Source organism: Liquorilactobacillus sucicola DSM 21376 = JCM 15457, assembly GCF_000612445.1.
Taxonomy (GTDB): Bacteria; Bacillota; Bacilli; order Lactobacillales; family Lactobacillaceae; genus Liquorilactobacillus; species Liquorilactobacillus sucicola.
In genome coordinates this window covers 1-57,671 of the sequence record NZ_BALC01000005.1, presented here as the reverse complement: position 1 = coordinate 57,671, position 57,671 = coordinate 1, and the positions used below count along the sequence as shown (strand labels likewise).

Annotated in this window: 58 protein-coding genes and 1 pseudogene (1 of these 59 running past the window's edge); 49 read left to right on the top strand and 10 right to left on the bottom strand. The window is 37.4% G+C overall.

Annotated features, from left to right (window positions below):
• The 19 genes from yycF to JCM15457_RS08660 form a co-directional block, all read left to right on the top strand.
• Nucleotides 1–412, top strand: the 3' portion of a protein-coding gene (yycF, locus tag JCM15457_RS08750) for a response regulator YycF (RefSeq protein ID WP_034989378.1). 302 nt of this gene lie to the left of the window's left edge; only the last 412 of its 714 coding nucleotides appear in the window; its start codon lies beyond the left edge, outside the window; its stop codon occupies nucleotides 410–412.
• 22 nt (nucleotides 413–434) lie between these two features.
• Entirely contained in the window at nucleotides 435–2,300 is a 1,866-nt protein-coding gene (gene walK / locus JCM15457_RS08745; protein WP_034989376.1) for a cell wall metabolism sensor histidine kinase WalK, read from the top strand.
• Nucleotides 2,290–3,633, top strand: coding sequence for a YycH family regulatory protein (locus JCM15457_RS08740; protein ID WP_034989374.1), 1,344 nt, complete (start codon nucleotides 2,290–2,292; stop codon nucleotides 3,631–3,633). The genes walK and JCM15457_RS08740 overlap by 11 nt, the downstream gene beginning before the upstream one ends.
• Nucleotides 3,634–3,653: 20 nt before the next feature.
• Nucleotides 3,654–4,457 carry a two-component system regulatory protein YycI gene (locus JCM15457_RS08735; RefSeq protein WP_034989372.1) on the top strand — a complete coding sequence of 268 codons (804 nt, stop codon included), beginning with the start codon at nucleotides 3,654–3,656 and terminating at the stop codon, nucleotides 4,455–4,457.
• A 63-nt stretch (nucleotides 4,458–4,520) separates the two neighbouring features.
• Nucleotides 4,521–5,333, top strand: a complete 813-nt coding sequence (locus tag JCM15457_RS08730) for an MBL fold metallo-hydrolase (protein ID WP_161633672.1) — start codon at nucleotides 4,521–4,523, stop codon at nucleotides 5,331–5,333.
• A gap of 234 nt (nucleotides 5,334–5,567) precedes the next feature.
• A complete protein-coding gene (locus tag JCM15457_RS08725; protein WP_420836006.1) occupies nucleotides 5,568–6,797 on the top strand; it encodes a S1C family serine protease in 1,230 nt (409 codons plus the stop codon).
• A 456-nt stretch (nucleotides 6,798–7,253) separates the two neighbouring features.
• Nucleotides 7,254–7,733, top strand: coding sequence for a 23S rRNA (pseudouridine(1915)-N(3))-methyltransferase RlmH (gene rlmH / locus JCM15457_RS08720; protein ID WP_034989362.1), 480 nt, complete (start codon nucleotides 7,254–7,256; stop codon nucleotides 7,731–7,733).
• Nucleotides 7,734–7,859: 126 nt separating this feature from the next.
• Nucleotides 7,860–8,540 (top strand): hypothetical protein, encoded by a 681-nt coding sequence (locus JCM15457_RS08715; RefSeq protein WP_034989359.1) that lies wholly within the window; start codon nucleotides 7,860–7,862, stop codon nucleotides 8,538–8,540.
• Complete coding sequence (locus JCM15457_RS08710; protein ID WP_034989356.1) at nucleotides 8,509–9,012, top strand: CPBP family intramembrane glutamic endopeptidase; 504 nt, start codon at nucleotides 8,509–8,511, stop codon at nucleotides 9,010–9,012. The genes JCM15457_RS08715 and JCM15457_RS08710 overlap by 32 nt, the downstream gene beginning before the upstream one ends.
• 10 nt (nucleotides 9,013–9,022) lie before the next feature.
• The gene (locus tag JCM15457_RS11725) at nucleotides 9,023–9,592 is read left to right on the top strand and encodes a helix-turn-helix domain-containing protein (RefSeq protein WP_051993411.1); all 570 of its coding nucleotides are present in this window, start codon (nucleotides 9,023–9,025) and stop codon (nucleotides 9,590–9,592) included.
• A gap of 305 nt (nucleotides 9,593–9,897) precedes the next feature.
• Nucleotides 9,898–10,380, top strand: coding sequence for a PTS sugar transporter subunit IIA (locus tag JCM15457_RS08700; RefSeq protein WP_034989353.1), 483 nt, complete (start codon nucleotides 9,898–9,900; stop codon nucleotides 10,378–10,380).
• 34 nt (nucleotides 10,381–10,414) lie between these two features.
• The gene (locus JCM15457_RS08695; RefSeq protein ID WP_034989349.1) at nucleotides 10,415–11,257 is read left to right on the top strand and encodes a PRD domain-containing protein; all 843 of its coding nucleotides are present in this window, start codon (nucleotides 10,415–10,417) and stop codon (nucleotides 11,255–11,257) included.
• A 3-nt stretch (nucleotides 11,258–11,260) separates the two neighbouring features.
• A complete protein-coding gene (locus JCM15457_RS08690) occupies nucleotides 11,261–12,739 on the top strand; it encodes a PTS transporter subunit EIIC (protein WP_034989347.1) in 1,479 nt (492 codons plus the stop codon).
• Nucleotides 12,720–13,472 (top strand): ChbG/HpnK family deacetylase, encoded by a 753-nt coding sequence (locus JCM15457_RS08685; RefSeq protein ID WP_034989345.1) that lies wholly within the window; start codon nucleotides 12,720–12,722, stop codon nucleotides 13,470–13,472. The genes JCM15457_RS08690 and JCM15457_RS08685 overlap by 20 nt, the downstream gene beginning before the upstream one ends.
• Before the next feature lie 535 nt (nucleotides 13,473–14,007).
• Nucleotides 14,008–14,685, top strand: coding sequence for an amino acid ABC transporter permease (locus JCM15457_RS08680; RefSeq protein WP_034989533.1), 678 nt, complete (start codon nucleotides 14,008–14,010; stop codon nucleotides 14,683–14,685).
• On the top strand, nucleotides 14,682–15,365 hold the full coding sequence (locus JCM15457_RS08675; protein ID WP_034989344.1) for an amino acid ABC transporter permease: 684 nt from the start codon (nucleotides 14,682–14,684) through the stop codon (nucleotides 15,363–15,365). Before JCM15457_RS08680 ends, JCM15457_RS08675 begins: the two co-directional genes overlap by 4 nt.
• On the top strand, nucleotides 15,365–16,240 hold the full coding sequence (locus tag JCM15457_RS08670; RefSeq protein ID WP_034989532.1) for a transporter substrate-binding domain-containing protein: 876 nt from the start codon (nucleotides 15,365–15,367) through the stop codon (nucleotides 16,238–16,240). The genes JCM15457_RS08675 and JCM15457_RS08670 overlap by 1 nt, the downstream gene beginning before the upstream one ends.
• A 9-nt stretch (nucleotides 16,241–16,249) precedes the next feature.
• Nucleotides 16,250–16,984: an amino acid ABC transporter ATP-binding protein gene (locus tag JCM15457_RS08665; RefSeq protein WP_034989342.1), complete on the top strand. Its 735-nt coding sequence runs from the start codon at nucleotides 16,250–16,252 to the stop codon at nucleotides 16,982–16,984.
• 16 nt (nucleotides 16,985–17,000) lie between these two features.
• A complete protein-coding gene (locus JCM15457_RS08660; protein WP_034989340.1) occupies nucleotides 17,001–18,050 on the top strand; it encodes an NAD/NADP-dependent octopine/nopaline dehydrogenase family protein in 1,050 nt (349 codons plus the stop codon).
• A gap of 11 nt (nucleotides 18,051–18,061) precedes the next feature.
• Here JCM15457_RS08660 and JCM15457_RS08655 read toward each other — a convergent pair whose 3' ends face one another.
• Both JCM15457_RS08655 and JCM15457_RS08650 read right to left on the bottom strand, forming a co-directional pair.
• On the bottom strand, nucleotides 18,062–18,274 hold the full coding sequence (locus tag JCM15457_RS08655; RefSeq protein WP_034989338.1) for a hypothetical protein: 213 nt from the start codon (nucleotides 18,272–18,274) through the stop codon (nucleotides 18,062–18,064).
• Nucleotides 18,275–18,633: 359 nt separating this feature from the next.
• Complete coding sequence (locus JCM15457_RS08650; RefSeq protein ID WP_034989337.1) at nucleotides 18,634–19,215, bottom strand: TetR/AcrR family transcriptional regulator; 582 nt, start codon at nucleotides 19,213–19,215, stop codon at nucleotides 18,634–18,636.
• Between the two features lie 159 nt (nucleotides 19,216–19,374).
• Here JCM15457_RS08650 and JCM15457_RS08645 point away from each other — a divergent pair, with 159 nt between their 5' ends.
• A complete protein-coding gene (locus tag JCM15457_RS08645; RefSeq protein ID WP_051993407.1) occupies nucleotides 19,375–20,496 on the top strand; it encodes a M24 family metallopeptidase in 1,122 nt (373 codons plus the stop codon).
• Nucleotides 20,497–20,567: 71 nt separating this feature from the next.
• Nucleotides 20,568–21,416 (top strand): YitT family protein, encoded by an 849-nt coding sequence (locus JCM15457_RS08640; protein ID WP_051993405.1) that lies wholly within the window; start codon nucleotides 20,568–20,570, stop codon nucleotides 21,414–21,416.
• A gap of 229 nt (nucleotides 21,417–21,645) precedes the next feature.
• Here the strand turns inward: JCM15457_RS08640 and JCM15457_RS08635 are convergent, their stop codons facing one another.
• The 3 genes and pseudogenes from JCM15457_RS08635 to JCM15457_RS08625 all read right to left on the bottom strand — a co-directional run bounded on the left by JCM15457_RS08635 (nucleotide 21,646) and on the right by JCM15457_RS08625 (nucleotide 24,633).
• Nucleotides 21,646–22,107 (bottom strand): heme-binding protein, encoded by a 462-nt coding sequence (locus tag JCM15457_RS08635; RefSeq protein WP_034989335.1) that lies wholly within the window; start codon nucleotides 22,105–22,107, stop codon nucleotides 21,646–21,648.
• Between the two features lie 25 nt (nucleotides 22,108–22,132).
• Nucleotides 22,133–23,158, bottom strand: coding sequence for an inositol 2-dehydrogenase (gene iolG, locus JCM15457_RS08630; RefSeq protein WP_034989332.1), 1,026 nt, complete (start codon nucleotides 23,156–23,158; stop codon nucleotides 22,133–22,135).
• A gap of 36 nt (nucleotides 23,159–23,194) precedes the next feature.
• Nucleotides 23,195–24,633 (bottom strand): annotated as a pseudogene (locus JCM15457_RS08625) (sugar porter family MFS transporter).
• 498 nt (nucleotides 24,634–25,131) lie between these two features.
• On the opposite strand from JCM15457_RS08625, the gene iolG (JCM15457_RS08620) reads away from it, so the two are divergent.
• From iolG (JCM15457_RS08620) to JCM15457_RS08590, 7 genes are all read left to right on the top strand, one after another.
• The gene (gene iolG / locus JCM15457_RS08620; RefSeq protein WP_081778236.1) at nucleotides 25,132–26,148 is read left to right on the top strand and encodes an inositol 2-dehydrogenase; all 1,017 of its coding nucleotides are present in this window, start codon (nucleotides 25,132–25,134) and stop codon (nucleotides 26,146–26,148) included.
• A gap of 18 nt (nucleotides 26,149–26,166) precedes the next feature.
• Nucleotides 26,167–27,072 carry a myo-inosose-2 dehydratase gene (iolE, locus tag JCM15457_RS08615; RefSeq protein ID WP_034989330.1) on the top strand — a complete coding sequence of 302 codons (906 nt, stop codon included), beginning with the start codon at nucleotides 26,167–26,169 and terminating at the stop codon, nucleotides 27,070–27,072.
• Between the two features lie 34 nt (nucleotides 27,073–27,106).
• Nucleotides 27,107–28,135 (top strand): Gfo/Idh/MocA family protein, encoded by a 1,029-nt coding sequence (locus JCM15457_RS08610; protein WP_034989328.1) that lies wholly within the window; start codon nucleotides 27,107–27,109, stop codon nucleotides 28,133–28,135.
• Nucleotides 28,136–28,190: 55 nt separating this feature from the next.
• Complete coding sequence (locus JCM15457_RS08605; protein WP_051993403.1) at nucleotides 28,191–29,630, top strand: sugar porter family MFS transporter; 1,440 nt, start codon at nucleotides 28,191–28,193, stop codon at nucleotides 29,628–29,630.
• Nucleotides 29,631–29,832: 202 nt separating this feature from the next.
• The gene (gene rihA, locus JCM15457_RS08600) at nucleotides 29,833–30,774 is read left to right on the top strand and encodes a pyrimidine-specific ribonucleoside hydrolase RihA (RefSeq protein ID WP_034989327.1); all 942 of its coding nucleotides are present in this window, start codon (nucleotides 29,833–29,835) and stop codon (nucleotides 30,772–30,774) included.
• Nucleotides 30,775–30,781: 7 nt separating this feature from the next.
• Nucleotides 30,782–31,729 carry an NADP-dependent oxidoreductase gene (locus JCM15457_RS08595; RefSeq protein WP_034989325.1) on the top strand — a complete coding sequence of 316 codons (948 nt, stop codon included), beginning with the start codon at nucleotides 30,782–30,784 and terminating at the stop codon, nucleotides 31,727–31,729.
• Nucleotides 31,730–31,836: 107 nt separating this feature from the next.
• Nucleotides 31,837–32,349: a GNAT family N-acetyltransferase gene (locus tag JCM15457_RS08590; RefSeq protein ID WP_034989322.1), complete on the top strand. Its 513-nt coding sequence runs from the start codon at nucleotides 31,837–31,839 to the stop codon at nucleotides 32,347–32,349.
• 131 nt (nucleotides 32,350–32,480) lie between these two features.
• Here the strand turns inward: JCM15457_RS08590 and JCM15457_RS08585 are convergent, their stop codons facing one another.
• Nucleotides 32,481–32,930 (bottom strand): HXXEE domain-containing protein, encoded by a 450-nt coding sequence (locus tag JCM15457_RS08585; RefSeq protein ID WP_235725656.1) that lies wholly within the window; start codon nucleotides 32,928–32,930, stop codon nucleotides 32,481–32,483.
• Nucleotides 32,931–33,133: 203 nt separating this feature from the next.
• Between JCM15457_RS08585 and yidA the strand changes: the two genes are divergently transcribed.
• The 7 genes from yidA (at nucleotide 33,134) to JCM15457_RS08550 (ending at nucleotide 37,869) form a co-directional block, all read left to right on the top strand.
• Nucleotides 33,134–33,949 (top strand): sugar-phosphatase, encoded by an 816-nt coding sequence (gene yidA / locus JCM15457_RS08580; RefSeq protein WP_152537308.1) that lies wholly within the window; start codon nucleotides 33,134–33,136, stop codon nucleotides 33,947–33,949.
• A 266-nt stretch (nucleotides 33,950–34,215) separates the two neighbouring features.
• Nucleotides 34,216–35,148 carry an NADP-dependent oxidoreductase gene (locus JCM15457_RS08575; protein WP_034989316.1) on the top strand — a complete coding sequence of 311 codons (933 nt, stop codon included), beginning with the start codon at nucleotides 34,216–34,218 and terminating at the stop codon, nucleotides 35,146–35,148.
• 312 nt (nucleotides 35,149–35,460) lie between these two features.
• Entirely contained in the window at nucleotides 35,461–35,829 is a 369-nt protein-coding gene (locus tag JCM15457_RS08570) for a hypothetical protein (protein ID WP_034989315.1), read from the top strand.
• 68 nt (nucleotides 35,830–35,897) lie between these two features.
• Nucleotides 35,898–36,176, top strand: a complete 279-nt coding sequence (locus JCM15457_RS08565; protein WP_152537304.1) for a hypothetical protein — start codon at nucleotides 35,898–35,900, stop codon at nucleotides 36,174–36,176.
• Between the two features lie 171 nt (nucleotides 36,177–36,347).
• The gene (locus JCM15457_RS08560) at nucleotides 36,348–37,040 is read left to right on the top strand and encodes a hypothetical protein (RefSeq protein ID WP_051993401.1); all 693 of its coding nucleotides are present in this window, start codon (nucleotides 36,348–36,350) and stop codon (nucleotides 37,038–37,040) included.
• 173 nt (nucleotides 37,041–37,213) lie between these two features.
• A complete protein-coding gene (locus JCM15457_RS08555) occupies nucleotides 37,214–37,459 on the top strand; it encodes a hypothetical protein (RefSeq protein WP_034989313.1) in 246 nt (81 codons plus the stop codon).
• Between the two features lie 20 nt (nucleotides 37,460–37,479).
• The gene (locus JCM15457_RS08550; protein ID WP_034989312.1) at nucleotides 37,480–37,869 is read left to right on the top strand and encodes a hypothetical protein; all 390 of its coding nucleotides are present in this window, start codon (nucleotides 37,480–37,482) and stop codon (nucleotides 37,867–37,869) included.
• 368 nt (nucleotides 37,870–38,237) lie between these two features.
• On the opposite strand, the gene JCM15457_RS08545 is transcribed toward JCM15457_RS08550, so the two are convergent.
• Complete coding sequence (locus JCM15457_RS08545) at nucleotides 38,238–39,572, bottom strand: hypothetical protein (RefSeq protein WP_034989311.1); 1,335 nt, start codon at nucleotides 39,570–39,572, stop codon at nucleotides 38,238–38,240.
• Between the two features lie 303 nt (nucleotides 39,573–39,875).
• On the opposite strand from JCM15457_RS08545, the gene JCM15457_RS08540 reads away from it, so the two are divergent.
• The 11 genes from JCM15457_RS08540 to JCM15457_RS08495 all read left to right on the top strand — a co-directional run bounded on the left by JCM15457_RS08540 (nucleotide 39,876) and on the right by JCM15457_RS08495 (nucleotide 50,495).
• Complete coding sequence (locus JCM15457_RS08540) at nucleotides 39,876–40,547, top strand: response regulator transcription factor (RefSeq protein ID WP_034989310.1); 672 nt, start codon at nucleotides 39,876–39,878, stop codon at nucleotides 40,545–40,547.
• A complete protein-coding gene (locus tag JCM15457_RS08535; protein WP_034989309.1) occupies nucleotides 40,544–41,614 on the top strand; it encodes a HAMP domain-containing sensor histidine kinase in 1,071 nt (356 codons plus the stop codon). The genes JCM15457_RS08540 and JCM15457_RS08535 overlap by 4 nt, the downstream gene beginning before the upstream one ends.
• A 92-nt stretch (nucleotides 41,615–41,706) precedes the next feature.
• Entirely contained in the window at nucleotides 41,707–42,228 is a 522-nt protein-coding gene (locus JCM15457_RS08530; RefSeq protein WP_034989307.1) for a hypothetical protein, read from the top strand.
• 200 nt (nucleotides 42,229–42,428) lie between these two features.
• A complete protein-coding gene (locus JCM15457_RS08525) occupies nucleotides 42,429–42,947 on the top strand; it encodes a hypothetical protein (RefSeq protein ID WP_034989305.1) in 519 nt (172 codons plus the stop codon).
• A 54-nt stretch (nucleotides 42,948–43,001) separates the two neighbouring features.
• Nucleotides 43,002–45,116, top strand: a complete 2,115-nt coding sequence (locus JCM15457_RS08520) for an MMPL family transporter (protein ID WP_034989303.1) — start codon at nucleotides 43,002–43,004, stop codon at nucleotides 45,114–45,116.
• A gap of 444 nt (nucleotides 45,117–45,560) precedes the next feature.
• A complete protein-coding gene (locus JCM15457_RS08515) occupies nucleotides 45,561–46,844 on the top strand; it encodes an ABC transporter substrate-binding protein (RefSeq protein ID WP_034989302.1) in 1,284 nt (427 codons plus the stop codon).
• Complete coding sequence (locus tag JCM15457_RS12415) at nucleotides 46,831–47,004, top strand: hypothetical protein (protein WP_235725654.1); 174 nt, start codon at nucleotides 46,831–46,833, stop codon at nucleotides 47,002–47,004. Before JCM15457_RS08515 ends, JCM15457_RS12415 begins: the two co-directional genes overlap by 14 nt.
• Nucleotides 46,988–47,719 carry a carbohydrate ABC transporter permease gene (locus JCM15457_RS08510; RefSeq protein WP_235725651.1) on the top strand — a complete coding sequence of 244 codons (732 nt, stop codon included), beginning with the start codon at nucleotides 46,988–46,990 and terminating at the stop codon, nucleotides 47,717–47,719. The genes JCM15457_RS12415 and JCM15457_RS08510 overlap by 17 nt, the downstream gene beginning before the upstream one ends.
• Complete coding sequence (locus JCM15457_RS08505; RefSeq protein ID WP_034989301.1) at nucleotides 47,712–48,530, top strand: carbohydrate ABC transporter permease; 819 nt, start codon at nucleotides 47,712–47,714, stop codon at nucleotides 48,528–48,530. Before JCM15457_RS08510 ends, JCM15457_RS08505 begins: the two co-directional genes overlap by 8 nt.
• Nucleotides 48,531–48,543: 13 nt before the next feature.
• Entirely contained in the window at nucleotides 48,544–49,638 is a 1,095-nt protein-coding gene (locus JCM15457_RS08500) for an ABC transporter ATP-binding protein (RefSeq protein ID WP_034989300.1), read from the top strand.
• 14 nt (nucleotides 49,639–49,652) lie between these two features.
• Nucleotides 49,653–50,495: a metallophosphoesterase gene (locus JCM15457_RS08495; RefSeq protein WP_034989299.1), complete on the top strand. Its 843-nt coding sequence runs from the start codon at nucleotides 49,653–49,655 to the stop codon at nucleotides 50,493–50,495.
• Between the two features lie 388 nt (nucleotides 50,496–50,883).
• Here the strand turns inward: JCM15457_RS08495 and JCM15457_RS08490 are convergent, their stop codons facing one another.
• Both JCM15457_RS08490 and JCM15457_RS08485 read right to left on the bottom strand, forming a co-directional pair.
• A complete protein-coding gene (locus JCM15457_RS08490; protein WP_034989298.1) occupies nucleotides 50,884–51,564 on the bottom strand; it encodes an ABC transporter ATP-binding protein in 681 nt (226 codons plus the stop codon).
• A gap of 2 nt (nucleotides 51,565–51,566) precedes the next feature.
• Complete coding sequence (locus tag JCM15457_RS08485; protein WP_034989296.1) at nucleotides 51,567–52,601, bottom strand: ABC transporter permease; 1,035 nt, start codon at nucleotides 52,599–52,601, stop codon at nucleotides 51,567–51,569.
• 351 nt (nucleotides 52,602–52,952) lie between these two features.
• Between JCM15457_RS08485 and JCM15457_RS08480 the strand changes: the two genes are divergently transcribed.
• Nucleotides 52,953–53,375: a helix-turn-helix domain-containing protein gene (locus tag JCM15457_RS08480; protein ID WP_034989294.1), complete on the top strand. Its 423-nt coding sequence runs from the start codon at nucleotides 52,953–52,955 to the stop codon at nucleotides 53,373–53,375.
• 339 nt (nucleotides 53,376–53,714) lie between these two features.
• Here the strand turns inward: JCM15457_RS08480 and JCM15457_RS08475 are convergent, their stop codons facing one another.
• On the bottom strand, nucleotides 53,715–54,512 hold the full coding sequence (locus JCM15457_RS08475; RefSeq protein WP_161633671.1) for a S41 family peptidase: 798 nt from the start codon (nucleotides 54,510–54,512) through the stop codon (nucleotides 53,715–53,717).
• 630 nt (nucleotides 54,513–55,142) lie between these two features.
• On the opposite strand from JCM15457_RS08475, the gene JCM15457_RS08470 reads away from it, so the two are divergent.
• A complete protein-coding gene (locus JCM15457_RS08470; RefSeq protein WP_034989290.1) occupies nucleotides 55,143–55,502 on the top strand; it encodes a bacteriocin immunity protein in 360 nt (119 codons plus the stop codon).
• A 483-nt stretch (nucleotides 55,503–55,985) separates the two neighbouring features.
• The coding region (locus JCM15457_RS11720; RefSeq protein ID WP_051993396.1) for a collagen-binding domain-containing protein at nucleotides 55,986–57,671 on the top strand (1,686 nt) is incomplete at its 3' end.

The window sequence follows — 57,671 nt, the reverse complement described above, 5'->3', positions numbered from 1 at the left end:
ACCTTTTTCGAACCGTGAACTGGTTGCCCGTGTCAAGGCTAATTTGCGGCGTCAGTCGAGTGCAGCAGCGACGGCACAGAATGAGGAAGAAAATAAAAACAATGAAATTACGATTGGTGATTTGACGATTCATCCGGAAGCTTACATGGTTTCTAAGCGTGATGAAAAAATTGAATTGACGCACCGTGAGTTTGAATTGTTGTATTACTTAGCCAAGCATATTGGTCAGGTTATGACGCGTGAACATCTTTTACAGACTGTATGGGGCTACGATTACTTTGGAGATGTTAGAACGGTTGATGTGACAGTGCGCCGTTTACGTGAAAAAGTTGAAGATAATCCTAGCCGACCGACGTGGTTAGTAACTCGGCGCGGTGTTGGTTACTACTTGCGCAATCCAGAAGCAGAATAGAACTTAGGTCAGTGGAGTTGTAATGAATAAAAAACTACATTTCTTTCAATCTATACATTTTAAAATAGCTCTCGTTTTTGCACTGTTATTTTTAATAACGTTTCAAATAATCGGAGCTTATTTTGTGCAACAATTGAAAAAGGATAACCTGAAAACGTTCAAGCAACAGGTGGAATTGTCAAGTTATGTCGATAACTCTTTGATTGATAATCTGTCTAAGGGAGATACCAGAAACGCTAACGCGAATATTCGGGATATTCTAGAAGACATCAATAATTCTAATGTGACCCAAGTTCAGGTGGTGGACACTAAAGGAACGATCAGGGGAGACAGTGATGTTAACAGTCAGTCATGGGTTGGCCAGAAAACGACTGATGAAGATATCAAACAAGTTCTCTACAATGGTAGAACTTACACCAAGTTAACCTACGATAAGAGCGATGACAAACGTTATTATGTTTCGATCACGCCTTTATTCAGTTCGAGTGGGAATACCAACACTCTGGTAGGTGCAGTTTATCTCAGAGCAAGCTTGGAGCAGGTTTATTCGTCCCTCAGCAATGTAACAGTTATCTTTTTCTCGGCCTCACTGATAGCTACAGGTCTAGGTCTATTTCTAGCAATTTTAATTTCGCGTGAGATCACGCAACCGATTGATGAAATGAAAAAGCAGACCTCTAGAATTGCGCGTGGAGATTATTCTGGGCAGGTGCATGTATATGGCAATGATGAGCTGGGTCAGTTAGCTCAAGCCGTTAATAACTTGTCTGTCCGTGTTGAAGAGGCTCAGGAATCATCTGAAGCTGAACGACGACGGCTAGATAGTGTCCTGTCGCACATGTCTGACGGGGTTATTGCGACTGATCGGCGTGGTAATGTCATCATTATGAATGAAACGGCTTCTGAAGCACTTGATACTGATGCTGATGAGGTAGATGGGCAATCGATTTTAGATGTTCTGAATATTCGGGGACGTTACACCCTGCGTGATCTGTTGGAAAAGCATGATGAAATTATCCTTGATCTATCTGATGAAGAGCATGAGCAAGTATTAAATGCTTACTTCTCACTTATCCAACGGGAATCTGGGTTTATTAGCGGGCTCGTATGTGTGTTACATGATGTCACTGAACAGAAAAAAATTGATCGCGAACGCCGCCAATTTGTTTCCAATGTTTCCCATGAGTTGCGGACACCGCTAACAAGTATGCGCAGCTATATAGAGGCATTGAATGATGGTGCATGGAAGGATCCTAAGGTTGCACCTAATTTCTTGAAAGTAACCCAAGATGAAACGGATCGAATGATAAGAATGATCAATGATTTGTTGAGTCTATCTAGGATGGATTCGGGAACTTCAAAACTTGATTTGGAATTGGTTAATTTGAATGAACTATATAACTATATCCTTGATCGGTTTGACATGATGCTAAAAACAGACACGAACGACAACTCGCAAAAAGTTAAGAAAAACTATACCATCAAGCGTGATTTCACACGCAGAGAGTTATGGGTCGAGATAGATACGGACAAGTTCATGCAAGTTGTTGACAACATTATGAATAATGCTATTAAATATTCACCAGATGGAGGCATTGTTACTTGTCGCCTTTTAGAGACGCATAATCACGTTATTTTAAGTATCTCCGACCAAGGCTTAGGGATTCCTAAAAAGGATGTGGCGCATATATTCGACCGCTTCTTCAGGGTAGACAAAGCAAGATCGCGTGCACAAGGAGGAACTGGCTTAGGGTTAGCTATTTCAAAAGAAGTAATTGAAATGCATGGAGGAAAAATATGGGTCGATAGTATAGAAGGAAAGGGCTCAACATTCTATATCTCATTGCCTTACGAAGAATATGAGGGGGATCTGTGGGATGAAAATTAGAAACTTCTTATTACACTTCGGATTGACGATCACTGTGATCCTCAGTGTGGTCTTAACTACGATTATCTTAACGAATCCAGCAACTTTTCAGCGCGATTCAAAAACAACCACCTCACCAGGCGAGAATGATGCAACAACAAGCAATAAAACGTTAAGTGACATTTATGCGCCTGTTCAGATAATCCTGAATCAGGAGCGGAAGCAGCACCAATTGTATAGCCCCCAAACAAATATGATAAATAATTTTTGCAGTGAGATTCGCAAGTGGACGGCAAATGAGAATATAACTAAAACGACTTTCAAAAATGAAGAAGAGTATGTTGCATTTTTAGAACAAAAAAACGCAATTGTGTTGAATTACGCGGATCAGATGACAATAAAACTATTCAACCAGACATTTTCACAAAAAATCAAGGGTCATCAAGGGGATAAATACAACCGCATTTTAGTGCCTTTAAATCAGAAGAAAGTAGTCTATCTGCTGAATGATCAAGCAAAAAGTGTTTACAAAGTGTCATTTACTAATAAAAATAGCAAAAAAATAAAAAAATTAGTAAATAGTAAAGGGATAAAAAAATTGCAGGTAGAATACTATCTGTTGGATGGTCATCTAGCAATGTTTTATTTGAACAATGTGCAGATGCCGCATTATACCTATTTAATCAACAAAGCAAATGCGAGTTCCTTCGTCACACGACTATTAGATTCTAGTGGGGGAAACTCAATTTCAACTAAAATGCAGAAGGATAAGATTATTTACTCAGATGGAGCTGATAATCGAATGACGGTCGAAGACCACACCAATAGGATAAAGTACGCTAATTATTCTAATTCTGACTATAACAATAGTACGGTGGAGAGACAGTCTTTCAACGATCATTTAAAGAATAGTTTTACGAAACTTAATTCAATCGGGGCACCACTTGACGATGTGCATTACTCAGAGTTCTACCAAGCAAGCGGCACCGTTGTATATAGGAGTTATGTGGCTGGCTTCCCAATCATTAATAAAAATAATTATGGGGCCTTTAAGATTCAAACGATGAATTCTGGTGGTTTGAAATACGATTTTTCACTTTTGAGCTTGCAGGTTCCTGTACCTTCAGGGGATAAGAATGTTACATTGCCGCCAACGATAACTGTTTATCAAAATCTGATAAATGCTGGTTATTCGGCAAATAAAGTAAAAAACATTCAGGTTGGTTATAGTTGGAGGAAAAATGAAGCTTCGAATTTGGTCATTGATTTAGTACCAACGTATTTTGTAAACTATGATGGTGAATGGATCGAGTATAATGAGTTGTTGAATCCAACTTCGGATGTTGGAAACTAGATGAAAGGACGGCGCGAGAAATGAATTTTAAACGAATTGAATTGATCTTTTTTATTGCGTTTATTGCGCTGGACATCTTTTTATTTACTTCTTATACGCAAAGAGATAATGCAGTCGAATCAACAGCTAACACCTCGTCAAGAAATACGCCCACTTCGATCATGAAAAGTATTCGCAATGATCAAATATCTTATGGAACTTTATCTAATAAGAGAAGAGAAGGCTTCTACATCGCTAGTCCGACAAAAAGCAATCTTAAGGATCGCTCAAACCAGCTTCAAGGAGTGCTTTGGTCGTATAATAATCATAAGCTGACAGTTGATTTTGGAACTAGTATAAAAATCAGAGATGCTGCTAATCCGCAAAAAACGTTGGATGAGGTTGTTGAGGATAGTACAAAAGTAATTGACGGGAAAGATTATCAATATGATAGCTATCTATCGACTAAAAGAACGGTTGTCTATACGCAGAAAGCCTCAGGGTGGCCCGTGTATACAACAAATGGACAGATTCGTTTTGCTATTCGAAATGGGTACGTTACTGAGTATACACAGGGACATTTGGCAAAGATCGAAACATTACGTGAGAAAAAACCAATGATCAGTCAACAGCGGGCTTTGATCTGGCTATATCAATATAATAAACTAATCAATAACAGCACAGTTGAGTGGGTGCGCTTAGGGTATACACAATTGTTGACTGTCAATGACAGTACAGTCTATATACCAACATGGGTAATCAAAGTGAAAAGTGATTCCTCGGGAAGCGTCCAATATCGGAGAATAAATGCATTTACAGGTGCATTTATGGAGGAAGCAAATTAGTTATTATACTACTAGAAAATATGTAAAGATAGGAATCAAGAAGGAGAAGACAATAGAATGGCGATGGAGAATCAGCAGGAAGATACGATGAAGATTAGTGTGTTGGCCAGCGGAAGTACTGGCAATGTTACATATGTTGAAACACCTAAACGCAAAATCCTTGTTGATGCAGGGTTGAGCGGCAAAAAGATAGCTGGTTTGATGAAGTCGATTGGACGTGATCTGAGCGATGTTGACAGTTTGCTGGTAACACATGAGCACAGCGATCACTGCAAGGGTGTCGGAGTACTTGCTCGGAAATACCATCTCAATGTGTACGCCAATGAAGGTACTTGGGATGCAATGGCACATAAAATCGGAAAAGTTCCGCTTGAACAGAAACACATCTTCGAAATGGGAAAAACGATGTCATTTGGAGATCTCGATGTTGAAAGTTTCGGGGTTTCACATGATGCGGCAGAACCCCAATTCTATCAAGTACATCACAACGGACACTCCTTTGTTATTTTGACCGATACGGGGTATGTTTCTGAAGGGGTTGAAGGAGTGATTAAAAACGCTGATGGGTATTTGTTGGAATGCAATCACGATGTTGAAATGCTGCGAATGGGTGCCTATCCATGGCCGCTAAAACAGAGAATATTGAGCGATCGTGGACATCTTTCGAATGATGACGGAGCAACTGCTTTAATGGATATTTTGGGCAGAAATACAAAAAAAATTTATCTCGGACATCTGAGTCAGGATAATAACGTTAAAGAACTAGCGCATCTGACTGTTGCTTCAACGATGAAGCAACATGATTTTGGAGTAGGTCATGATTTTAATATTCTTGATACAGACCCTGATAAAGCAACGAAATTGACAATTATTTGATAAATTTAGTTTTTTTTAGACAAATTTAGGATTTTATTCATGCTTTTTTCAAACTTTATCGTTAAAATAAAAACATGCACATGTAGGGATAATTTAATCGGGAGGGAGGGTAGTGTTTTTTCCTGATTCGGAAAGAGCACAAAACTCATGAAGAATGGTAATGAGCAAAAGGAAAAAGATGCAAAATACAGTGAAGTTGGTTCTGGCAATAATAATAGCGGCAAACGTTCCAGTATGTTGAAGATTTTTATCGTAGCACTGGTAGGTGGTGTGATAGGCGGCGGCGCGATTGTTGGTGGATACACTATTTACCAGCAGAATGAATCGAGCTCTGTTATGACGGATAATTCCAAGGGGCAAACAGGGGTCAGCAATATTAAGGTTAATGTAAGTACACAGAGTACAAAAGCATTCAACAAGATTCAAAACGCGGTTGTTTCGGTGGAAGCCTATTCCACAAAAAGTTCAGGTGACTCATTAGACGATATCTTTGGTTCTGATTCTGGTAGTAGTGGTGCAACATCAGAGAGTGAAGGTTCAGGAGTAATCTACAAAAGGGATGGCAACACTGCTTTTGTTGCAACTAATAATCATGTTATCTCCGGTTCAGATAAAGTGGAAGTTCTGCTGAATAGCGGCAAAAAGGAAACTGCCACTGTTGTTGGACATGATTCTGTTACTGATTTGGCAGTTTTGAAAATTAATGCCAAGAATGTCAAACAAGTAGCTTCATTTGGCAATTCAGACAATATTCAGGTTGGACAAACAGCACTTGCCATCGGTTCGCCATTGGGTTCAACTTATGCAACTTCATTGACACAAGGTATTATTTCAGCTAAAAAGAGAACGATTGATACAACGGATAGTTCGGGTGTAAATACGGGACAGACAACGGTCATTCAGACTGATGCTGCGATTAACCCCGGTAATTCGGGGGGACCGCTGATCAACCTTGCTGGGCAGGTTATTGGAATCAACTCAATGAAACTTGCAAATACGGGTTCAAGTTCGGCATCAACTAGTTCGACTTCTGTAGAGGGAATGGGTTTTGCAATTCCAAGTAATGAAGTTGTTAAAGTTATCAACTTGCTGGTAAAAGATGGGAAGATCAAGCGACCAGCTTTGGGAATTTCACTAGTAGATTTGAGTTACGTTTCAACAAGCGACCAAAAGTCAGTGTTGAAACTGCCAACAAGTGTTACAAACGGAGTTGTGGTATTGAAGGTTGCTAACAATTCACCACTTAAGGCAGCAGGGATAACAAAGTATGATGTTATTACCTCTTTAGACGGCAAAGAGGTCAAAGGCCTATCATCATTGCGTGAAGTATTATATGATCATAAAATAGGTGACACAGTGGAGATTAAGTACTATCATGAGGGTTCGCAGAAAACTGCGAATGTCAAATTGACACTTGAGGCCAATGATTCGAATACAACTACCTCGTCGAATTCAGGTAACTAGTTTAAGATAAAGTTTATAGATAATTGTAGATTAAAAAGAGCGCTCGGTGTGAACGACAAAAACACTGTAGCGCCTCTTTTTTTGGAGACAAACGGTGGATAAGTCTTTATTTGTGGATAAAAAAGTGATTTACTTAAATAGTGCTTGTTGAAAAAATGCTTAGTTGTTGATATGTCAGCTTCTTAATTGATTTTTAGTTATCCACAGGTGTGTGTGAAAGCTGTGATTAACTTTTTGCCAGAATGATGATTACACCTCGTAATGCCTGTATAGCAAGGTCTTTGGCAAGAAAAGCAAGAAGGTTAACACTGTTGATAACTGTGGATAACTAATTTAAGCTTGACAAATTTGGAATTAATAAATGTTGTGACGAAAATTTGTTCGGTCCAATATGTAGAAAATAGCCTGTGGATAAGTGGATAACTTTGGGGATAAGTTGTGAAAAGGTGGAGAGTTATGAACATCAAAATAGTTGTTGTGGGTAAATTGAAGGAGAAATATTTGAAACAGGGAATTGCAGAGTACGCTAAAAGACTTAGCAAATTCTGTAAATTCAAGATTATGGAAGTTGCAGATGAAAAAGCTCCTGAAAAATTAAGTAATTCAGAAATGGAGCAGGTCAAAATAGTTGAAGGTAAACGTATTTTGGACAAGATCAAGGACAAGGAATATGTATATGCTTTGGCAATTTTAGGAAAGGAACGTTCATCTGAGGAATTGGCAGATGAGCTTCAAAAACTGGGTACCTACGGACATAGCGATGTAACATTTGTTATAGGCGGGTCACTGGGGTTGAGCGAAGCAGTTCTCGAACGAGCAAACACACAAGTTTCATTTGGACGCTTTACGCTACCTCACCAGTTGATGCGGCTTGTGCTAACAGAGCAGATCTATAGGGGATTTATGATTAACGCAGGAAGAACTTATAATAAATAATAGTATTGCAAAGAAGCCCGTGCAGAGCAGTGTTACCAAAACGGTGCTAGTCTTTTTGAGAAACTACCCTTTTAATTGTGATAAGAGTTATTCGATTTCTAAAAATATTATTGGGGTGGTTTTACTATGAAGAAAAAAACATTGTATTGGTCGTTAGCATACACATTAACCGAAATTACTGCTGTTATATTTTCAAGTATAGCTATAGTTTTGCGACCATACTCCGGCGTAAGCATATTGGGGATGTTCGGAATGACTTATATATTGGTGTTTGGAATGAAATTCAATATTTTCAAACATAAAAATTGGTATACGCGACGATATAAATCTGAAACAGCTAACTTTTTTAATTTTATTTTGGTTATTATTTCTTGGAATTTATTGTTAATCCCTCTACAGACTAACGGGATTAAATTGATACAAACACCTGTAGCGGTTGTTGTGGTAGTTCTTTTTTGTTGTCCATTGGTTCATTTTTGGTCATTTCATTTTGGCAATAATCATTTTTTTGTTTTCTTTCAAAGTGTTCTAGTTCTTTTAATAGTTAGTGGCTTTTTTAATGGAATTTCTATTGCTTTGATCAATAGCTTTGCCACAGGATCAAGTACGGTTCGTTTTGTCGGCAGCGTAATAGCTGCAATCGTACTAGGTATTAAATTAATTAATAAACAGATACGAGTTAACCGTCAAACCGCTATTAATTCACTAAGCCAAAATTTTTCACTAGGCTTGTGGCTTATTATTATATTTTTCCATATCATTCTGTTGTGTTTTGATGCGGGTAAATACTTGGCAACTGACAGTTAAAGGTAGTTTAATTGGAATATATGCTGGACTGATTGAAGAAATGGTGGCGCGTGTTCTCATTTTAGAGGCTTTTTTGAAATTGTGTCGTAACGATAAAAAAGGTGTGTGGAAAGCGCTTGTTCTTCAAGGGGGTGTTTTTGGATTAGCACATATTAGTGGTGTTTTTGTTGGAGAATCACTCGCAACATCAAGTGCGATTGCACTTGATGTTGCAGCCATGGGAATCTTGTGGGGTGTCATCTATTTAATTACTAAGCGTCTATGGATTGTTATTCTTTTACATTCATTGTGGGATATTGGCGAAAATTTTATTAGCCAAGAGTCAAATTTATCAATCCCTGGTATTTCGGGAATAGTTGTTGCTTTATTTGTGGGAACGGCGTTTACTATTATTGCTAAATATCTGTTTGACAAGTATTATTACTTACAGAAAAAGGAGAATATAGTTCCAGTGCCACTCAACCACATTTAGGAGGCAAATTGTGGAAATACACAAACAATTAAGGTGCGCGCGTGAAGCTATGGGTCTGACCCAGCAGGCGGTGGCGAACTCTTTATTTGTCACACGTCAAACAGTTTCTCGTTGGGAAACAGGTGCGCGTGAACCTTCTTTAACAGTTTTACATGATTTATCTGTCTTGTACAAGGTACCAATATCTGAATTAATTGGACAAGGCTCAATTACTGAAAAAAGAATTAATTTTTTTGCTATTTTAGGGAATATTGTGTTTGATTTTTTCTTGATAGCAACTATTGGACTGGGAACTTTGCTTGTTTTACTAATAGGTTGGATGATTTCTGGCTGTCTTATTTTAGGACCTCTTTATGCGGCCTATATGTGGCTATTTAATATCGGGGAGCTACATTTTGTTTTGTTCAGTTATCATCCAGAGGGCGCAGTTGAGGTGTTTTTCTACGTACTAACTTTTTTGGTTGGGTTATTTTTTATTTATGTAATGCTTTTTGTACATAAGTTATTGTACAGAATGGCTAAAAGTTATGTCAAATACACGCTCAAAACTATTAGATATACAACTATCAAAAAAAATTAAACCAATTGTTTATTAAATGTGTTGTTATTATATAACAACTAGTTTTGGATGCCGTAAAATAAGATAAATAATAATGTTCATCTAATACTAATCCCTTATGATACGACTAGCACAAGGGATTCTAAACGAATTGAAAAGCGCATACAAAAAAAGCTTGCCTATTTTGGCTGAGCACTTTATAATGTAAACGTAATCAAATAAAGAACGGATTGTAACTCTTTGAGGCATTACCGTGAAAATGTGCAGGTTGGCTGTAGCATTTTTGTGGTAGTGTCTTGGAGAGTTTTTTATTTAGGAGGGAAAAAATGTTTAATTTTTTAAAAAAGAATAAAGCCTTAGAAGTAGTTTGTCCAATAGCCGGAGTGTTAACAAGATTGGAAGATGTAAATGATCAGGTGTTTTCGACAAAAATGATGGGCGATGGTTTTGCTGTCAAACCTGCTAAAGGTGTCTCGACAATTTTCTCACCGGTTGATGGGACTGTAGTGTCGTTACCAGAATCCAAGCATGCAGTAGGAATTACAACAGAAGGAGGAGTTGATGTTCTGATACATGTCGGCATTGATACAGTTCAGCTAAATGGAAAAGGATTTAAAACATTTGTTAAACAACAGCAAAAGCTTAATGCAGGTGATGCTTTACTAGAGTTTGATGAAGCTTTCATGAGCAAACAAAAGCTCGATATGACAGTTATGACTATATTTACCGGTGGATATGACAAAGAAATTACGTTGACAGAAGACTTCGGTACAGCAGTTTCCAGCAAAAGTGTTTTATTAAGAGGGTAGGAAATTCAATTGAAAGTAAAGGAAGTGATAAAAAATGAAAGCGGTAAAAAAGATCAATAATAATGTTGCTGTTTGCGTAGATAACAATGGTGATGAACTGGTGGCATTCGGAAAAGGAATTGGTTTTTGCAGGATGCCATATGAAATAAAAGACATGAGGAAAATAACGATGACATTCTATCGTTTAGATACGCATAATTTTCAATTATTGAAAGAAATACCAGAAAACATCTTCGAGATTAGTGCGCAAATAGTAAATAGAGCTCAAAAAGTGCTTGCCCGTGAGTTGAATCCAAACGTGATCTTCAGTTTGGCAGATCATATAAACTTTGCAATTATTCGGCAAAAAAAATATAGAGAAATGAACCTGCCCTTTTCTTATGATGTAAAGCAGCTTTATCCTAAGGAATTTGAAATTGGAAAAATGGCACTGGGGCTAGTTAAAAAGCAGTTAGATGTGAACTTGCCTGAAAGTGAAAGTACAGCCATCGCGATGCACTTTATTAATTCACAAGCCGCCAACATAACATCCATAACGAGTGATACTTTTAATTTAATATCCGAGAAAACTATCGTCATTATTGAAAACTATTTTCAAATAACGATTGATCAAAATGAGTTTTCATACAACCGCTTTATAATGCATTTGCGTTATTATTTGATCCGCATTGCAGAAAACAAGCAAATAGTTGATGAAGCTAGTCAAGCAATTATACAAGCTTTTAAACAAGAATCTCCGAGGATATATGAATGTACGAAACAAATAGTGGCAATGATCGATGACGTATTAAATAACAAAAGTACAGACGATGAATTATTTTATCTAATGATTTATGTCAAAAGGATAGTCGTAAAATCATTGAATACAAAGGAGTAAGTCATGAAAAAAAGAAAAGACGAATTCAAAAAAATGGGTGTTGAAATTTTAAAAGAAGTAGGAGGGGCGGCGAATGTAGCTAGTGTAACACACTGTATGACCAGACTACGCTTCAATCTTAAAGATATGAGTTCTCCTAACGATGATGAAGTTAAAAAAATCAAGGGTGTCCTTGGAGTGATGCGGGCAGGGGGACAATATCAGGTTGTTATAGGACAGACAGTTAATGAAGTTTATGATGAAGTTGTCGCAGCTGGTGATTTAACGCAAGATAAACCAGTGGTTGAAGAAAATAGGCAAAATACTGCGAAGGAAAAGAAAACATGGAAAACTGTTGGTTCAGCGATCCTTAATAAAATAGCAGGCAGTTTGACACCGATTATTCCAATGCTTGTCGCAGCTTCAATGTTTAAAATGCTTGTCGCTGTTCTCGGACCAAACATGTTTAACATAATTTCTGCCAACAGTGATATTTATAAATTATTTTCTTTTGCGGGAAATGCAGGTTTTTACTTTTTCCCAATTATAATTGGGTACACCTCGGCCAAACAATTTAAGACTTCACCAATTTTAGGAATGTTTTTGGGCGCAATCATGCTTGATCCAAATTTAATAAATATAGTAAACGCCAAAAGAGCTTTCACGGTTTTTGGAATTCCCATGCAATTGGTAAATTATTCTAGTACGGTAGTCCCTATACTACTTTCGGTATGGATTATGTCGTACATTGAAAAATTTTTCAACAAGAAAATCCATGCGTCTATCAGAACTGTTTTTGCTCCCACTTTAACAATTTTGGTAATGTTGCCAATCAGTTTGTGCTTCATAGGCCCCTTAGGTGGTTTCCTGGGAAATTATATTTGCAACGGAATCTTAGCGTTTGGTCGTATGGGCGGGGTGCCTGCAATTATCGGCATTGCTCTTACTGGTGCTTTTTGGGAGCTGTTGGTTATTACTGGGATGCATTTAGTGATGATAAGCGCAATGATGCTTTTATTTGCTCAAAATGGATATGATAATTTTGTTAGTTTAGGTTCGGCAGCAGCAAGTTTATCCGTTTCGGGAATGTGCTTAGGAGCGGCCCTACGTTTAAAAAACAAGGAAGAACGTTCATTAGCTTTCAGTTACTTGGTTGCTGGAATTATCGGCGGAGTCACAGAGCCTGCTTTATATGGTGTTGCGATTCGTTACAAAAAACCGTTTATCGGGATGATGATTGGCGGTTTTTGCGGAGGCTTGTATGCAGGGGCGACACATCTTACTGCATATGTTCTTGTACCGATTGCCAATTTTCTTGCACTTTCGAGATATGTTGGAGGAACAACAATCAATGTTGTTAATGGAATACTAAGCGGGATAATTGCCTTCGCAGTGGCTGCACTTGCAACTTATATATTGGGGCTTGATACAGAGCACAAACTGCACTTTAATTTCAAACGGAAAATGAAAAGAGGGGGAAAACTTGAAAAAGTTAATTATTAGGGCAGATGATCTAGGTTATTCTAAAGCAGTTAATTATGGAATCTACGAATCTATTGTTAACGGAATAGTAAATAATGTCTGCGTTATGGTAAATACCCAGTTTTCCGAACACGGTATTGAATTGGTCAGAAACACAAAGGCGGATTTAGGACTGCACACCGTTATTTGTACAGGCAAACCAATAACAGCTCCTGATTTGGTTCCAAGTCTTACGACAAAAGACGGAATGTTTAAAACATCTAAAACCTATCGTAATGCGACTACAGATTTTGTTGTGTTTGATGAAGTTGTTCTTGAGATCGAAGCCCAATATCAAAAATTTGTTGAATTGACCGGAAGCAAACCAGTCTTCTTAGGGGGGCATGCAGTAGCAAGCAGCAATTTTATTAAGGGCTTGCAGTTGGTTGCTAGGCTCCATAATGTACCATTTCTGGGTTTTTCTGGTGGAACCGAGCGATTGGATTTTAAAAAAAGCCAATTGTATCCGCTGATGGAAAGCATGTCTTTGCACTATGATCCCTTTGAAACTATGAAAAAAGCATTTAAGTTAAGCTCATCAAGTAAGATTCCGATGATTATTTGCCACCCAGGATATTTAGACAGCTATCTTTTAGCGAACTCTTCACTGACTATAGCAAGAACCAAGGAAGTTGAAATGCTTTGCAGCCCGAAGGTCAAGGCTGATTTAGAAAAAGCAAAGATACAATTATTGAAACTGAGTAAAATAGTTTAGATAACATTGAATGTTTATTCAGTGCAAGTTTCATTAAAAATAAGCTTGATGAGAATTGTACCACAAGGTAAAAGGTGATTAAGACACACTTTTCAGCTTTTTAACAAATAAAAATCAATGTTATTTTAGTTTTTTAAATTTACCAAAAAATAATTATGGCTAAAAGATAAAAATTATGCTTGACAGTTTTAATACTGATACGGTATTCTATATATCATGATTTAATTAAAATCACATTTAATATTAATGCGTTGAAAAGAAGAGTAGATTGTCGAGTATATCCGAAGAGAATGTTGCATAATTTGGTGAAAGCAACATAGTTGGAAAGATGATTGAAGATGAACTTGGAGCTTAAGGTATGTGGAAGCATAACTTACGTCGGGACACGTTACCGTTCTGAGCATATATAAGTGTGCTTATGAGTTATCGAATGAAAATTTGATAAGAAATTTGGGTGGTACCGTGAGAAAATCCTCGCCCCTGTTTTATGACAGGGGCGAGGATTTTTTATATTGGGAGAAAGGCTGAAGGATTTATGACCGTAGTATTTAAAGTTTTTGAGAGTTTATTACCATCTTTAGGAACAACATTAACAATTATTGGTTATTCAATAATTGCAACGTTTGTTATGGGCTTTTTATTCTCGTTGATACATTTTTCGAGAAGTAAGGTTATATCTAAGATTTATTTTGGTTTTATTAGTGTTATGCGAGCAACGCCAGTTTTGCTGCTACTAATGTTGGTTTTCTATGGCTTTCCACTTCTTTTTTCATTTTTCGGCTTAAACATTGAAAGTTGGCCTAAAAATCTATTTGCAATTATTGCGATTGCCTTAGAAAACAGCGCGTATTTTTCAGAAAATTTGCGCTCGTCATACGTTTCGATTCCGCAATCACAATATGATGCTTGTGCAGCATTGCAGTTAAACAGATTTCAAGCCTTAAGGCGAATAATTGGACCGCAGGTTTTCTTTGCTGCACTGCCCAACATAGGGAATACATTGATAACAGTTGTAAAGAATTCGGCATATGTGTACGTCATTGGCATTACAGATTTGTATCAGCAAGCACAAATCACTGCCCAAGCTTCTTTCGGCAAAAATCAGCTGACCGTGTTTATAGTTCTTTCTATATTCTATTGGATAACGTGTGTTCTGATTCAAGAGTTGATTGAATGGTTCGGTAGCAAGAAGAAATGGGGTGGCGTAAGATGAGTTTGTTTTGGACAGACCTTGGTCAAATAGTTCCAAACGCTTTACAGACGTTGTATATAGCCGCATGGTCGATCATAGTTGGAATTTTAGGAGGGGGGGTGGTTAGTTATATAAGAATTAAAAAGATACCTGTTTTAAGTTTGGTAGTCCAGATTTATCTGTCATTTGCACGTTCAGTTCCGATGATCGTGGTGTTGTATGTTTGCTATTATGCTTTGCCGAATTTAACGGCAGGGTTAGTCGCAGAGCAGGGGATTCGTGTTCCTAAAAGTATAATTGCTGTTTTTGCATTAAGCCTGTTTTCCAGCGCGTATTTTGGTGAGAGTTTCCGTTCAGCGTACTTTTCTGTGGGGAAACTACAAATGGAAGCTGCACTTGCGTCCAATCTCAGCAAATGGTCGGCATTGAAGCGAATTATTCTGCCGCAAGCCGCATTCTTTGCCTTACCGAACGTTTTTAACACGGTGATGGATATCATCAAAGGAACAGCCATAATATATAACATAGGATTGTTAGAAATTACCGGAAAAAGTATATTAGTAGGCTCAATGACTTATCAATATATTCCCGCATATTTTGCAGCGTGGGTGATATATATCGCGATATATATAATCGTGAACATAGGTTTCAAATTTATAATTAATAAGCTGAATTTTAAGGGAGAGGAAGTCAGATTATGATAAAGAAAAGTAAAATATTTTTAGCAACGTTAGTGGGGGTAACTGCAGCAGTAGCGTTTTTCTCAAGACAGAACACTGAGACAGTGGCTGCCGCAGATGCGCCACGCACAGTGCAAGTTGTGGGCCCATCAGCTTCACAACCTTATCAGATTTTGAAAAGCAAAGACAAACTATCAGGTTATAACGGTGACGTGTTGAAGTACGTTCAAAAGGATCTCAAAGACAAGTATAAGTTTCAATATCAGTTAACTGATGCAAACTCTGTTTTTGTAGGATTACAGTCAGGCAAGTACGATTTAGCAGTGGGAAATTACTACTATTCAAAAGAAAGAGCTAAGACTTATTACTACTCCCATCAAGCATCGTTTTTAAGTGACTTGAGGTTGGTAGTTAGAGAAAAAGATAATAAGATAAATGATTTAAAATCGTTATCGAAATCAAATGGAAAGTTAGAACCTATTGACGTAGCTGACCCAAGATATGACATCATCAAAAATTGGAATAAAAAGAACCCTAAATATAAAGTTAATGTGAAAACATCAGGCTTTGTTGATACAGCTGACCAATTTAAGGATATAGCAAATAAGCAGTATGATGCTATTTTGTATCCAAGGACCAATTTTGATACTGCACAAAAGAAACTGCATGAACCTTTGAAGTTGTCGAAATCAATTGCAACATTCCCAACTGTATACTATTACCATAAGAGCTCAGATAATGCTGAATTGCGCAGGGACGTAGATAAAGAACTTAGTAAGTTGAGAAAAAATGGGACTTTAAGTAAACTTTCCAAAAAATGGTTTGGCAGCAATCCATACACCAAGGCAAGTCAAAGCTACACTGATGTGACTAAATCATACGCAAGCAGTAAGTAGGTTGATAAAATGGCGTTATTAAAAGTTACAGGTCTAGAAAAAAAGTTTAATGCTGAAAAAATTCTTGCAGATGTGAATTTTTCGATAAACAGCGGTGACACACTAGTCATACTTGGAAAAAGCGGCGCGGGAAAAACGACCTTGTTGAGGTCTCTTAACTTACTTGAAAAACCGGATAAGGGTTCGCTGCTTTTCGATGAAAGAAAAATAAATTATGACAGCCTAGATAAAGCGGACATAGGCTTTATAAGGAGTCGCCTTGCAATGGTTTTTCAGAACTACGCACTATTCAACAACAAAACTGCCATTGAAAATATAATGGAACCATTGATATATGGTAAAAAAATAGCTAGAAAAACAGCTTATGAAGTTGCGCAAACACTGCTACAGCAGATGGAGCTTAAAGGTAAGGCGAATTTATATCCTGCAGAATTATCAGGTGGACAACAGCAAAGGATCGGCATTGCCCGAGCTGAAGCCTTAGCTCCAAAAATTATATTGTTTGATGAACCTACTAGCTCATTGGATCCAGCATTAGTAGGGACGATAACAGCTGACATTTTGGAATTGCAAAAAAAGAAACAGACGATGATTATCGTGACTCATCATCTGGAATTTGCAGAGAAAGTTGCAACTAAATGCATTTTTCTAGCGAAGGGGAAAGTAATTGAAAGTAATTCAGCAAATTATTTTTTTAATGAACCGCAAACCGCTGAATTAAAAGAATTTCTAAAAAATAATTAGTGAAGGGGATTGGGTGATGAAGGCAGTTGTTATTGGTGCTGGGAAAACGGGTTATGCCTTAGCTGTGCACCTACTAAAAGAAAAATATGAGGTAGTTGTATACTCTCGAAGTAGGCAAAAAGCAGATTTTTTTTCGAATAATAAACTTGAAGTTACTGGCATTTTGGCAGGACGATACAGAGTTAAAACTACATCTAATCTGACAGCAGCCGTAGCAAATGCAGATATAGTTTTTGTTGCAACATGGGCTAATGCTCACAATGATGTACTCAAAAACATCGCTTCATTATTATCCTCTCAGCAAAGCATAATTTTTTTGAATGGAAACTGGGGTGCGTTAGAGGCTATTTCGTATTTGGGCCAAGATAGCATTGGCAAACTACACTTAGAAATCGGGGAAACATCTGGGATGCCCTATGTTGCGGAGTTCAAAGACCGGAATCATCTTGAAATAAAGCAGATCAAAGAACTAGTTACGCTTTCTGTTTTTAATCTGGAAAAAAGAGCAAGTGAAAAAGTAGTAACGCTGTTCAAAAAGTTATATACGAGTATTGAAGTTGCGCGGAATATTATAGCTACCTCGTTAACATCGCTGAATCCTATTATCCATGTTCCGGCTGTGATTTTTAATTTAGCAAGGATCGAGAGACAGGATAATTTTTCTATTTTAGTTGATGGATTAACACCTAAAGTTGCAAATTTTATTATGAAGATAGATTCTGAAAGAAGGGCATTAGCGAAAGAACTAGGCATCCCGTACAATACGATCGTTGCTCAACTTTCAGAACAGTGGGGGCGAGAATTCCCCGATTTACCAACTTTGTTTTCAACACTGGGGACCTATAAAAACCTACAAGCACCTAAATCTTTTAATTCACGCTTTATAGTAGAGGATCTTCCCTTTGGAATAGACCCATTAGTGAAATTGGGCAGTGAGCTGGATGTTGGAGTTAGAAATGCCGAACTGTTAGCGGCTTTTACACATAGTGTGCTTGAGGAACAGGAGAAGGCAGATCTCAGTTTTATAAGCAAAAAAAATATAGATTTGGTTTTAAACCAGCCATAAGCAGAGCAAACTTAGCTGGCAATGACAATTGTGAAGAAGGTTGGATCTGTGGAAGCCAGAACGTAGTGAACACGACTAATGAGTGTAAATATAACAGAATCTCTCGCTGATTGAAATTGAAAATAGCAATATAAGACTGTTAGAATCGAACCACTTTGATGATAAGTGGTATAGCTGCTTTTTTTCATCGAGACACCAACTCCAATAATGTCATACTTTTCCAATGAACATCTCCTAAATTATTTAGTAGAACTATTCTGGGTTTATTTTTGATTATTTTAATTTGCTAAACACGGTCTCGAAGACCAACATGCCTAAAACAGAATTACTGAGAATAATGACGGTAATCGGTTTTATGATTACGGACTCGAAGTTCAAGAGAGTATACGCGATCTTTGGCTCCACACATTCCACTATAATTCAAAGAAGCTCTGTAAAACTGATTTGGTTTTACAGAGCTAATTTTATTATGTTTGTTCCGTTTAACTGAGCCTCATTTCCTATTAAGGGATTTACTTTACTTACCGATTTCAAATTGGCACTCAAAATTTATCTTTTTCTCTGTTGTACAGAGAAAAAAGGATTAAAGCTGATTGGAAGATATCTTTGAGCGCAGTTCTCGCTGTAGCATACTCATTAGCTTTGTTTGCTGTTGCACCCAGTCAGGGTTAGCAGCATTGTTCAATGCAAAGCGAATAGAAGTAAGCGATAATTCACTATAAAAATGTGCTAGAAAGTCAATTGAAAACTGACCATTCAATTCCTGATGCTGCAGATATTCTCTACAAGTTTCAAAAGTGATTTGTCTGAGCTCAGTTTCTAAGGTAGTAGGGGTTTCATGTAGATCTAGCAGCGCCTTTAGTTCAGCTGAGTTTTGCGTCAGGTTTAGAAAAATATTTGTTAGTGCTTCTAAAATAGTTTCATTATTGAATTTGTTAAATTTCTGCCTTATTTCAGAAGAAAAATCATTGCTCAACGACTGAATGATTTGTTCTAATAAATCATACTTGTCCTTAAAATGATCGTAGAAAGTTGACTTAGCAATTTCAGCTTCGGAATAAATCTTAGCAACTGTTATTTTTTTAAAAGGCATTTTGCTAAGAAGCTCTAAAAAAGTATGAATGATGTTCCGGCGCGTTTTTTTTACTCGAATATCAGTAGTCATACATAACCTCCATCTATTTTTCCTACTATTAGTGGTAAAACGTTTGAAAACCTACTCTTTGATTGACTTTGCGTGTTGTTTTAAATTCTGATCAGCATTATCATGACGTTGAAATTCAAAGATATATGTATTTCAATAATGTGTAAAGGGAGTATCGTCATGCAGAACTTAGAACAGGAATTAAAAGAACGACTAACTAGCTTGCAAGATAATCTAAAACAGGCTGATTTAGATGCCTACGTTATTACTGATCAAGAAGATATTTGGTACTTTACAAATATCAATTATAAACCTGAACAGCGACCATTCATATTCATTGCTTATCCTGACAGAAAACCATTATTTATTGTCCCTCAACTAGAGGTTGACCATTTTACTGTCTCATATTTTGACTATGATATGGATAACTACTTCGACGTTACTTCCAAGGATGGGAAAAATTGGTATGATGTGCTAACAAAATATCTTGCTCCTCTAGCGCGAGTTGGAATCGAAAGTAATGGCGAGCTGCTTATAACGAAATTTACACCGGATATTAACTGGGAAACCGGGTTTTTTGTTCAAAATCAACGAATGGTTAAGAGCGCGTACGAATTAGACAAACTACAGTATGTTTCAGACATCTGCAGCAAGGTAGTACAGCAAACATTAAAAATATCGCGTGCAGGTACAAAAGTAATGGATACTTATTCAATTGCAATGAAAGTCGGTGCGGAAGAGCTAGCAAAGAACTTTAGTCTGGAAAATCGCACGATAAATGCAGTTTGGCCGGCTAAATATAGTTTTATGCCGCATAGTATTCCTGATGTCAATTCCACACTTGGAGCAGGTCCCAATATTGATATCGCACTTTTCAATCTTCAAGGGTATGCCGCTGAATGTGAACGGACATTTTTCGTTGAAGAGCCAACTGATGAAGAAATAAAACATTTTGAGCAGATGATGACGGCAAGAAAGCTTTTCTTGGAGAATCTAAAACCTGGAACTAAAGCAAGCGATATTGAAAGAATAGTAGATGACTACTTCGAAGCAGAAGGGGTCTCTAACCGTATTTTGCATCGCCCAGGTCATGGAATCGGTTTGAATAATCATGAATGGCCGACACTATCCTTAGGAAACGATGAGACACTGCAAGAAAACATGGTTGTTTCTGTAGAACCAGCTATTTACTTTGAAAATCAGGGCGGCTATCGCCACTCAGATACTGCGGTAATAACGAAGGACGGTTACCGTTTACTGACACAGGCCCCAACAGAACTCAAGGATCTGATTTTGAAATAATTGATTGGAAACGACCGTAAGCAAGCGAACTTACAGTCGTTTTACCATCGTTACGGAAGGAAAACTGAAAAGTGGATAAACATATTTTCTCTAATATCCGTAAGTTATTAGTTGCCATAATTTATGGATTGCTATCAGCGATAGGGATTAATTTATTTTTAAGTTCAGCCCACGCGTATTCTATCGGTGTTCCAGGTATTGCACAGCTGTTAAATAGTTTGTTGAAGTTTATCCAAGTCAATGTGAGTATTAGCAACCTAGTAATCATCCTCAATGTACCATTGGTTATTTTGTCCTTGGTTTTGTTTGGCTGGAATTACACACTATTTTCTTTAACAGCCGTTGTCTCAAATGTCATTTTCCTAGGCCTTATTCCTGAAGTTTCTATTCTGCACGAGCGTTTAACTAATACAATTGTGGGGAGTGTCATCATAGGTGTTGGTATTGGCCTATGTTTTCGTAACAGTTTTTCCACGGGAGGAACTGATGTTATTGTCAGTTTCATTCAGCAAAAGTATCACAAAGATATTGGTTTCGTAAACACGCTTATGAATGGTATCATTTTGGGAATAACAGCCATCTTTTTCGGCATTCCAGGAACAGTCTATAGCTTGATCAGTATGATTGTAACTAGCTATGTGATGGATAAAATCTATATCCAGCAAAAGAATGTGACTTTGGTTGTTTTCACTAAACAACCAGCGATTCTGACACAAAAATTGCGGAATTACAGTCATGGCGCAACGTTATTCTCCGGCAGAGGGATCTATGCTGATCAAGAAACTGATATGATACTAATGCTGATTCAGAAAAACGAAATATCATTTTTGAAGAAGATTATTCTTGACGGTGATCCAGCCGCTTTCATAAGTGTTCAAACTACCGATTTTGTCAGTGGAAACTACATTCGCAGGTTTTAGCTTGGATAACATTGTTCATTTATTGCTGCAAGTATAACAGATTTCTTTTAAGTTGAAGCATCATTTAAGAGAGCCCATAGCAGTAAGAGTTAACATGGTCACAGCTTAATTTAAGAGCATTAATCAAAAAGAAACAAAACCCCACTATTTCGCGGGGTTTTGTTTCTTTTAGTTAAGTGATTAAAAGCAATAACCGATTTTCTGGATAAACTAAAAAGAGGATGTAGACTCACTGTGTTTTTTTAAGCTCAGTTAATGCAGTATAAGCTAGTTCATGATCTTCTTCATCGGTTAAACCAGAAATAACTAGTACACCACTAAATCCTACAGTAGTTACATTTATTGGGAAACCACCGCCTACAATTGCATAATCAGCTGCGGAACAGCCGCTGCTTTCGAAGAAAACTTTGTTATCAGCTTTGTACACAGCTTTTTCATATAGGGAACTATGCTCATATTGAGCAACAACGTTATGTTTCTTCTTTGCCCAAAGATTATTTTCAAAAGTTGTTTTGCTTCCAGCACTGAGAAAAACCAACCTTGAACCCTTATAAATTTCAACGACTATTCTTTGGTAATCCTCTTTACTGGTCTTTTCGATTGCATCAACTAGCTTAGGAACATCACTTAAAGTGAAATGTTTCAAAGTTGCCATTAATTCTTGATCTAAAATCTCAATTGTACTTTTCATATTTAAAATCTCCCAATTTTTTGAATCAATCTAAAGAAAAGTGAGTATTGACCTTCACCGGTTTTCCAGTTTTCATGGATTCTTGCGCCGCAATTGCAGCTCTTTGGGCCATAATAACATCTTCTCCAGTAGCAACAACGGGATTATTTTCTATAAGTGAATTGATAAAAGCTTTCATTTCAGCAATGTAGGCTTCATGATATCTTTGAACAAAAATGGGGAGTGGTTTTTTCTCAATTTTATTAGCACTGTTATAAAGTTCGACAGTGCTTTGGCTAACATTTTCAGCTTTGAGCATTCCTTTTGAGCCGAAGACTTCTACGCGCTGGTCATAGCCATAGACAGCTTTGCGGCTATTGTCAATCAGACCATAAGCTCCATTTTCGAATTGAAGAACAAGTGCGAGGGTGTCAATATCATCAATATCTTTTAAGGTCGGATCGATTAATGTTCCGCCTTTAGCATAAACTTCACTGATATTGCTATTCATCATATATCGCGCCATATCAAAATCATGCATTGTAAAATCGAAGAGAAGTCCGCCAATTCTTTGGATAAGATCATGCGGCAGCAAATCAGGATCACGTGAAGTTATTTTGACGATTTGTGGTGTACCGATATTGCCGTTGCGAACTTGGGTGTAGATGTCACGGAACTGTGGATCCATGCGGCGATTGAATCCCATTTGGAGCTTCACACCATTTTTTTTGACTTCTTTTAAGACATTCAGACTAGCACGCTCAATGGTGTTCATGCTCAAGGGTTTCTCACAGAAAATATTTTTTCCAGCTTTAGCGGCATCGGTTACGATCTGTTCGTGTGTATCCGTCGAGGTAAAGACAAAAACAGTATCGATTTCAGGATTATTTAATAAATCGTGATAGTCTGTGGTCAGATTATCAAAGCCTAGGTCATGCAATTTATCTGAAAATTTATCAATAAAAACATCAGCCAACTGGATAATATTAACCTCTGGCAGTGTCATCAAGTTATGCAAATGCATCTGACCTGCTCGACCTAGTCCAATGATTCCAACATTTATTTTTTTCATAAAAAAACCTCCTATAATATTAAGTTGTTTATTTTTTTAATGTTGCTCGGGCCCAATGCCCGTTTTTTGCCCGTATTGAAACTCTAGTTGGATCTGCTCTAAACTCTTTCCACGAGTTTCAGGAGCAAATTTCCAAGCAAACCAGAAGGAAAGTAAGTTACAGCCTACAAAAACAATAAAGGTTGCTGATAATCCTATCCTTGCTAAGAGGATAGGGAAAGCAAAGCCAACTAGAAAATTACTTAACCAAAGAAAGAACGTTGAAATGCCCATTCCAAGACCGCGCAAGTTTTGCGGAAATATTTCTGACATCAGCAGCCACGTAGTTGGTGAGACACATCCTTGAAAGAAACCAAGGAAAATCATAGTTGTCAGTATGACGAGATACGGTAACAACGGTGATTGAGATAGAAAGGTAGAAACAAGCGCTATTGTCATCAATGAGAGACCAGTTCCTGTTATACCTGTGAGCAGCATTTTTCTACGGTTTACTCTATTCATCAAATGCATTCCAACATATGTGGCTACCGCGGAAACGAGTCCATTGAAGATATTAGCAATAAGCGCTGACTGGTGTCCGAACCCAGATTTCATCAATATTGTTGTTCCATAGTACATCATGATATTTATCCCAATAATCTGCTGAACAATTCCAATACCCACGCCAATTAAAATAAGTCTGCGGATCCAAGGAATCGTTAGGTCCTTTAATTTCGCCTGTTTAGTTTCATCTTCTCTTTTTAAGTTATGCTGAATTTGTTCTATTTCCTTTGATGCTTCTTTTGGCGTTGAACGGATAGAGGACAATGTCTTACGAGCTTCTGCGACCTGTCCTTCATCACCATCCATCTTGGTGATTCGGGAATAATTAGCATTCCTACAAACAAACAAAGTGATGGGATCATTCCGAAGGCGATCATCCAACGCCAGATATTGCTCTGTTCATTGAATAAAACACCGAGCAGTGCATTAACGCTAAATGCTAGTAATTGCCCCCCAGTGATCATCAATTCATTCTGTGTTACAAGTTTTCCACGAATAGACGGCGTTGATAGTTCCGAGAGAAAGGTTGGAACTATCACAGATGCTCCTCCTACTGCTAGTCCTAAGCAGAAACGAAAGGTGATCATTAGGAGAGCAGTAGGTGCGAGCGAGCAAGCTGCGGTGAATATCAAAAATATGATTGATAGAACCAGCATAACTTTGCGACGACCATAATGATCAGATAATTTACCTGCGGCAAGAGCACCTACTGCAGCACCTAGTGTAATGCTACTGGTAACTAGCCCTTCAGCTGTCGAAGTTAAATTTAATTCCTGCGGCGAAGCCATGAATGTTAATGCACCATTAATGACACCCGTATCGATACCGAAAAGAAGGCCTCCGAAAGTGGAAAGAATAGCAATTTTTTTCAGATTTTTTTGGGCCGTGGTATTAGTAGACTTGGCTGGAGGTTTATTTTTTGAAAAAATCATCAGAATCAACTTCTTTCGCATACGTTGTGGTCAAACCGGATAAAAAATAGTTTTTCTCAATTCTTAGTTGCCGATAATCGTAGCAAGAATATAATTCCTAAGATAGCTATCCGTCGTTAAATAATTTTCTTCTAAACATTATTTTCCTTAGAACTTAAAGTGAATTAGGTAACAAAATTAATTGTGACAAAAACCATATTGCCAGTATTTAGGAGATTTTATCCGTTGAACGAAATATCAGCTAACTACCCACCGATTATTTCACGAGAACTTGTGAATGTCAAATCAAATATAGAAATCGATTACATTAAAACTTATATTTTTGATAAATGGCTTTACAACGAACTATTTTGCTGATAGTATGTGGGTGTGATTAAAAAGTTGTTATTTTTTTAGTTCTTTTTGATATTAATTTCACAATCGATTGTTCACTACAGACGGAGATCTTTAAATGCTAGATAATCCAAATTTATTAAGTAAAAGAAGGGAGACTTAAGTTTGAATAATCACAAGGACGTTAATGTGGGTATTATTGGAATGGGGAGGATCGGTAATGTTCACTATCAAAATTTGCTTACATTCAGTGATGTGCATGTAAAAACGATTTGCGACATTCTTGTAGACAATAGTTGGAAAGAAAAATATACAAGAGTTCCTAACCTCGTTAAGGATTATCATCATGTTTTGGATGATCCGATGATAGACGCAGTTTTGATATGCACCCCAACAGACCTACATCCACAGATCACAATTGATGCCGCTAGGGCAGGCAAGGATATTTTCTGCGAGAAACCAGTTGGTTTCGAAAATAAAGATATTCTTGAAGCATATAAGGTTGTTAATGAAACAGGTGTGAAATTTGAAGTTGGCTTCAATCGCCGCTTTGATAAACATTTCGATAAAATTGTTGAACACCGCGATGAGGGCAGAATAGGCGAGCAGCAAATATTGAAAATAACTTCAAGAGATCCTGAACCTCCATCATTGGATTATGTTGAGCATTCTGGGGGTATCTTTATGGATATGACAATTCATGACTTCGATATGGCACGGTTCATTACTGGACAGGAGATTGATGAGGTTCATGTTTTCGGTAATGTTCTAATCGATGACAACATTCGTAAATTTAAGGATATTGACACAGCTGTAATATCATTGAAGTTCACGAATGGAATGCTTGGGGTTATTGATAATTCAAGAAAAGCTGTTTACGGATATGACCAAAGAATAGAGTTATTCGGCTCAAAAGGTGTAGCTCGTGCTGAAAATGTATTGAACTCGGAAACTATCTTTGTCGGAAAAGATGGATCATTGTCAGATACACCCATGTATTTCTTTTTGCAAAGATATAAAGATGCATACGCACGTGAATTAAAGTCATTTTTTGGAGCGATTAGAGGGAAACATCCAGTCGCGTGCAATTTTGAAGACGGTATTCGTGCTATCCGTTTGGCAGAGGCGGCAAAACGTTCTTTATTGAGTGGACAGGCTGAGAAAGTAGCAGAGGTCGAATAAAAGAAGGAGGAGTTTGTAATGAATTTAGGCTCAAAGAACAAGAATATTAAATGGGGTATTGCACCGATCGGCTGGAGGAATGATGATATTCCATCAATCGGGAAAGAAAACAATCTACAGCAACTACTAAGTGATATAGTTGTTGCTGGTTTCCAAGGAACAGAAGTCGGAGGATTTTTCCCAGGACCGGATAAACTCAACTATGAATTGAGGCTGCGTAATCTGCAAATTGCAGGTCAATGGTTTAGCAGCTACATTATTCGCGATGGGATTGAAAAAGCAAGTGAGGCATTTGAGAAACACTGTCAATTCTTAAAGGCTGTTGGAGCACCAGTAGCAGTTGTTTCAGAGCAGACATACACTATTCAACGATCAGATAATGCCGATATTTTCACAGACAAGCCGCATTTTACAGATGCTGAGTGGGATAAAGTCTGCGAAGGCCTGAATCATTATGGCGATATCGCTGCCAATTACGGGATTAAAGTTGCATATCATCATCACATGGGAACAGGTATTCAAACAGAAGAGGAAACAGATCGCTTGATGGCTAATACAGATCCTGAGAAAGTAGGATTACTTTATGATACAGGACATATTTATGTTTCAGACGGAGATTATATGAGTCTCCTGAAAAAACATATTGATCGGGTAGTTCATGTTCACTTCAAAGATGTTCGTAAGAAGCAAGAAGCAGATTCAAAAGAAAAAGAACTTACTTTTCAGGAGTCCTTTTTAAATGGAATGTTCACGGTACCTGGAGATGGCGATCTAGATTTTAAACCCATTTATGATGAACTGGTTAAACATGGTTACAAAGGATGGATCGTGATAGAAGCTGAGCAGGATCCTTCTAAGGCCAATCCGCTAGAGATGGCTCAGATTGCACACAGTTACATTGAAAAACACTTATTTTCAAAATAAATAAAAAATATTATTAAGATGGGGGATTTTTATTATGGCTAAAACAACAAAAGTAGGTATTATCGGGATTGGTTTCATTGGATCAGACCATTTGAATCGTTTGACGAAAACGATTGCTAATGTTGATGTGACGGCAGTCTGTGATATTGTACCAGGTAAGGCGCAAAAGGTGTTGGATGAGCAAGGTTTAGAAGCCAAAGATTATGCTGATTATCATGAATTAATTAATGACCCAGAAGTTGAAGTGGTAGTATGTACTGCAAGTAATGAGGCTCACTACGAAATTGTGATGGCGGCGTTAAAAGCAGGAAAATTCTGTTTCTGTGAAAAGCCATTGGCTTTGGATGCAAAACAATGTATGGATGTTGTGGAAGAAGAGCAGAAACATGGCCGCAGAATGCTGCAGGTTGGATTTATGCGGCACTATGCGCCTGAATATGTTCAGTTGAAGCATATCATTGACAGTGGTCAAATTGGAGCACCTTTGATGGCAGATTGTCGTCATTATAATCAAACACAGCCAGAAGAGTACGACTCAACACGCTCAATTATAGAAACAGCGATCCATGAAATTGATGTCATGCATTGGTTACTGAACGATGACTATAAGAACATCAAGGTTTATTTACCGAAACAGACTCGCCATGTCCAAAATAAGAACATTCGGGATCCGCAGATCGTGGTAATGGAAACAAAGAGTGGGATCAATATTTCTGTTGAGGTTTTTGTACGGTGTCAGTATGGATACGATATAAAATGTGATGTAGTTGGTGAAGAAGGGGTTGCCGAATTACCAACAGTTCCTCAAGTTGCTTTAAGGAAAGATGCTAAGTACAGTACAGAAATACTGACAGATTGGAAGGCACGCTTTGAAAGTGCATATGATATTGAATTTCGAGACTTCATTGCACATGTATCTGAAGACAAATCACCTGTCGGTCCGTCAGCATGGGATGGCTACATTGCTGCAGTTACGGCCGATGCTGCCTTGAAATCAATTGAGGAAGGCGGTAAAACACAGGATCTTGACATTCCAGAAAGTCCTAAGTTTTATCAGGAATAAGTGCAAATATAAAAAGTTAACTGGTATTTCTCAGGAATAATGAGGAGGAGATGGAATGAATAAAGGTGTTGATATGGCTGGGCATCCCAGTGAACGGCGAGGATATATGTGGTTTATCGCATTAATTACATGTATGGGTTCGTTACTGTTTGGATATAACACCGCAGTGGTTAATGGATCACTTGGATTTATGTCTGCTAAGAGTCAGCTAGCACTCTCCCCATTCAATCAAGGAGTTGTTTCAAGTGGTTTGACGTTGGGAGCGGCATTTGGTGCTGTACTTGGTGGGCCATTGAGTGATCGAATGGGACGTAAACGTGTTTTGCTATGGTTAGGTGCTATTTTTTCTTTGGGGGCACTAGGTTGTGCTTGGGCTCCTGGGGCAGGTATCCTCTTAGTTTTTCGCTTTATTCTAGGTTTAGCTGTAGGTTCAGCATCAGCTAATGTTCCACTGTTTTTAGCTGAAGTTGCTCCCGCCCATATGCGTGGACAGATGGTTTCGATGAATCAGTTAATGATTGTTTTTGGACAATTTCTGTCGTTTGGGGTTAATGCATGGCTAGGAAGTGCTTTTGGAGACAATGCTGCTATCTGGCGTCTAATGCTTGGGGTTGCAACAATTCCTGGTATCTTGCTCTGGGTTGGTATGTTCTTCGTTCCTGAAACGCCGCGTTGGCTTGCGGCTCACGGTCGATATAAGGATGCATTTAACTCACTTGTGCGTGTGCGTTCTAATGAAACTGCTACTTCAGAGATGAAGGAAATTAAAGCTGCTATTCAAAAGGACAAGAAACAAGAGGAAAAGGCAGCATCGTTAGCCGACTTTAAAAAACCATGGATATTGCAGATTGTTATTACAGGGGCAACCTTGGGTGTAATTCAACAGTTCGCGGGGATAAATTCAGTAATGTATTATGGAACACAAATCCTTGAAGCAAGTGGTTTTGGTTCCAAGGCGGCACTTATCTCAAATGTCGCTAATGGGTTGTTTTCATGTATAGGTGCAGTTATTGGAATGTATACAGTTGATCGCTTAGGGCGTAAGTTTTTGGAATACAGCGGGTTGACGGTTTGTGCAGTTTGTCTCGTTTGTGTAGGATTACTCCGGACCTTTGCTAATGGTGCTTCTTGGTCAGGAGTTGCAGTCATGATTATTGTACTTATCTACATCGTGTTTTTCCAAGGTACACTTGGACCAGTCACATGGCTGATTAACTCGGAAATTTTTCCTGCACGTTATCGTGGTTTAGGGACAGGAATAACGATTTTCGTACTTTGGTTTGCGAACTTCTTAGTAGGGTTGTTCTTCCCAGTTATGCTTTCTGTTCTCGGATTAGCAACATCATTCTATATTTTCGCGGCATGTTGTGTTCTAGGTTTGTTCTTTGTTCATGCGCGAATTCCAGAGACAAAAGGTGTTCAATTGGAAGAAGTTGAAAGTTATTTTCGAGCGAAGTACGACAAGGATTATGAAGGAACTTCCGCTATCAAGTAAATTAAGCAACTCTTAAAAAGCCTATTTTGAATTTTTCTGTACGAACCATTATTATATCCTTGGGCTTTTAGTCCTAAGCCGATGAAGGGGTTTAGGACTTTTTGTTTGGAAACTTAAATGTACTGGTAAATTTTTTAAATTTATCTTATTATGTTTAATTGGACAGAATCCATTATTATAAGCAAAAGGTCGGTGTTACTCTGTGGAAAAGATTATTTTAGATTGTGACCCAGGGCATGATGATGCAATAGCTTTAATGATGGCAGTTTTATCCCCAACCATTGATTTGAAAGCGGTAACGACATCCGCGGGGAACCAACTGCCGTCCAGAACGTTGAATAATGCAATGCGCATACTTACACTTTTGGGAGAAAAAGATATTCCAGTTGCTTCAGGAAATAGGAAACCATTGATGCGAGAGCTAAAAACGGGGGTGACAATGCATGGTGTTTCTGGGCTTGATGGGGCTGATTTGCCTCAGCCGGACTTTCCTGTTCAAACCATTCCTGCAATCGAACTAATTGCAGCAGTATTACGGCGAGAACCTGAACCGGTTACAATTGTTGTTACAGGACCATGTACTAATATTGCATTGTTTCTATCAATTCATCCAGAATTAAAGAAATCAATTAAAAAGCTGGTTGTACTTGGAGGAGGAATGGGGATTGGAAATTGGCAGCCTACAACAGAATTTAACATGTTGGTTGACCCTGAGGCAGCCAAAATTGTGTTTGATGCAGGAATTCCTTTAGTTTTATTGCCGTTAAACGTTGCATATAAAGCTGAGCTTCTTAAACAAGATTTGAGAAAAATAAAGTCACTGCGAACCAGTGTTTCTGAAGCAGTCAGTTCCTTGTTGAATTTCTACGGCTTACAGTTTAACCATGGAAATAGACATTTTAATGGGGTGCCCATATATGATCCCTGTACGATTGCTTGGTTGATAGCGCCGGAAATCTTTTCCGGCAAAGAATGCAATGTGGAGGTAGAAACCAAAGGTGAACTGACTGCTGGTGAAACGATTATAGATTACTATGAGCTGACGAAGCGCAAAAAAAACGCTTACGTGTTATTTGATATTGACCGTGAGAAATTTGCCGAGCTTGTTTTTTCTACATTAAAATTATTTTCCCAGAAAGGATGAGGGAATTATGAAAGCCTTCGGTATTAATCAATATGGAAGTTCAGGAGTTCTTGAAGAATTCACGCTTGATGTGCCGAGTATTGGAGCACACGAAATATTAGTGAAAACAAAGGCGTTTGCTGTGAATCCTTTAGATGTAGCTATCAGAGAAGGACGATTTAATAGTTCTGTTTTGCTGCTGTTCCCAACTATTTTGGGAACAGATGCAGTTGGAACGATCATTAAAGTAGGGGCGAAAGTTGAGAATTATCATGTGGGAGATGAGATAATCGCCCATGCGGGATACGGAACTTATGCAGAATATTTTTGTGTTTCACCGGAGCATATTGGTATCAGACCTAAGCAATATGATGTTTATGAAGCAGCAGGTCTGCCGCTTTCTGGCATAACAGCGTATAATGTTTTGATCCATCTAGCACAAGCCCGCGCGGGGCAAAAAATTGTGATCTTCGGAGCTTCCGGCGGTGTCGGTTCGATGGTTGTTCAGATGGCCAAAGCTTATGGATTGTCTGTGATTGGAATTGATCGAATCATCAACAAAGCATATGTTCTTAGCATTGGGGCTTATAAGTTTGTCGATATGGACAATACCGAAGAAATGTCTACTTTAAAGGACACAGCGGATATTATAATAGATGCTACTAATCACGGTTTAAGGACAGATATTGGGTTGAGTATAGTTAAAAGAAAAGGAGTGTATGTTTCTTTAACACAACTGCCTACGCAAAAAGAAAACAAGAAAAAAGTTACACTTAAAGTACTTGTTCCGCAGAAAAAGTATCTTGATCGTGATGCTTTTGCGGCAATTTCACTGATGATTAGAAATAAACAGCTTTACACACGGATAGATAAGGTGCTTAATTTTAATTTAGAAGATATCAGAAAAGGTCAAGATTATGTAGCGGAAGGGAAACATAGTGGGAAAGTTATTGTTAGCCTAGTAGATAAAAAGTGATTTGGTTTTGCGGGCATGAAAAGTGCAACTACAACCTAACATATTGTTTCACATGAAACTTTTCAAGTGCTTAATGAAGTTGGGCGGCAATGTATAGGGGGCAACACATGGATCTGATTTACAAAATTCCTAGGGGGGCTGCTGAAGCGGTCGAGTTGTGGCAGCTGATGACTCAGCTGGATAGTGAAACACATTTTATGATGTATGAACCTGGCGAGAGAGACAAGTTGTCTGTTGGAGCAAAGCAGCTAGAAAAGGTTATTGAGGGAGCTAATCAAAAAACAGACTTCTTGGAAACTGTCATTAAAAATGGCAAAATGATCGGTTATCTATCAGCTGAGCGAGGAAGACCACGGCGAATAAGACATACGGTTTATGTAGTTATTGGTATTCTTGCGGCTTATCGAGGTCAAAAAATTGGAACGAGATTGTTTCGCGATATGGGTGTATGGGCGCGAAACAACGATGTTAAACGTCTAGAGCTAACTGTTATGCAGGATAACATAGTTGCACAACATTTGTACGAAAAAAATGGATTCGTCATTGAAGGTACACGAAAAGAGGCGTTACTTGTTGACGGGCAATATGTAAATGAATACTATATGTCCAAAATATTATAGGTAGAGGCAGTTTCTAAGCAGACTAACTAATTCATTAATTTATTATTCCACTTTATTAGAAAAGGCATATCTTTAAGGCAAAGAGCTTTGAAGATGTGTCTTATTTTTGCTGATAATCTTGTACAAACATGCTAGAATTTAAACCATTTATGGATTAAAAGTAGATTTGCTGCAATTAAAACAATAATAAACGGCAGGAATAAAAAGACCTTTTCTGGATTAACTAGGTGACTATCCTGCCACAGCATTCCGCTTGTTATCAAAAAAGAAATGATACCTAAGTTTAGACTGGGAACATAGCTTTGCAGCAGCAGAGCCTGCGCAACATGAATTAAAATATCCAGATTATAGGCTAGCATTATAGTGAAATAAAGATTAAGTACTTGCGCCTGCCAGCAAATAAGCATAATAATCAGCAAGAGCATATATTCTTCCAGCACCAGCAAAGTAAAAATTTTAGCGCTGCTGTTCGGAAGCAGTCGAATAAACTGATTATTTTTTTGCGCTTTGATTTTTGCGATCCAAGTAGGTATAAATGCAATTTCTTCCAGTTCTTGCAGCATAAAAAAAGTGTTTATCAATAATACTCCAATCTGAATAGTTAATAACCGAGTTTCTCCTATAAAGATAACAGTAATTTATGATTTTAAAAATATCAAAAATAGAAAATGACCATAGGGCGTATGCTTAAAGAGATTAATTTTTGAGTGTATGTGCTAAGATGAAAGCGGTCCAATGTAGTGACTAATGTGAATGAAATCTACGAACAAGGGGAGTGAGTGTTATTAAAATCAAGGTAATAGCAATTGATATTGATGATACATTGGTGGATGAAGAAAAGAAACTGACTGATTCCGTAAAGATTGCAATAAAGAAAGCCAAGTCAGCTGGAATCAAGGTCGTACTCTGTACAGGACGCCCCTTAGCAGGCGTCTTGCCACTTTTAGAGCAGTTGCAATTAGGTGGTCAGCAAGAGCAGTATGTCGTTAGTTTTGGGGGATCTTTGGTGCAGACTACAGATGGAAAAATTATTTCATCTGTTCCACTCGGTTATGAGGCTTATGTTGATCTAGAATATTTAGCACGAAAAAAGGGTCTTCATTTTCATGCGATTAGCAAGGATAGAATATATACGGCTGATCGAGATATCGGAGAGTACACAATATATGAATCTAGTTTGGTATCTTTAAATGTTTCCTATCGAACACCTGCGGAAATGCGTGGTGTCAAAATTGTCAAGGCAATGTTTGTTGACCAGTCCGAAGTTTTAGATGCGGCGCTGCAAGATTACACGGAATTTGCAAAATTGGAAGACAGAGTTACCTTTACAAGAAGCACACCATTTTATTATGAGGCAAATGCGAAAGGAGTTAGCAAAGGAAGTGCACTTAAGAAACTTTGCGAAGAGTTAAACCTGACAGCAGATAATTTGATGGCAATTGGGGATGGAGGCAATGATTTGAGCATGATCGAGTATGCAGGAATCGGCGTTGCAATGGGGAATGCTATTCCAGAATTAAAAAAATCTGCACAAATAATTACAGCGGATAATAACCATGACGGTGTAGCACGGGCTATTGAAAAATATGCATTGAATTAGCGAAATGCAGCGATGTCGAGCTTATCTTACAAAACAGAATTTATAGGAATAGCGGAGACCAAGTAATATTACTTGACCTTCTTATGCTGCGTGCTAATATATATCGTATGCGACTATTATTTAACGACAGACGCTTAATTATTTGAATTTTTGTGGCATGCACTGATTATAATGGCAGATTTAGTGAGAAGGTCTAGATGACCTTTTAGAATTAAACTAAGGATCGCTAAGTATAATTTGAACATATGAAAAAGGAGACAAAGCTTATGAAAGCAATTGTAATTGACGAATATGGTTCTGCTGAAAAGCTTCATGAAGCAGAGCTTGAAGTACCCCAGATCGCTGCGGATGAGGTTTTAGTGAAAGTAGTAGCAACCAGTATCAATCCGATTGATTGGAAAGCACGCCAAGGAATGCTGAAGGCCATGTTTAATTGGAGTTTTCCAGTTGTCTTAGGTTGGGATCTAGCAGGAATCATTACTGAAGTAGGAAAAGATGTTACTTCATTCAAGATAGGAGATGAAGTTTTTGCCCGTCCGGATATCTATCAGGACGGCAAACGCGGAACCTATGCTGAGTTTGCAGCAGTTAAAGAAGACAAATTGGCACTAAAGCCTGAGAGGGTTTCATTTGAGGAAGCGGCGGCAATTCCACTTGCTGGATTGACAGCATGGCAGGTCGTTGTGGATCAGTTAAAAGTTAAAAAAGGCGAAAAAATATTGATTCAGGCTGGTGCCGGTGGTGTAGGAATATTTGCAATCCAGATCGCTAAGTACCTAGGAGCGTATGTCGCGACGACAGCGAGCCCGAAAAACAATGAGCTTTTAAGACGATTGGGAGCAGATGTGGTTATTGATTACCATACTACTTCAGTTAAAGATGTGCTAAAAGATTATGACGCAGTTTTTGATACTATTGATCAGATAGATGAAGGGTTAAGTATTTTAAAACCTGAAGGACGTCTTGTAACGATTGCTGGTCAACCAACTGAAAAGCAGCAGGCTGGAACGCAGTCTGTTTCAGCTTGGTGGTTACAGCCTAATGGAAAAGAATTAAGTGACTTGGGCAAGCTAGTTGAACAAGGCAAAGTCAAGGTAATAATTGATAGTACTTTCGATCTGTCGGCTAATGGTCTGCGAGAAGCTCATAAGCGTAGCGAAAGTCATCACGCTCAAGGGAAAATCGTAATTAAAAATTAAAAATAAAAAAATCTTTTATGAAGATAAAGTTAAGATTGCCACCGCAATTTTTAGAGGGAGCTGTGCCAAAAGTGAAATTTTGGCACAGCCCCTCTTTTATTAATTTAGAACATCAGAATAATTTTATTAAAACTGAGTTTCAGTAAAACATTTTAAACCGCTGAGAATAAGAAAGAAGTAGGCAGAACCCGCTATTATGAATGAATATTTTCTATTAACATTTCTCAAACATTTTAGAAACAAATTATAGATATTCTTAAGATATTATGAATTTGTGGTTGGAAGAGATAATAATCTAAGGAGGATAGAACAATGAAAAAAAGTAGTTTCGTAGCACTTATGCTGGGAATTATCAGTGTCCTGTTGCTAGGAAGCGGGATGTCCATGACATCAATTCAAGAATGGAATGCATTCATTCCTGGAATCGTGCTCGGATGTCTTGGAATACTGCTGGGACTGGCTACTATCATAGTCTGGCGCAAGATGGAACATAAGACACCAGTCAAAGTCAACATAAAAACTGTTTTAACATTATTAATTGGAATAGTTGGGGCTTTGATACTAGGAACCGGAATGTGTTTAATAATGATCTGGGACCTTTTAATTATAGGAATTATTGTAGGAGTTATAGGAATATTCAGTTTGGTGGGACTGATTCCACTCGTAAAAGGATTAAAATAATAACGTAAAAAAGGAGCAGTAATATTATGACAGAAAACAAGGATTTTTTTAAGAAGGCATTCAGTAATATGAAAGAGGAAGCAGGGAAACAGAAAAAAATTGACAGAGAAAATTTCAATGCAGTGAAAGCTGATTCAAAGTCCAGATTCGAGGAGGCTAAAAAAGCTGACCCAGATTTTGAAGAGTTTAAAAACGCAAAAGGTTTGAAAGGCAAATTGAATACGTTGCTCTCGCACGCCGAAAGAAATAGCAAAGAAGTTAGGCAGGAAAATCGTAAGGAATATGAAGAGATGTTAAGAGATATGCGAGCTCACATTAACGAAAACTTTGATGAAAAGAATAAGTAACAGCTGGATAAGCGAGCATCAGCGTGTCAGGGAAGTAGACAGAAAATAATTTTTAAGCGTCTGTTCATTTAGTGCGAGTTAAAAGCAAAAGTAATATATATGCTTAACGCCTGTGAATAGGCGCTTTTTAGTTTAGATAGCACAGCAGATGTTTTTTAGGAGGGATGCTTAATGTTGAAAAGGAGACCTAGTAATGAGAAAAAACATCTGAGAAGCTGTTACACAAAGTCTCTGCTCATCACAAAGCTTCCTTTTGCTGCTAGTGTACTTATTGGTCTTGGCAAAATGATATGCGGTATATTTTTTTCTTCACAGTGGTTTATTATCACAGCAATATATTATTTGGTGCTCTGTTCAGCGAGAAAACATATACTCAAAAAAGATGAAAGTATTAGTCAATTGGATACAGACACTGCGAAATTCGAGCAGCAATTTAAATTATTTCGCCACAGTGGTATTTTTATTTGCTTAATCGCCATTATTTACTTACTGGTCTGTCTCTACATGCTTTTTTTCAATAAAACTATTTTGTATCCAGATTATGTCATATATGGCTTAACGACCATAACTTTTTACAAACTTGGGGCCGCTTTTTACAAAGTGACCGATAGTTTAAGAGAAAAGGATTCTGCTGAATTAGCAATAAGAATAATAAGTTTCATTGATGCCGTAGTTTCTATTGTAATGGTACAATGTGCGCTATTGACGCTGGAAGGTTCCAGATTTGCAAGTACAAGCAGCTCAATATTTGGTATGGGCTGCAGCAGCTTGTTCTTCCTAGTCGGACTCGCAATGATTTTGCGAAAAAAGAAATATCCTGAAAAGGTGTTGCTTGAGCAGAAGAAGCGTGTGGCTGACAAGTAAAAAGCTACAGGACTGCTAGCAAAGAAATTAACATTTCTAAAACAAGTTTTAAACGTTTTCAAAACATTAACAAGATAAGATCAGATTATAATTAATAGTCCCAAGAATTAATTTTAAAAGCTGGATAAAGAGATCTTTTAGAAAAACATGTATTATGTAAGGAGGAGCTAACGATGCTTTTAGATGACAGGAAAAATAAACTAACAGAGATTATCGCGGCACAGATAATAAGTGTTATCTACCCACTTGTTATAGCACGGACAGATAAAGGCCAGTACTTGCCGGTTAATTTGTCTAAAAAGGAACGACATGATCCTTTGCTGTGGAGATCATTGGAGAGTGTGCGAAGGGCCAAGCTATGGGTTCCGCTTACTTTTCAACATCACCTGTGCAAAGATGGTTGGTTGCTTAATAACTGAGGATTGGAAGTTTTGAAGACTTGTGTAGAGATAAAGGTGATCGTATCAGAAATAAAGTTTTGAACGCTTGTCAATTCGTTTTAGGTATGTTTTTGGTGTGTTTGACTGCATGGTGGATAACTGATTTTTCAATTTTTAAAGTAGCGGATCTGAATCAGACAATAACACTCTCAACCAAAACTATAGTGGTTGTGGCAACGTCAAGTCAATTTGAGACTGGGATCGTACTTATATTTCAAAATTATATTAAAAACGAAATTCAGGATTGGAGTTGCTTCTTCTTGATCGTTTCGGGAGCCCTATTTGTTCCCTTTGGGTTCTGGAATCCGCAAACACCTCTGATTCTTTATGGGTCACTAGGGTGCATGGCAGGGCTCGCAAGTATATTAATACGAGGATTGAAAAGATAATTTGCGGCTGTCACTGGATCGCGAAGAGGGATCTTATTATTGCGGGATTTACCTTAGCTGAGATAAGCTTAATTCGATTCTTGAAATTAAGCTTTTTTGCTATATATAAATTAAACAATAAAAAACTTTATGCACTAATTTGAAATGTTTGCAAGTGCTAGACTTTAGGTAACATTTTTGCTGGAACCACCACTCACAAAGTATACATCGAGAGTTTAAGTTTTGGTCATTGCAAAGATCTAACTACAAAAATACCCCAGAGTTAAAGGCTTTCCACTTTAACTTTAAGGTATTCCTCATGTTGCCCCAGTTACTTTAAATGTTGTTTTTGCTCAATACAGTAGCAAGAGATGGCACAGACGGTGTATTCAGATTTGGGCATGCGGTGTTTCGAACATGATTTCCTCAGATACTTTATGAGCGATATTGTACTCGCTCAAAATGTTCGATAGGGTCTTGCAATAGACATTACTATTGAAACTTTGCTGCATATCAACAAAAATTTTCCCGTTAGTTGCTAGTACTTGAACCGATAGTCCTTTTGTCCCGCTCATATAAGTATGCATCTCGTCAATATACTTTTCAAAACCACCTAATTTAGTTTGTCCAGAATAACTGAGGATAAAAGAGTTGATAATCATGTTGTTGAAAAAGGAAAACATTTCCTGTTTAGCTTTATGAGTCTTGAGACTGTCTAGTTTATCGAACAGATGAATCATTTTTAGGATATCTGTTTCCAAGCTTGCAGGCTGTTTGTGTTCCCTGATTAATTCGCGGTATTTTGTTGCCAATGCAGTAAAATCTTTATCACTTAAAATATCTGTGTTACAAGGTAAAGCAATGCTGCCGACACAGTTTCTAAATGATTCTTTATGAACAGCTCCTTGGCGCAGATCACTGGCCATATTTGCAACAACGGGAAGTTCTATGTCGGGATAAACTCTGCGAATTGCTTGTTGCAACATGATGGCAAGTGCGATCGCCAATGAAGCATTATGTGCTTTAGCAAAATGCATGAAGTCTTCCTGATTAATTACTAGTTCATAGCGGCAGCTTTTATCTCCAATTTCATTGTGTTTGGACTCAATTAGCTGGTGCCCATTGTGATTGATTTGCGGCGTTTCCTGTTGTTCTTGCTTAATTTGCTGAAAGTTTTCGAAGGGTTCAAGCAACTCGCCTGGATTCAACGGATCATCGCTTTTGCTAATTTCATCAATTAATGGGAAAGTCTTGGTTTTAAGTGCAAAATAATAATATAGTAATGTTTCAACGAAGGGTTTAATTCCCCTACCATCAGTCATCGCGTGGTGATAAGCGATCAAAATCCTCCTTTTCTTAAAAATAATATCTATCAGATGCTTATTAACACTATTGCTGCCGAGTTCACGTAATTCATCAGTTTCTGCTACAACAACAGGCAGCTTGTTGTGTGCTAGGTAGTAATTACTGTTCTTTTCGATTAACTTACTAGTGAAATATGGAAAACGCTGCAACGACAGATTGACAGCCTGTTGTAAAGTCTGTTGTTCGACGTCTTCAGTCAGCCTAATTTCAAAAATCATGCTTCTTGCACCATTTTTAGTGTATAAAAAAGATTGTCCAGAAGTTATTTTGGCATTGTCTGCCAAAACAGCTAGATAGTCCTGACCATTTTTAGTTTCAAAAATACTTTGATAAGTGACTTTTTTTGTAATTGTAGTCATAGTAATCTGCTCCTTCAAGGTATGCTTATTTGGGTTACCGAGTTACACCTTGCTTATCAAGGTTGACCTTAATATAGATTAGGTGTGTTACCGAGTTGTTTGAGAAGTGTTTTCAAAATGTTAAACGGCATAAAACTCAGTAAATGTCTAAAGAATGTGTAGAAAGCACGTTACTCAAGTGAGAGATCTTTTTAATAGTTTTTGAAGACTGCATTTTTCAGCTGAGAGAAATTAGGTGTTTGAAGATCTAATATGTATACTATAAATAAAAAAACATTGATTTCTTTAAGGGAGATTTAACTTATGGCAAATATTCTTGTGGTAGAAGATGATACAAAGTTCAATCAGATAGTTTGCACTTATCTGAATAATCATGGACAAAATGCCCAAGGAGCACTTGGAGCACAAGATGCGTATGATAAGATGTATAACCAATTATTTGATTTGATTATTTCCGATGTAATGATGCCTGATATTGATGGTTTTGAGTTCGCACAAACTGTGCGCGAAATAAATCCGGGTATCCCAATTTTATTTGTAACGGCGCGAGATGATATTCAGTCCAAGCAGCTTGGATTTGAATCTGGGATTGACGATTATATGGTGAAACCGATCAACATGGTGGAACTTTTAATGAGGATCAAAGCCTTATTACGAAGATCCAATATTGCAGATGATCGCCGACTTAAGATTGGAAATATGGTGTTAAATTCAGATTCAGTAAGTATAACTGTCGAAGACAAAGACATCCCAGTAACTGTGCGTGAATTCAACATTTTATTCAAATTACTTTCCTATCCGAACAAAACGTTTTCACGGGCACAGTTACTGGATGAATTCTGGGGTGTAGACAGCACTACAAGTTTGCGTGCAGTTGACGTCTATATTACCAAAATTAGAAATAAGTTTTCAGATTTTAACGACTTTGAGATTGTAACGGTTCATGGGCTAGGTTATAAGGCGGTTATTAAATGATAACAAAGAAAAAGGGAGAAAAAAAAACGACGATAAGCAACATTTCACTGAAGGGGTATCTAGGCAGTCTTGTTGGATTAATGATCGTTTCCTCTCTGCCAGTTTTGCTATATGGTGAGTATCTTCATGAATTAGCCAGCAGTTATTTGAAGTGGTACCTGCTATTGTATTGGCTGCTAGTGTCGCTTGTTTTTACTGGGGTCATTGCTTACCAAAAATATATTGCTTTTGATGTTCCACTCAAACGTCTGAGTGAGGCGACGAAACAAGTCGCGAAAGGGGACTTTTCGATATATCTGAAGCCAATGCATTCAGCACAAAAATACAATGAACTTGATTATATGTTTGAAAACTTTAACACGATGGTTGAGGAACTGGGTTCAACAGAAACGCTAAAAAATGATTTTGTGGCTAATGTTTCCCACGAATTTAAAGCTCCGCTGGCGGTGATAAAGAGTTATGCCGGAGTTTTACAGGAGCAGGTTCCCCAAGACGGTGAATTAGATGATTATGTAGAAACTATTATAGCTGAAACCGACAAGATGGCCTTGCTAGTAACGAATGTTTTAAAGCTGAATAAAATAGAAAATCAAATTATTCAAACAACTACGAAAGAATACGATGTCAGCCGGCAATTAGTTGATATGATTTTAACTTTTGAAAAGGTTTGGGAAGAAAAAAAAGTGACCATCAACGTGGAAGTACCGGACGATATTTTTGTAAAAGCTGACGCTGAAATGATGGAAATCGTCTGGCAGAATTTATTGAGTAATGCCTTCAAATTTACTCCTACTGGCGGAACTGTTTCGGTTAAAGCACATAAAAATAGCGATGGGGTTGAAGTTGAAGTAATTGATACGGGAAGCGGGATGGATAAGGAAACTGCTAAGCGAGTGTTTGATAAATTTTATCAAGGGGACACATCACATTCTGAAAAGGGGAATGGCCTAGGGCTAACGCTAGTTGAGCGAATTATAACACTAATGAATGGAACTGTGAGTCTAAGCAGTAAAGTTGGAAAGGGGAGTAATTTCAAAATATGGCTCCCAGTTTCAGATAATCGATAATTAACATTATTCAAACAGTTCGCACAAGTTTTTCCTGTACAATGTAAGTGGTGGAAAATAAGGCTAAGAATTTAACGATAGGTGTGAAGAAAATGAATAAACAACAATTTATTGGTTATGAGTATCGCAAGCTTTTAGTTGATAAAGAATTCAGCGACGTTTATATTGATGCTTATCCTAATTTTGGCTGGGAGGTTGAGATGGAAGGTAAAGCCAAGGAGCGTCCTAACAAAGTTCAATTCAGTATGAAGAGAAATCGCAAGTTGTTAAATCAAGCAGAACTTAAACGGTTGCAGAATAAATTTGAAGCAAGTATGTCAGATGTTGAAAGAATGGAAAAACAGAAGAAACTATTTCCAACAATTCAGGCATGTTTGCTTGGACTTTTTGGAACGTTTTTTATGGCGGGAGCGGTTTTCGCAAGTAATGCTGGTTCGCTGCTGTTTATGATCTTCCTTGGAATTCTAGGATTCTTGGGATGGATACTGCCAATTCCTTTATATAGAATCCAGTTTGGACGTGCCAGTCGCAGGCTCCAACCATTGATTGACGAAGAATATGATGTGATATATAAGATTTGTGAGAAAGCATACGGATTAAGCCATTTTGAATAATTTATAAGAAGCAAATATATTTTTATAAGCAACCCAGAACGAAAGAATCAATGTTCTGGGTTTTTTGGTGTTTAAAAGAAAAATAAAAAACTTAATTAACATTACTCAAACATCTTGAAAACATTTAGTAAATATTGTGGGTATAAATTAAGGGCATAGTTAATTGACGGAAGAAAATGTTAGCGAGGGAGAGAGGAAAAATGGAAGAAAAACAGTATGATTATAAAAAAATCACCGTCGAGCGTAAATACGCACCTAATTATATTGATGGCTATGAAGGTTTTGGTTGGGAATTGAAAGGAATAAGTTACCACAAGGATCGCTTTGATGGAGCAAAAGTAACTTTGAAATTTCGAAGGAGCGCCCAAATTCCAAATAAGTCGGAATTGTCAGAATTGCAACGCAGATTTGAGTTTAAAATGAAAGAAATTAGTCATATGAATAAGGCAAGAAACTTTCTGGCAGCGGCAGTTGCATATGTGATTGGTGTTGCAGGAACAGTGCTGCTGCTAGGCTCCATCCTAGCGTTTGTTTTGTCGTTTGGAGTTGTTGCAGTTGCATTAGTAGTTATGGGGTTAATAGGCTGGTTGATAGCATATCCAAGCTATAAAAATGCTAGAAAAAGAAAAACAGCAGAAATTTCTCCTTCAATCACGCAACGATTCAAGGAGATCAATCGTTTGAAAAAAAATGCGGGACAATTGTTACCGCTAGTGTAAGCAAACTGACTGACACGAAAAACTAATGATAATAAAGCATAAGGGAAGATTAATATGAAGAATTTATTGGGAAAAACAGGTATTTGGATATCAAAACACGCCAAGTTGGTAATAGCAGTTGTTTTAATAGTTGTCGGGATCTCGATTGCTGCTGGGATGCATGTTGGCTCGGATTTCAAAAGCGGCGGGATGTCGATTAAGGGCTCGCAGTCGGAGAAAGCAAACCGTTTGATGAAGAAAGAATTTCCAGCGGCTAACCAGAAGGGGGGACAGGTCACTGTTGTTCTACATTCCAAAAATGGAGCTAAGCTGACAACTCCAGAAAACATGCAAACTATTCACAAGATGCTTGCAAAAGTTAAAGAGGACAAAAAAGTCAAATCCGTTGTTCCGCCAGAAATGTTGCGAAATTACAGTAAAGACGGCAAGACAGCATACGGTTTGGTGATTTACAAACAAAAGGGCGAGAAGGTTTCACAAAAAACCGTCAAGAAGTTAATGAAATCTATCAAGACGACGCGTGAAAAACAAATTCAAACAGAGCTAACCTCAACAGATGTGACTATATCTGAGATTGATAACGGCGAGCGTGCTGAATTTGTCGGAATTATTGTTGCTTTTGCTGTCTTAGCAATTACATTTGCCTCACTCCTGATTGCAGGTTTGCCTATTTTATCGGCTCTTTTAGGTCTGATCGTTGGTGTGATGCTTGTCTTTATTGCCAGTCACTTCTTGCCGGTTGCTTCATTTGCATTATCGTTAGTTGGAATGATGGGGTTAGCTGTCGGAATCGATTATGCTTTGTTCATTGTTTCGCGGTACCGCCAAGAGTTAGAAGAGGAGCCTGACAGGTCAAAGGCATTAGCGAAAACGATGTCGACAGCTGGGACGGCTGTTTTGTTTGCGGGAGTCACAGTTATCATTGCACTTTTAGGGATGTCGGTTCTTGGGATTGCGATGCTAAGCGCAATGGGAATAACAGCGGCGATAGCAGTCGCTACTGCTATTATAACTTCCTTGACGCTGGTGCCAGCACTATTGAGTTTGCTGGGTGACCGTGTTTCGTCAAATAAGGGCAATCGGATTATAAAATTAACACACAAATTGCGGATCGAAGGCGGTTGGGGCAAACTTATAACGAAATATAAAATACTTTTCACAGTTGTGATAATTGGTGGCCTAGGTGTTTTGACCGTGCCATTTACACATATCAATCTAGGTTTACCAAATGATGCAGTTAAATCAACACATCTTACAGAGCGTCGAGCACATGATTTGATGACGAAGGCTTACGGCAAGGGAAGTCAGTCAACATTGGCAGTTTTGGCAAAGACCTCTGATCAACAAGACACACAAAAAGTCGTTCAAAAAATAAGTAAGTTAAAAAATGTCAAATCTGCAACACCTATGATGTCGAGCAAAGACAATAAGTACCAAATGATCACAGTAATGCCGAAAACTGATTCAAACAGTGTTAAAACAAAGAATTTGGTTCATAAAATCCGCAGCTATTCTCACAAGGACAAGCTGCCGAAGTTATTAGTGACAGGATCAACGGCAATTAATATTGATATGTCAGATGCACTGATGAAAGCTTTGCCTAAATTTGCGATACTGATTGTTGGTTTTGCGTTCATACTGTTAATGATGATCTTTCGTTCATTGTTGATACCGCTGGTCGCAGTATTAGGGTTTGTATTATCATTAGGAGCTACCTTAGGGACAGTGGTGTACATCGTGCAGGATGGTAATTTCATCAATTTACTGAATATTCCTGCTAAAAGCAGCGTTTTGAATTTTTTGCCGGTGCTGGTTATTGGTATCATGTTTGGACTGGCGATGGATTATGAGGTTTTCTTAGTCAGCCGAATGCGTGAGGAGTACGTGAAGAGCAAGAACACTAAGAAAGCAGTCATTTCGGGAATGAAAAAAAGCGGGACAGCGATCGTTGCAGCTGCTTTGATTATGATGGCGGTTTTCTCAGGCTTTATATTTGCGAGTGATGCAATTGTTAAGTCAATGGGATTGGCCTTGACGTTAGGAATCTTGTTTGATGCAGTTTTTATCAGACTTATCCTAGTTCCATCAACCATTGCCCTCTTTGGTAAAGCCAGCTGGTATCTGCCTAAGTGGCTCGATAAAATATTACCTAATATTTCAATCGATTAATCCGTTTTCGAACATATTAAAAAGGTGCGCTAAAAGTCTATCGACTGATTAGCGCACTTTTTAGTGTGTATTTTGAAGAGCGGTCTAAATCGGTATTTTTAAAAAATATAGAAAGCCGACAGGGAAAGGCAATATTAAGCGAAATTCCCATTGGTATAAATAGCTGAGTTAGTAAATATTACTTGATTATATAAAATCAAGCAGCATTAGTAGAGTTGTACAGCGAGTTAAGAGAATTCTTTATCCTGCTGTAAATTCTACTATGTTTCTTTTTTTATATTTTAATGATACTCAATCTGTATGTACCTAGAGCAAAAAATTGTGGCGATATATCTAAAAAAATATTTTACAGCTTGATTACTGGATGCATACTTAAAAATTACAATACCAAAACAAGATAAATACAATTTGAGTTTATTATTATACAGCGAGGAGGAGATTTAAGTGAAAATTAATAGTTGTGTAAAAAAAATAATGGGTGCAGCTTCACTATTAGTGTTAGCTATATTATTTGCAGGATGTTCAAGTACCAAGGCATCGTCTAAAAAGGTCATTCACGTTTCTTATTGGCATGTTAATGCTCAGACACAGGGAGGAACGTCAGTTGATGAACTTGTAAAGAACTTTAATAAAACACATAAATATATTAAGGTTACAGCAAAATATAATCCTAATATGTATCAAGGGTTAATGCAAAATTTGCAATCTGCACAGGCATCAGGGAAAGTACCGGATATAGTTCAAGTTGGTTGGGCGTACACAAATTATTTTGCGGATAATTTTAAATATTTAACACCAACAGATGCTCAGAGTAAGTTTGACGCTAATAAAACTTTTATTAACAAGAATTTTAGTAAACAAACATTGTCTTTTGCCAAAGACAGCAAGAGTAATCTGGTAGGACTTCCATATTCACTGAGCACACCTGTATTATATTACAACAAAACGATGTTGGATAAGTACGGAATAGGTGCTGACAGTTTGGAAACTTGGGAAGGCGTGCGTGCTGCAGCTAAGAAGATTAAAGAAGCGAGTGGGAATTATGGCCTTTACATCCAGGAACCCGGTGACACATGGGCTCAGCAAGCACTGCTGCTGAGTAATGGATCACAGATTAAAAAAGACGGTAAGGCGGCTTTTGCAAGTACCAATGGAAGTAAAGCATATCAGTTTTACCAAGATATGGTGGTTAAAGAGAAAACAGCATTACATACCCCATGGGCCCAAGGAATTGATGACTTTCTGAATGGAAAGGTAGCAATCGCATACACGACCGTAGCACAAGCTTCACACATTAAGAAAAGCTCTAATTTTGATGTAAAAGCAGTTACTTCACCACATTTCAAGGGCCACAAGGCAACGGTACCTGTAGGTGGATCGATGCTAGCAATAACCGCACAAAAGAGTGAACAGCAAAAAGCAGCATGGACTTTTGAAAAATATATGTACAAAAACAGTTCATTAGTGACATGGAGCAAAGGGACTGGCTACTTGCCTCCAACACAAAGTGCACTTACTTCACAAGATTTCAAAAGTTATTTGAATGAAAATCCAATGCTGAAAGCTGCTACCAGTCAAATTAAAACAGCTGTTCCATGGACCTCATTTTCTAAGAATGGGTTACAAGCAGAACAAACAATGATTGATGCACGCGATAAGATTTTATCGGGCAGCAATGTGCAAGAAACACTAAAATCTGCTCAGGAGAAGATCAATGAACAGCAGTAGAAGCAAAAATAAGTTTTTAACGATTGCTTATCTTTCGCCAACAGCATTGATTCTGTTGGTTTTTATGATTATTCCGATAATTTATACATTTTATTTAAGTTTTTATGATTGGAACTTAATCGCCCCAACAAAAGATTTTGTAGTTGAAAAATTACACTAGTATTTTTACAGATCCGGTGAATCGAAAAGTATTGACGAACACTATTTTTTATATATTACTCTTGTTGTTTTTAAATTTTTTAGTTCCATATCTTATTTCAGTAATAGTAAAGTTTTTCATCAACAAAATGCAAGGCTCGTATAAAATAATTTTCTTTATTCCAAGTCTATTTTCGCTTGTTGTCGGGGCGATGTTATTCTCATGGATAATGAATCCTGTTTCGGGACCGGTTGCTTTTCTATTGCGACACGTGGGAATTGTATTACCTAATTGGACCAATTCTAGTGCTATGGCAATAGTAATGCTGTGCTTGATAACCAATTGGAAGGTTTTTGGATACAATTTTGTACTACTTCTGACAGGTCTGGGGAGTATTCCGCAGAACGTTGTTGATGCGGCGAAAATGGATAGCATTCCCAGATGGAGAATGATTTGGGACATTGTACTACCGTTAAATAAAGGCATTGCTTTTTACGTTCTTATTTTAACGATCGTTCAGGGCTTGCAATATGTTTTTACACCTATCAGTGTTATTACACAAGGTGGACCGTACTATGGATCCTCTAATATTTTCTACCACACATATCTAAACGCTTTTGTGCTTTATAAGACAGGGAATGCTTCCGCACTGGCTGTAATTACTTTCATAATTTTTTTGGTATTACTTTACGTGGAAATGAAATTTGTTGAAGGAAGGACAGGCGAATATGAATAAGCTCAAAGAAAGTGGATGGCACATCATATTGTTAGCTATTTGCTTGATCCTCTTGCTACCGGTTGTTTTTATGATCTCAAACTCCTTTAAGACATTGCAAGATTCTTACCATTCGATGCTGCAAATAATCCCAATGCATCCAACAGTTAATAATTATACAACATTAGGAAGGCAAGTAAATTTGCTACGCCTTATCTGGAATACATTCTTTATGGCAACTATCGTAACACTGGGTAAAATAATTACTGGATTGCTTGCAGCTTATGCCTTTAAATATTTTTCGTTTAAGGGTAAAAGATGGGTATATTTGGTTTTTGTTTCAACGATTTTTGTACCATTTACTGTAATTATGATTCCTAATTATTTAGTGATTTCCAAGATTAATTTACTAAATACGGCGTTTGGAGTAGCATTACCTCAATTATGTGATGCGACAGGAATTATGCTTTTTTTAAAAGCGATGGATAAAATCCCTAATAGTTTGATCGAATCTTTAGAAATTGACGGAATTTCTTCGCATAAGATCTTGAAGGATATTGTGATCCCAATTTTACGACCAAGTATTATCAGTGTCGGGGCAATTTTCTTTATTAATTCATGGAATGAATATGTCTGGCCTACGTTGATTTTGAAGGATAAAAGCAGTTTTACTTTACCACTGGCTTTGCAAAACTATATTTCAAGTGAAGGTGGCACAAACTTTCCATTAGCGATGGCACTCTCAACAATCATGATTGTTGTGCCACTGATTATTTATCTAATATTTCAACGATATATTTTAAATAGTATTAGCAGCTCAGGATTAAAATAGAAGGGGAGCAGTTATGGGTAATAAGGCAGCTTTAGAATTGAACAAGGTAACAAAAAAGTATAAGAGAACCGATGTTATTTCGAAAATGAACTTAAAGGTTAGGAATGGGGAATTTTTGGTGCTATTAGGACCATCCGGTTGCGGTAAGTCGACTACTTTACGTATGATGGCAGGTTTGGAAAAACCAAGTGATGGGCAAATTTTAATAGATGGCAAAGATGCGCAAAAAATGACGAGTTACGAGCGAAATATTGCAATGGTTTTTCAAGATTATGCTTTATATCCAAATATGACCGTTTACCAAAACTTAGAATACGCGTTAAAAGTTCATAAAGTAAGAAAAAATGAACGTGAACATAGATTGAAAAAAATTATTGCAACCCTTGATCTAGCGGCTTATCGAGATCGTTTGCCGGGGCAGTTATCAGGTGGGCAAAAACAACGTGTGGCTTTAGGTAGAGGGATGGCAAAGAAGAGCAGAATTTTTCTCTTAGATGAACCACTTTCGAATATTGATGTTCAGTTGCGTGAGAAAGCTCGAGATGAAATACAGAATTTACACGAGAAAAATCAGCAGACAATCGTATATGTAACACATGATCAACTAGAAGCAATGGCGTTGGGAGATCGAATTGCGATTATCAATGAAGGAAAAATTCAGATGATTGATACGCCAGACAATATTTATAATCATCCGGCTAATCTTTTTGTGGCTAAATTTGTCGGAACACCACAGATCAATATTTTAGAGATTGCCTATCGAAAAGAGCAAATTTATCTAAAAGATAAATTATTACCTTTAAGTGTTGAATGTTTGAAAAAAGCAGCTTTATCGGACGGAAAATTACATTTAGGAATAAGACCAGAGCATGTAAGCGTAAAGCGTGAAAAAAGAAATGCGACAGGCCTTGAATTGCCTGTTAAAGTCGAGCAGGTTATTGACTATGGGCGCTACCAGCAACTTTTATTGAATATTGGTGAAGAGCAAAACATTAAAGCAATCACTACTAACAATGAATTTAAAAATGGTGATCTGGCATATGCTTCATTTTCTGAAGAAAGAATTTTATTTTTTGAGTACACTAGCGGGATCAATATCGAAAGCTAAGAAAGAGGTGCATAATGAAAGACACATTGATTATTCAAATTTCGGATACACATTTAACATCTATGGGAAATAAGCCATCCTTTAATCAGCGATTAGATCCATATGATAAACTAAGCCTTGTATTTGCCGATATAAAAAAGATAAAAAAAAAGCCGGAATTCATTGTGGTAACAGGTGACCTGATTCATGAAGGAAATGCAACTGATTATGCTCATCTGCGAGAGATTTTACATTATAAGGAGCAAGAATTAGGGACCCCGATTTTTGTATTACTAGGAAATCACGATAGAACGGAGGCTTTCTATCATGGCTTTTTGCAAAAATCAGTCAAAAACAAGTACTATCACAAAGTTTCCGTTAATGGAAAAGATAACTATTTTTTGGATACGACCTTTGGAAATATCGAACAAGGCTATCTTGATAAAGAACAGCTAGACTGGCTTGGTGAGAATTTGAAAAAAGAGCCAAAACGCCCAGCTTTAATTTTCATGCACCATCCTATTGCAGGGGCTTCTTTACATCATATGCGATTTAGCGTTTTACAAAATGGAGCGGATTTACTGCGGGTTTGCAGACAAGGAAATATTCAAGGTATCTTTTCGGGACACGTACATTTTTCAACAACCTACTCAATAGATGGAATATTGAATAGCGTTGCTGAATCAACCGCTTACCATATCGATTGTCGAGATAAACACCAACATTATGTAAGTGATGCATCAGGGTATAGCATAATCACGCTTTCAGATAAAATGGAAATCGGGGTTGAAAATAGATATCTTTATTGTGGTCAAGAAACAATCAAGAAAATTGATGTTGCACAAACAGATTTTATTGATTTAAAAACTATAATGTAATAACAAGCAGTTGTAATTTTTAGGTTTTTAATCAACCAATTCCCTTAAAATAAAAACTAAAGTGATTACAGGTGTAAGAATAAAAAACAGCAAATACAAGGAGAAATAGCCAACTAAAGAACCCAGTATATTGCCGGAGTTTTGAGGGTTATGTAGAATTATCACTTTGTAGCTGAGAGCGAGTATAATGTCATTTTGCCGAAGATACTTCAAATGAGTATTTTGGGCTTTTTTAGACTTCTTCTGTGTAAAATGTTGTGAATTTGAATGGGAGAATGGAGTGCTGTTTATTATCATTGCCAATAATAGTAATTTGAAAGCATTTCATGAGCTATTAAGTTATTATTGAGTTAAAGACTTGAATGATTCTAAGTTTACTACTGAATTTTTACAAGTTCTCACTAATAAGAGACATTTTGCCATCTATAATCTGGTAGATTTTGTCTGCATTGTTTTTTAGACGCATATCATGGGTAACAACAATTATCACCTTATTACGTTTATGAGCTAGTTCTTTTAATAACCTCATTACTTCGCTAGACCGTTCAGTATCTAACGCCGCTGTAGGTTCATCTGCCAAAATATACTCTGGGTCTGTATATAAGGCTCGAGCGATTGCGACACGTTGTTTTTGCCCGCCTGAGAGTTGATTAGGGTATTTTTCCTTCAGCGAAACAATATCTAGATCCTCGAGTAATTGATCTAACTCTTGAGCTGACGCATTATTTTTTTTAACTTTATCTACTAAGTCAAATTGTTCTTTAACGGATAAAAATGGTACTAAGTTATAGGATTGAAGAACAAACCCAATTTTATGTAACCGAAGTTGAGTTTGTTCCCTTTTGTTCAGTTTTGTAATTGTTTTATTATTAAGTTTCACATTACCAGAGGTTGGCGTCTGTAGACCGCCTGCAATAGTTAAAAAAGTTGTTTTTCCAGAGCCGGATGGTCCAACTACTAAAATTAATTCCCCGCTGTTAGCTTCAAAGTCTATATTTTTCAAAGCAACATAACGGCTGCTGCCTGAGCCGAAGATCTTATTAACTGATGAAAAAACTAGATTTGACATACTTATCCTCCAATTACTTTATATGGATCAACCTTTGCTATTTGGTAGATCGGAATAATACTGCCGAATAATGACATGAGAATAACACCAATACTGGTAGATACGATATTAAACGCATTGATGACAATGGGCACCTCACTAGGTATCAAAATTGTAGTGGCAAAACCAAGTAAAATAGCGGCTAAAACTCCAATTATGGATATAATTAATGATTGAGACACTGTGTTTAGCGTTAAAAATTTTGTCGGAATACCTTGAGCTTTTAACACGCCATAATTCGGTAATTTTTGAATTGTTAAAATGTACAGAAAAATTGAAATAACGATGAAAATAATGATATAGAGAAAACCAATCATAAAATTAAATGTAGTCTTTTGAGCGCTGTAACCCGGTAACTTGTTAATAAATTGCTCAACGCTAAGAACCATAGCATTTTTGGGCTGCCTAATTTTGCTTTTAACCGTTAGTATCGCATTAATTGTTCCACGATTTAGCGGTCTAATCGTTGTGAAAGAGGTATACACAACTGGTGTCGCACTGAGAGTAGCATGCGGCGTAAAGCCGACAATGCGTAATTTAACAGTGGAATTGTTTAAATATAAGGTGTCGCCAATTTTAAAACCATTTTTTTTGAATATGTCTGACACAAGAGCAGTTCCGTTTGAAGTGAAATTCTTTCCATTAAGAACAATAAGGTTATTGTAGACGAAGGAATTTTTGGGTACCGCAATAATTGTCGAATTTTCTTTCAAACCTTTTTTCGACTTTACTATAGAGCTGTATTGTGAAAGTGCTGTTCCATTAGTTGATTTGATGGTCTGATTAGATAAAAAGGACTGTGCTAATCGACCCTCAGAGTCCTTATCCAGCACAATGGTTTTAGCCCCCCATTCATTAACAGCTGACTTGTTGAGGTTCGCTAGACCAGAAGATAAGCCCGTTAGAATAATCAGCAAATAACTTACTAGGAATATTAATGCCATCACTAATGAATAACGTAATTTTTCATACCAGATTTCTTTAATAGCTAAAAACATATCATTCTCCTAATTCATATTTTGATATTGTAAGTGTTATATTAAGCGCTTGTCTAAAGACCACTGTGTACCATTATATAGTATTTGTAGTAAATGGGTTGAAATTTAACTCACTAGAGAAGTGAAATAGTGTAAATTTTTAGAAAAAAGCAGCTTAAACTAATAAAAGCTCAATAATAATTAATAAAGAGCAACCAGTTGGAAAAGGCAGTACAAAGCGGTAAGATTTAGTTTCTCTTATCGCATATGCTGCCATTAAAAGCAGCAGCCATTATTTTTGGGCTGCAACTAATAAGTGCTTCGAAAAACTAGTAAGATTTAGTATATTGGTTTCAGAAAGGAGGCGCTCAATTGAAAATAGCTGAGATTTTAAAGTTAAATCGGCATAAAAGAAATTGGTCGCAGCAAAGATTGGCTGAAGAACTGCATATTTCACGACAATCAATTTCAAAATGGGAATGTGGTGCGGCTGTACCAAGTTTTTGGGATAAAAATAAAGTTTGGCTCAGCATAGTTTGTGGTTTGGTGCTGGCAATTGTATTTTATGCAGCATCCTCTTCTATGCAGATTAGAAGAAATACAGTAGAGGTATGGACAGAACTCCCCAAAGTAGCGCTCTTAATAGGTCTTGCTTGTTCAATCAACTGGCATAAGGCTACAGCGGCCTTCTCAAGGCTTAGTGTGTGTCTTCTATTTATTCTGGTTGCACTTTACTTGTGGCCTAATATTTATGATTTTATTAGTGGTTACGTCAGTGGATACAATAATTATTAAAAATTGTGAGTTAGGCGCTTGGATTATTAAATAGCATAATGCTGTGAGCTTAAGGAAAGGCAGCCCCCAATTTTTGATGAACAATGGGGTACTTAACCCGGGTTAAGTGCTAATATATGATCTTGCTAATGTACTTTGTTAGGGTTAACTTCGTCAATGTTTACAAATCGAGTTAAGAAGGAAAGTGTGACATATGGAACACGTTTATACGAAATAAAAGAGGAACTGTGCCAAAAGTTGACTTTTGACACAGCTCCCTTTTTTGCAAAAAACATTTAGTGTAACTGTAGCTGGTAGCAGTAATTGAATAATATCAGGACAAGATCTGCTTCTGGAAAATCAACGAGTCAGCCAGTCTGTAGCACTTTTTACAGGAGAATTACTGAACTGATCTGGCTCTATTTTGTCATTTAAAAAATTTTTGCCATTACGTGTTCTGACGCTATTAGTAGTTAAATTCATCTGTGTCCCATCAAAAAGAGTGAAGGTCTGATTGACACTTGTATAACCTGCACTGGCTGTACCAAAGTATCTAACATTAGACAATCCCCACAATGACAAGGCGGTTAATTCACCAGAGCTAGCTGTCAGGTTGTTTATGATTACAGCTATTTTTCTATGAGAAAGTTTTTGGGGATGGTTGACTTTAATTGTTGAACTGCCAGCGTTGATCATCGAGCCGAATAGTTTGATAGCTGTAGCTTTTCCAGATTGACTAACAAAAGAAAAAATTTCTCCATTAGGTAGCAGAGATGAAATTCCGCCAATCATCGGTCCCATGTCTCCTCCGGTGTTATTGCTTAGGTCCAAAATTACTTTTGAAGTTTGTGTTTTCTGAAGAGCTTCGTTGATTTGGTTGGCGTAAGCATTGCCTTGTTTAGCTGAGCCTGAAAACTCTGGTTCGTGAATATATAGTATGTTGTCGGAATATTTTATGGTGGGTGGGGAGAACTTGCTATTCATTTCTCGTGAGCTTTTAGTCAAAATAGAGGAGTGTTTTCCACCTGCAGTTTTTATTGCTTTATTTAATAAGGGGAGAACTTGTTTGTAATTCTTCTTTGTCTTAATTTTTGTTAGAACTTGTTTTTTTGTAGTTCTCCATAATTTGCTATCAGTATAAATACCATGTTTATCCATATCGTTAAGTGCGACCTGCCCATATTTTGCAGCAGATGGTGGAAACAGGTAAAAATTAAAATATGGTCCATATTGCATAGCCCATAGAATAATAAAATAATTAGTGCTAAAATTATACCAATTATTTTGAAACCTCTATGTTTCATGATTTTTTGTTCCTTTCTATACGAAGTATTGGGTTACTCAGTTTGATGAAAGATAAAAATTAGAAGAAGCCAGCATGTTTTCATGCCAAAGTTGACTTTGGTTGGTGGCACTTGAACACGTTTCACATCAAAACTGTGTTTTTTTCTGAACATTTATATTTTAATGCAGGGTAAGACCATACTCCAAGTTACGAAAAGGCAAAGAAACTTACATTTTGTTATTTTTTATTAGATCTTAAATGCGCTCACTGAAAAAATGTAATGGACTCAGTTAAAAAAAATCCAATTATTAAGATAGTTTAATGCTTTAAAAAATAATATAAATAATTTGTTTATAAGCTTGCTTAGCGATATACTGAAAGCACCAGCTTGAAGAGAACGTAACAGTGGTCAGCTCTAAATAATGTACACGACTTTCTAGCTAGGCTGTCACTCATAAATCTTATTTCGCTAAAACTGTTACAAAAATGAAAGGTGAGAAGCAATGAACAATAATTCTAAAGTCAGAGATGAAACAAGAAAAGATATACAAGAGTTATTCGAACTTTTGAAAAAACGCACGGATCAATCAGCAGAGTTGTTGGATATTAGCGATGTCTTAGCGCAAGTTTATGTGAAGCTAGATACTGTAAAGAATCCAGAGGCACTGGTTAACAGACTCGTTAATTATATACGCAGTGTTGCGATTGAGGGAAGAATTCATTTCCCACATGAGGAAGAAAGCTTAATGATAGATTTAGGTGTAATCGGACAAAAAGCGGGCTTAAATGGCTCATATATGTCTGATTATTCTGACAAGTCGCAATTCTACAGTTATTCTGAAAAGGTACCACACCACAGTTGATTCAAATGATGTTGGTATGGCTTTAGTTCTAATTCCTTCAGCTTCCCGAATGGGAGTTGCATTATTTTGCCGAGGGCAACAAGATTTAGTTACATTACAAGCACAGCACTGAAAGTTTTTTAAAACTATAACATTGAACGTTTAAGCATTCTAGTTCAATCAAAAGCTTATCTCCGTTTTGGAGATAAGCTTTTTTAATACTATGTTTTTATTCACCTGAGCTAAAGTTACACATTTTTCAAACCTGATCTTAACAGTAAAAATAAAAATTCGTGCCATCACCGATACAAAAATATTTTTTTGCTTCCCCCAAACTTTTTAAGTGCTTTGATGACCTATTCGGTTTGCATGGCAGCCACTAAAATTATCCAATAAAAGAATCATTTACAACCCTATATTCATTGTAATTAACTTATAATCATAGTAACATAACGATTAAATGTTTAATAAGTTATCACTAAAATATAAAACAGGGGGAGCTATATGATTTTTAATAAAAAAGAGCATTATAAAATGTACAAAAATGGCAAAAAATGGGTGTTCGCTACGGTGACGGTTGCGACAATTGGCTTGACCGGTTACATTGAAAGTGAATTAATTGTTCACGCTGATAATAGTGATGCGGCATCATTAACATCTTCCGTAGGGGATAATAGCTCAAGCAAATTAGATACCACAATGACATCATCAAGTAGTGTAGAGTTCGCAAGTACCAGTGCAGAAGGGGCAAGCAGCACAACATCTTCGTTGAGTGCTGCAAATTCTTCGAGTGCTGCAAATTCTTCGAGTGCGAACACTGGTGTGGAGAAGACAAATAGTACAACGGCTACATCAAGTAGTGAGGAGTCCAGAAGTACCAGTGCAGAAAGGACAAGCAGTGCAATAGCTTCGTCAAGCAATATAAATTCTTCGAATACTAGTGAGGAGAAAACAAGCAGTACAACACCTTCGTCAAATAGTAAAAATTATGCAAATACTATGTCAGATGTAGCAGTGAGTTCAAATGCTGAAAAAAATATTGCGGATAGCAACGAATCAAGCACAGCAGCTAGTTCAACTTCAAGCGACAAAAAAGCAAGCTCTGAGTTGAATTCAGCAAAAGCGCAAGCAACAGTTATGGGAACGCAAACTCAAGCGGCTCCTAAGTCAATTGATGCTGATGCATATTTGAAAAATCTAGGAATTGATATCAATAACCTTAATGAAAATAGTGTTTTAAAATTGGCATCGCTCTTTCATATTTTCGCCAATCAATCTAGTTTGAATGCCGACACTAATGGTAATCTGGCAGTTGCATTATTAGATAATTCGAATGATTTTGGTACTCGGGGAGAATCTCAAAATTTAACCAGCGGTGACGTGTATTATATTCAGCAGTTATCTAAAAATCTGCAAAGTAATGCTTTCAGAAATAAAAAGTTTAATCATGTAGTTTTGGGCAAGGATATCGATGTGAAAACCGATGGGGATCAGGTGTGGATTAATGGAATCCTAATGACGGACTTAAAACCGGAGAATGTTTACCAAGATACCGATGGGAATAACTATATCGACTTCGCACAAGTTTTTGATGAGCTAAAACAGAATTCAACTAATTTCTCCACGCAATCAGACTCCACAGGTGTGAAAATAGATTTTTCAGATATGAATAGACAGTATGTGGATGTCACTGACGCAACAGCAACCAACGGAATTATTTATGTAAATGTGCCCTTTGAAAAACTGAATGGTCCTCAGCCAATAACAATCAAGGGAATTTCAAGCGTACAGAACGGTTCAACAATCGTTATTAACGTTACTGGTATCCCAGATGGCGGGCAAACTGTTTCAACACAAGTTCAGTTGAATTATGATGATGGAACAAATAACTTGCCAAATAGTGAGTCACATACCAAACCTAATCATGTTCTCTGGAATTTTGGAAATGGTAACCAAGTTTTTAGTTTTAATAGCGGTCGCTTTATGGGAAGTATTTTGGCTCCGAATGCTACTGTTAACGCAGGTGTAAATATTGACGGCAATATTATTGCAAATGTCGTTAATATTGTTAGTGGTGAATCACATCGTTGGGATATCCATCCAACAGGAAGCACGACTGGTTCAACGACTGGCAGTACAACTGGTTCAACGACCGGCAGCACAACTGGTTCAACGACTGGCAGTACAACT

What these genes read in the sequence shown, in the direction of transcription:
- walK (WP_034989376.1), top strand. Translation starts at nt 435, where the DNA reads ATGAATAAAAAACTACATTTCTTTCAATCTATACATTTTAAAATAGCT.
- JCM15457_RS08740 (WP_034989374.1), top strand. Translation starts at nt 2,290, where the DNA reads ATGAAAATTAGAAACTTCTTATTACACTTCGGATTGACGATCACTGTG.
- JCM15457_RS08735 (WP_034989372.1), top strand. Translation starts at nt 3,654, where the DNA reads ATGAATTTTAAACGAATTGAATTGATCTTTTTTATTGCGTTTATTGCG.
- JCM15457_RS08730 (WP_161633672.1), top strand. Translation starts at nt 4,521, where the DNA reads ATGGAGAATCAGCAGGAAGATACGATGAAGATTAGTGTGTTGGCCAGC.
- JCM15457_RS08725 (WP_420836006.1), top strand. Translation starts at nt 5,568, where the DNA reads ATGTTGAAGATTTTTATCGTAGCACTGGTAGGTGGTGTGATAGGCGGC.
- rlmH (WP_034989362.1), top strand. Translation starts at nt 7,254, where the DNA reads ATGAACATCAAAATAGTTGTTGTGGGTAAATTGAAGGAGAAATATTTG.
- JCM15457_RS08715 (WP_034989359.1), top strand. Translation starts at nt 7,860, where the DNA reads ATGAAGAAAAAAACATTGTATTGGTCGTTAGCATACACATTAACCGAA.
- JCM15457_RS08710 (WP_034989356.1), top strand. Translation starts at nt 8,509, where the DNA reads ATGCGGGTAAATACTTGGCAACTGACAGTTAAAGGTAGTTTAATTGGA.
- JCM15457_RS08700 (WP_034989353.1), top strand. Translation starts at nt 9,898, where the DNA reads ATGTTTAATTTTTTAAAAAAGAATAAAGCCTTAGAAGTAGTTTGTCCA.
- JCM15457_RS08695 (WP_034989349.1), top strand. Translation starts at nt 10,415, where the DNA reads ATGAAAGCGGTAAAAAAGATCAATAATAATGTTGCTGTTTGCGTAGAT.
- JCM15457_RS08690 (WP_034989347.1), top strand. Translation starts at nt 11,261, where the DNA reads ATGAAAAAAAGAAAAGACGAATTCAAAAAAATGGGTGTTGAAATTTTA.
- JCM15457_RS08680 (WP_034989533.1), top strand. Translation starts at nt 14,008, where the DNA reads ATGACCGTAGTATTTAAAGTTTTTGAGAGTTTATTACCATCTTTAGGA.
- JCM15457_RS08675 (WP_034989344.1), top strand. Translation starts at nt 14,682, where the DNA reads ATGAGTTTGTTTTGGACAGACCTTGGTCAAATAGTTCCAAACGCTTTA.
- JCM15457_RS08665 (WP_034989342.1), top strand. Translation starts at nt 16,250, where the DNA reads ATGGCGTTATTAAAAGTTACAGGTCTAGAAAAAAAGTTTAATGCTGAA.
- JCM15457_RS08660 (WP_034989340.1), top strand. Translation starts at nt 17,001, where the DNA reads ATGAAGGCAGTTGTTATTGGTGCTGGGAAAACGGGTTATGCCTTAGCT.
- JCM15457_RS08650 (WP_034989337.1), bottom strand. Translation starts at nt 19,215, where the DNA reads ATGACTACTGATATTCGAGTAAAAAAAACGCGCCGGAACATCATTCAT.
- JCM15457_RS08645 (WP_051993407.1), top strand. Translation starts at nt 19,375, where the DNA reads ATGCAGAACTTAGAACAGGAATTAAAAGAACGACTAACTAGCTTGCAA.
- JCM15457_RS08635 (WP_034989335.1), bottom strand. Translation starts at nt 22,107, where the DNA reads ATGAAAAGTACAATTGAGATTTTAGATCAAGAATTAATGGCAACTTTG.
- iolG (WP_034989332.1), bottom strand. Translation starts at nt 23,158, where the DNA reads ATGAAAAAAATAAATGTTGGAATCATTGGACTAGGTCGAGCAGGTCAG.
- iolE (WP_034989330.1), top strand. Translation starts at nt 26,167, where the DNA reads ATGAATTTAGGCTCAAAGAACAAGAATATTAAATGGGGTATTGCACCG.
- JCM15457_RS08610 (WP_034989328.1), top strand. Translation starts at nt 27,107, where the DNA reads ATGGCTAAAACAACAAAAGTAGGTATTATCGGGATTGGTTTCATTGGA.
- JCM15457_RS08605 (WP_051993403.1), top strand. Translation starts at nt 28,191, where the DNA reads ATGAATAAAGGTGTTGATATGGCTGGGCATCCCAGTGAACGGCGAGGA.
- JCM15457_RS08595 (WP_034989325.1), top strand. Translation starts at nt 30,782, where the DNA reads ATGAAAGCCTTCGGTATTAATCAATATGGAAGTTCAGGAGTTCTTGAA.
- JCM15457_RS08590 (WP_034989322.1), top strand. Translation starts at nt 31,837, where the DNA reads ATGGATCTGATTTACAAAATTCCTAGGGGGGCTGCTGAAGCGGTCGAG.
- JCM15457_RS08575 (WP_034989316.1), top strand. Translation starts at nt 34,216, where the DNA reads ATGAAAGCAATTGTAATTGACGAATATGGTTCTGCTGAAAAGCTTCAT.
- JCM15457_RS08570 (WP_034989315.1), top strand. Translation starts at nt 35,461, where the DNA reads ATGAAAAAAAGTAGTTTCGTAGCACTTATGCTGGGAATTATCAGTGTC.
- JCM15457_RS08565 (WP_152537304.1), top strand. Translation starts at nt 35,898, where the DNA reads ATGAAAGAGGAAGCAGGGAAACAGAAAAAAATTGACAGAGAAAATTTC.
- JCM15457_RS08560 (WP_051993401.1), top strand. Translation starts at nt 36,348, where the DNA reads ATGTTGAAAAGGAGACCTAGTAATGAGAAAAAACATCTGAGAAGCTGT.
- JCM15457_RS08555 (WP_034989313.1), top strand. Translation starts at nt 37,214, where the DNA reads ATGCTTTTAGATGACAGGAAAAATAAACTAACAGAGATTATCGCGGCA.
- JCM15457_RS08545 (WP_034989311.1), bottom strand. Translation starts at nt 39,572, where the DNA reads ATGACTACAATTACAAAAAAAGTCACTTATCAAAGTATTTTTGAAACT.
- JCM15457_RS08540 (WP_034989310.1), top strand. Translation starts at nt 39,876, where the DNA reads ATGGCAAATATTCTTGTGGTAGAAGATGATACAAAGTTCAATCAGATA.
- JCM15457_RS08535 (WP_034989309.1), top strand. Translation starts at nt 40,544, where the DNA reads ATGATAACAAAGAAAAAGGGAGAAAAAAAAACGACGATAAGCAACATT.
- JCM15457_RS08530 (WP_034989307.1), top strand. Translation starts at nt 41,707, where the DNA reads ATGAATAAACAACAATTTATTGGTTATGAGTATCGCAAGCTTTTAGTT.
- JCM15457_RS08525 (WP_034989305.1), top strand. Translation starts at nt 42,429, where the DNA reads ATGGAAGAAAAACAGTATGATTATAAAAAAATCACCGTCGAGCGTAAA.
- JCM15457_RS08520 (WP_034989303.1), top strand. Translation starts at nt 43,002, where the DNA reads ATGAAGAATTTATTGGGAAAAACAGGTATTTGGATATCAAAACACGCC.
- JCM15457_RS12415 (WP_235725654.1), top strand. Translation starts at nt 46,831, where the DNA reads ATGAACAGCAGTAGAAGCAAAAATAAGTTTTTAACGATTGCTTATCTT.
- JCM15457_RS08505 (WP_034989301.1), top strand. Translation starts at nt 47,712, where the DNA reads ATGAATAAGCTCAAAGAAAGTGGATGGCACATCATATTGTTAGCTATT.
- JCM15457_RS08500 (WP_034989300.1), top strand. Translation starts at nt 48,544, where the DNA reads ATGGGTAATAAGGCAGCTTTAGAATTGAACAAGGTAACAAAAAAGTAT.
- JCM15457_RS08495 (WP_034989299.1), top strand. Translation starts at nt 49,653, where the DNA reads ATGAAAGACACATTGATTATTCAAATTTCGGATACACATTTAACATCT.
- JCM15457_RS08490 (WP_034989298.1), bottom strand. Translation starts at nt 51,564, where the DNA reads ATGTCAAATCTAGTTTTTTCATCAGTTAATAAGATCTTCGGCTCAGGC.
- JCM15457_RS08485 (WP_034989296.1), bottom strand. Translation starts at nt 52,601, where the DNA reads ATGTTTTTAGCTATTAAAGAAATCTGGTATGAAAAATTACGTTATTCA.
- JCM15457_RS08475 (WP_161633671.1), bottom strand. Translation starts at nt 54,512, where the DNA reads ATGGATAAACATGGTATTTATACTGATAGCAAATTATGGAGAACTACA.
- JCM15457_RS08470 (WP_034989290.1), top strand. Translation starts at nt 55,143, where the DNA reads ATGAACAATAATTCTAAAGTCAGAGATGAAACAAGAAAAGATATACAA.